The sequence below is a fragment of the Jilunia laotingensis genome (assembly GCF_014385165.1).
Taxonomy (GTDB): domain Bacteria; phylum Bacteroidota; class Bacteroidia; order Bacteroidales; family Bacteroidaceae; genus Bacteroides; species Bacteroides laotingensis.
This window is the reverse complement of sequence record NZ_JACRTF010000001.1, coordinates 1,326,444-1,384,114: the sequence shown is the minus strand read 5'-3', so window position 1 is coordinate 1,384,114 and position 57,671 is coordinate 1,326,444. Positions and strand designations below refer to the sequence as shown.

Annotated in this window: 41 protein-coding genes and 2 pseudogenes (1 of these 43 only partly in view); 19 read left to right on the top strand and 24 right to left on the bottom strand. The window is 42.1% G+C overall.

Translation table 11 applies throughout. The annotated features are described in order from the left end of the window. Nucleotides 1-214 precede the first annotated feature (214 nt). The gene (locus tag H8744_RS05365) at nt 215-2,218 is read right to left on the bottom strand and encodes an ATP-binding protein (RefSeq protein ID WP_262433853.1); all 2,004 of its coding nucleotides are present in this window, start codon (nt 2,216-2,218) and stop codon (nt 215-217) included. 45 nt (nt 2,219-2,263) lie between these two features. Continuing rightward, the gene (gene polA, locus H8744_RS05360; protein WP_262433852.1) at nt 2,264-5,083 is read right to left on the bottom strand and encodes a DNA polymerase I; all 2,820 of its coding nucleotides are present in this window, start codon (nt 5,081-5,083) and stop codon (nt 2,264-2,266) included. A 97-nt stretch (nt 5,084-5,180) separates the two neighbouring features. On the opposite strand from polA, the gene H8744_RS05355 reads away from it, so the two are divergent. Then, nucleotides 5,181-6,155 (top strand): polyprenyl synthetase family protein, encoded by a 975-nt coding sequence (locus H8744_RS05355; protein WP_262433851.1) that lies wholly within the window; start codon nt 5,181-5,183, stop codon nt 6,153-6,155. A 232-nt stretch (nt 6,156-6,387) separates the two neighbouring features. Beyond that, nucleotides 6,388-7,741: pseudogene (locus H8744_RS05350) on the top strand (transposase). A gap of 77 nt (nt 7,742-7,818) precedes the next feature. Here the strand turns inward: H8744_RS05350 and H8744_RS05345 are convergent. The 8 genes from H8744_RS05345 to H8744_RS05310 all read right to left on the bottom strand — a co-directional run bounded on the left by H8744_RS05345 (nt 7,819) and on the right by H8744_RS05310 (nt 17,748). Then, nucleotides 7,819-8,529, bottom strand: a complete 711-nt coding sequence (locus H8744_RS05345; RefSeq protein ID WP_262433850.1) for a DUF1266 domain-containing protein — start codon at nt 8,527-8,529, stop codon at nt 7,819-7,821. 768 nt (nt 8,530-9,297) lie between these two features. After that, complete coding sequence (gene deoC / locus H8744_RS05340) at nt 9,298-10,200, bottom strand: deoxyribose-phosphate aldolase (RefSeq protein WP_262433849.1); 903 nt, start codon at nt 10,198-10,200, stop codon at nt 9,298-9,300. Further along, nucleotides 10,187-10,525, bottom strand: coding sequence for a nucleotide pyrophosphohydrolase (locus H8744_RS05335; RefSeq protein ID WP_262433848.1), 339 nt, complete (start codon nt 10,523-10,525; stop codon nt 10,187-10,189). Before H8744_RS05335 ends, deoC begins: the two co-directional genes overlap by 14 nt. After that, nucleotides 10,525-10,977: a D-aminoacyl-tRNA deacylase gene (dtd, locus tag H8744_RS05330; protein ID WP_262433847.1), complete on the bottom strand. Its 453-nt coding sequence runs from the start codon at nt 10,975-10,977 to the stop codon at nt 10,525-10,527. Before dtd ends, H8744_RS05335 begins: the two co-directional genes overlap by 1 nt. Nucleotides 10,978-11,145: 168 nt before the next feature. Beyond that, a complete protein-coding gene (uvrC, locus tag H8744_RS05325; protein WP_262433846.1) occupies nt 11,146-12,966 on the bottom strand; it encodes an excinuclease ABC subunit UvrC in 1,821 nt (606 codons plus the stop codon). A gap of 253 nt (nt 12,967-13,219) precedes the next feature. After that, nucleotides 13,220-13,750: an adenine phosphoribosyltransferase gene (locus tag H8744_RS05320; protein WP_305067341.1), complete on the bottom strand. Its 531-nt coding sequence runs from the start codon at nt 13,748-13,750 to the stop codon at nt 13,220-13,222. Nucleotides 13,751-13,800: 50 nt separating this feature from the next. Beyond that, entirely contained in the window at nt 13,801-15,675 is a 1,875-nt protein-coding gene (mnmG, locus tag H8744_RS05315) for a tRNA uridine-5-carboxymethylaminomethyl(34) synthesis enzyme MnmG (RefSeq protein WP_262433844.1), read from the bottom strand. 60 nt (nt 15,676-15,735) lie between these two features. Then, complete coding sequence (locus H8744_RS05310) at nt 15,736-17,748, bottom strand: kojibiose hydrolase (RefSeq protein ID WP_262433843.1); 2,013 nt, start codon at nt 17,746-17,748, stop codon at nt 15,736-15,738. Nucleotides 17,749-17,855: 107 nt separating this feature from the next. Between H8744_RS05310 and H8744_RS05305 the strand changes: the two genes are divergently transcribed. Then, complete coding sequence (locus H8744_RS05305) at nt 17,856-18,782, top strand: outer membrane beta-barrel protein (protein ID WP_262433842.1); 927 nt, start codon at nt 17,856-17,858, stop codon at nt 18,780-18,782. Between the two features lie 261 nt (nt 18,783-19,043). Here H8744_RS05305 and ybeY read toward each other — a convergent pair whose 3' ends face one another. Genes ybeY through H8744_RS05290 form a run of 3 tightly spaced genes read right to left on the bottom strand, consistent with a single transcriptional unit; the run spans nt 19,044 to nt 21,727 of the window. Further along, the gene (gene ybeY / locus H8744_RS05300; protein WP_262433841.1) at nt 19,044-19,460 is read right to left on the bottom strand and encodes an rRNA maturation RNase YbeY; all 417 of its coding nucleotides are present in this window, start codon (nt 19,458-19,460) and stop codon (nt 19,044-19,046) included. 14 nt (nt 19,461-19,474) lie between these two features. Further along, complete coding sequence (locus tag H8744_RS05295) at nt 19,475-20,707, bottom strand: nucleoside recognition domain-containing protein (protein WP_262433840.1); 1,233 nt, start codon at nt 20,705-20,707, stop codon at nt 19,475-19,477. Nucleotides 20,708-20,722: 15 nt separating this feature from the next. After that, nucleotides 20,723-21,727 carry a M20/M25/M40 family metallo-hydrolase gene (locus H8744_RS05290; protein WP_262433839.1) on the bottom strand — a complete coding sequence of 335 codons (1,005 nt, stop codon included), beginning with the start codon at nt 21,725-21,727 and terminating at the stop codon, nt 20,723-20,725. Nucleotides 21,728-21,859: 132 nt separating this feature from the next. Here H8744_RS05290 and H8744_RS05285 point away from each other — a divergent pair, with 132 nt between their 5' ends. The 11 genes and pseudogenes from H8744_RS05285 (at nt 21,860) to H8744_RS05235 (ending at nt 35,434) form a co-directional block, all read left to right on the top strand. Then, complete coding sequence (locus tag H8744_RS05285; protein WP_262433838.1) at nt 21,860-22,564, top strand: DNA alkylation repair protein; 705 nt, start codon at nt 21,860-21,862, stop codon at nt 22,562-22,564. Between the two features lie 88 nt (nt 22,565-22,652). Then, a pseudogene (locus tag H8744_RS05280) lies at nt 22,653-23,336 on the top strand (PD-(D/E)XK nuclease domain-containing protein); the annotation flags it as partial. Nucleotides 23,337-24,338: 1,002 nt separating this feature from the next. After that, the gene (locus H8744_RS05275) at nt 24,339-26,174 is read left to right on the top strand and encodes an Ig-like domain-containing protein (protein ID WP_262433836.1); all 1,836 of its coding nucleotides are present in this window, start codon (nt 24,339-24,341) and stop codon (nt 26,172-26,174) included. A gap of 15 nt (nt 26,175-26,189) precedes the next feature. Then, complete coding sequence (locus tag H8744_RS19135) at nt 26,190-26,753, top strand: hypothetical protein (RefSeq protein WP_500793321.1); 564 nt, start codon at nt 26,190-26,192, stop codon at nt 26,751-26,753. A 7-nt stretch (nt 26,754-26,760) separates the two neighbouring features. Beyond that, nucleotides 26,761-27,939 (top strand): radical SAM peptide maturase, CXXX-repeat target family, encoded by a 1,179-nt coding sequence (locus H8744_RS05265; RefSeq protein ID WP_262433834.1) that lies wholly within the window; start codon nt 26,761-26,763, stop codon nt 27,937-27,939. A 33-nt stretch (nt 27,940-27,972) separates the two neighbouring features. Beyond that, complete coding sequence (locus H8744_RS05260; protein ID WP_262433833.1) at nt 27,973-28,917, top strand: CXXX repeat peptide maturase; 945 nt, start codon at nt 27,973-27,975, stop codon at nt 28,915-28,917. Nucleotides 28,918-28,938: 21 nt separating this feature from the next. Further along, nucleotides 28,939-29,211, top strand: coding sequence for a CXXX repeat peptide modification system protein (locus H8744_RS05255; RefSeq protein WP_262433832.1), 273 nt, complete (start codon nt 28,939-28,941; stop codon nt 29,209-29,211). Nucleotides 29,212-29,385: 174 nt separating this feature from the next. Further along, complete coding sequence (ruvB, locus tag H8744_RS05250; protein ID WP_262433831.1) at nt 29,386-30,420, top strand: Holliday junction branch migration DNA helicase RuvB; 1,035 nt, start codon at nt 29,386-29,388, stop codon at nt 30,418-30,420. Nucleotides 30,421-30,468: 48 nt separating this feature from the next. Further along, nucleotides 30,469-31,914 carry a lipopolysaccharide biosynthesis protein gene (locus tag H8744_RS05245; protein ID WP_262433830.1) on the top strand — a complete coding sequence of 482 codons (1,446 nt, stop codon included), beginning with the start codon at nt 30,469-30,471 and terminating at the stop codon, nt 31,912-31,914. 2 nt (nt 31,915-31,916) lie between these two features. Further along, on the top strand, nt 31,917-33,272 hold the full coding sequence (locus tag H8744_RS05240; protein ID WP_262433829.1) for a TIGR00341 family protein: 1,356 nt from the start codon (nt 31,917-31,919) through the stop codon (nt 33,270-33,272). A 29-nt stretch (nt 33,273-33,301) separates the two neighbouring features. Next, nucleotides 33,302-35,434 (top strand): S46 family peptidase, encoded by a 2,133-nt coding sequence (locus H8744_RS05235; protein ID WP_262433828.1) that lies wholly within the window; start codon nt 33,302-33,304, stop codon nt 35,432-35,434. 13 nt (nt 35,435-35,447) lie between these two features. Here H8744_RS05235 and H8744_RS05230 read toward each other — a convergent pair whose 3' ends face one another. The 6 genes from H8744_RS05230 to H8744_RS05205 form a co-directional block, all read right to left on the bottom strand. Further along, nucleotides 35,448-36,311, bottom strand: a complete 864-nt coding sequence (locus tag H8744_RS05230; RefSeq protein ID WP_262433827.1) for a DMT family transporter — start codon at nt 36,309-36,311, stop codon at nt 35,448-35,450. A gap of 244 nt (nt 36,312-36,555) precedes the next feature. Further along, nucleotides 36,556-38,454 carry a DEAD/DEAH box helicase gene (locus H8744_RS05225; RefSeq protein WP_262433826.1) on the bottom strand — a complete coding sequence of 633 codons (1,899 nt, stop codon included), beginning with the start codon at nt 38,452-38,454 and terminating at the stop codon, nt 36,556-36,558. Nucleotides 38,455-38,710: 256 nt separating this feature from the next. Further along, the gene (locus tag H8744_RS05220; protein WP_262433825.1) at nt 38,711-39,766 is read right to left on the bottom strand and encodes a tyrosine-protein phosphatase; all 1,056 of its coding nucleotides are present in this window, start codon (nt 39,764-39,766) and stop codon (nt 38,711-38,713) included. Between the two features lie 244 nt (nt 39,767-40,010). Then, the gene (locus H8744_RS05215; protein WP_262433824.1) at nt 40,011-40,937 is read right to left on the bottom strand and encodes a carbohydrate kinase family protein; all 927 of its coding nucleotides are present in this window, start codon (nt 40,935-40,937) and stop codon (nt 40,011-40,013) included. Then, nucleotides 40,925-41,530 carry an SIS domain-containing protein gene (locus tag H8744_RS05210; protein ID WP_262433823.1) on the bottom strand — a complete coding sequence of 202 codons (606 nt, stop codon included), beginning with the start codon at nt 41,528-41,530 and terminating at the stop codon, nt 40,925-40,927. Before H8744_RS05210 ends, H8744_RS05215 begins: the two co-directional genes overlap by 13 nt. Further along, complete coding sequence (locus H8744_RS05205) at nt 41,527-42,063, bottom strand: LOG family protein (RefSeq protein WP_262433822.1); 537 nt, start codon at nt 42,061-42,063, stop codon at nt 41,527-41,529. Before H8744_RS05205 ends, H8744_RS05210 begins: the two co-directional genes overlap by 4 nt. Nucleotides 42,064-42,164: 101 nt before the next feature. Between H8744_RS05205 and H8744_RS05200 the strand changes: the two genes are divergently transcribed. From H8744_RS05200 to H8744_RS05180, 5 genes are all read left to right on the top strand, one after another. Then, the gene (locus H8744_RS05200; protein WP_262433821.1) at nt 42,165-43,400 is read left to right on the top strand and encodes a M16 family metallopeptidase; all 1,236 of its coding nucleotides are present in this window, start codon (nt 42,165-42,167) and stop codon (nt 43,398-43,400) included. A gap of 734 nt (nt 43,401-44,134) precedes the next feature. Further along, the gene (locus tag H8744_RS05195; RefSeq protein WP_262433820.1) at nt 44,135-45,769 is read left to right on the top strand and encodes an alpha-galactosidase D; all 1,635 of its coding nucleotides are present in this window, start codon (nt 44,135-44,137) and stop codon (nt 45,767-45,769) included. Nucleotides 45,770-46,646: 877 nt separating this feature from the next. Next, nucleotides 46,647-47,486: a hypothetical protein gene (locus H8744_RS05190; RefSeq protein ID WP_262433819.1), complete on the top strand. Its 840-nt coding sequence runs from the start codon at nt 46,647-46,649 to the stop codon at nt 47,484-47,486. Nucleotides 47,487-47,542: 56 nt separating this feature from the next. Then, the gene (locus tag H8744_RS05185; protein ID WP_262433818.1) at nt 47,543-49,075 is read left to right on the top strand and encodes a WG repeat-containing protein; all 1,533 of its coding nucleotides are present in this window, start codon (nt 47,543-47,545) and stop codon (nt 49,073-49,075) included. Nucleotides 49,076-49,088: 13 nt separating this feature from the next. Continuing rightward, entirely contained in the window at nt 49,089-50,243 is a 1,155-nt protein-coding gene (locus H8744_RS05180) for a tetratricopeptide repeat protein (protein WP_262433817.1), read from the top strand. Between the two features lie 118 nt (nt 50,244-50,361). Here the strand turns inward: H8744_RS05180 and H8744_RS05175 are convergent, their stop codons facing one another. The 5 genes from H8744_RS05175 to susR form a co-directional block, all read right to left on the bottom strand. Continuing rightward, nucleotides 50,362-51,648, bottom strand: a complete 1,287-nt coding sequence (locus H8744_RS05175) for a histidine-type phosphatase (protein ID WP_262433816.1) — start codon at nt 51,646-51,648, stop codon at nt 50,362-50,364. Nucleotides 51,649-51,760: 112 nt separating this feature from the next. Further along, nucleotides 51,761-53,455, bottom strand: a complete 1,695-nt coding sequence (locus H8744_RS05170) for a RagB/SusD family nutrient uptake outer membrane protein (protein ID WP_262433815.1) — start codon at nt 53,453-53,455, stop codon at nt 51,761-51,763. A gap of 28 nt (nt 53,456-53,483) precedes the next feature. Beyond that, nucleotides 53,484-56,444 carry a SusC/RagA family TonB-linked outer membrane protein gene (locus H8744_RS05165; protein ID WP_262433814.1) on the bottom strand — a complete coding sequence of 987 codons (2,961 nt, stop codon included), beginning with the start codon at nt 56,442-56,444 and terminating at the stop codon, nt 53,484-53,486. Nucleotides 56,445-56,758: 314 nt separating this feature from the next. Further along, entirely contained in the window at nt 56,759-57,268 is a 510-nt protein-coding gene (locus tag H8744_RS05160; RefSeq protein ID WP_262433813.1) for a hypothetical protein, read from the bottom strand. 129 nt (nt 57,269-57,397) lie between these two features. Further along, on the bottom strand, nt 57,398-57,671 hold the 3' end of the coding sequence (gene susR / locus H8744_RS05155) for a SusR family glycan utilization regulator (RefSeq protein ID WP_262433812.1). 1,361 nt of this gene lie beyond the right edge of the window; 274 of the gene's 1,635 nt are visible here — the last part of the coding sequence; the start codon falls outside the window, past its right edge; it ends in the stop codon at nt 57,398-57,400.

Genomic DNA, 57,671 nt, shown 5'->3' with positions numbered 1-57,671 from the left:
AAAATAATAAAAGTCTAGTCGGAATGTTCTGATGTAGTACGAAAAGATTAGAAGCCTTGGTTTATTTCATTTGCAAAGGTAAGGGAATGGATAGAAACGGTATTTTTACGACTAAATGACTGGTTTATGTTTTTTCTCCTTTCGTTTTGTTCCACGTGACACAGATACTATCTATAGGTTAGAAAATAACTATATATAAATATAGCGGATAATTTCAATCTACAGGTAGTATGATTACGATGGAAGTCCCTTTTGTATATGCCGGATCAATTGAAATTTCTCCTGATAAACGTTTAATAATGAGCTGACAGAGATAGAGGCCAAGTCCGTTGCCTGGTTTATAGGTGTCAAGCTTAGTAAACCGTTCGAATACTTCATCCCTTTTTTCTGGTGGGATACCACATCCGGTATCAGTAACTCTTATTTGTAATTTGCTTTGATCTTTATTGATACAAGCATGCAGAGTGATCTCGCCTGACTCGGTAAATTTATTGGAATTATTCAGTAAATGTTCTAAGACAAGCGCTAAATATTGTCTATTACAGGATATGATAATATCTTCTTCCGGCATATCGAGACGGGTAGTAATTTCCGGTTTGATATATTCGATAAGACGCCCCATCTCCTGATGGCAGATTGCTTTGATGTCCGTAGGTTCACACGGCAACTTTTCAACGGATACATTTAGATTGGACACTTCGAGCATGCTGTTTATCAGTGTCGTTAATTGTCGGGTGTTCTTTTGTATCTCTTCTGGGAAAGATTTACGCAATTCTTCATCAATGCTTTTGTCGAATATTAGATCGGAGAATCCTACGATGGAGTTCAGAGGAGTACGTATTTCATGGCAAATGGAGTTTACAAAAGCGGTTTTCATGTTTTCACTCTCTTCGGCTTTATTTTTCAGAATACGGAAAGTTGCCTTCATTACCCGTTCTTTCTTTAGGCTTTTATACAGGTAGATGGAGATAACAATACTAATGAAAAGGAGGATGGACAGATAAATTAATAGGGATCTTTTATTTTTAAGTTCCAATTGGGACTTTTCGTAGTTAAGTTTGTCTACACCATATTCTACTTGAAGGCGGCTGAGTTGTTCCCTGGATTTCTGTGTGTTAATGGAGTCATTCAGGCTATAAGCTTTCTGAAGAGCCATAAATGCTTTTTTGTAATCACCCATGACAGAATAGATTTGCAAATTGATATTGTAGAGGCTGGGTATATTATCCGGTGCGATTGTTGTTGCATATTTTATCAGGCTGTCATTCGCTTCGAGGGCTTTGGAACAATCGTTACACTGGAGATAGTAATTGTTTAATGCCAAAAAACAATTGTATTTGTCAAAAGCGTTATTCGATCCTTCGCTGAGGGAAATGATTTTTTGGAGGTATATAGGAACCTTTTCGGGATTGATTCCCCTCATGTTAGAGAGTATTGAAGTATAGCATTGAATATAAAAAGTATTGATATTATAAATAGGACGTTTTTTCTTTATCAGATTGTAGTAAGTGTTATACAATTCAATATTCTTTTCATTGAGTACAACAGATTTTTCTAATTTTCCTAATCTGGATAATACGCTGCTTAGTAATCCTGTCACAAGTCTTTTGATATGGTGACCTTCCTTATCGGGAAGAGATTCGGTTAATTTGGCTGCAGTTTTCAGATAAGGAAGCGCTTCTTTATTCCTGTCCAGTGACACTAATGCGCTTGAGATGGAATATGTGTTTTCTATTTCCGAATAAATATCCAGTTGTGTGTTTTTCCGGGATGAGTGTTTTTTAAGTTCATTATTGAATGCTTCGACATTGTCTCCTTGAGATATTCTGTAACCGAACTGGCGCATGTGTAAATAAGTAAGCCAGATTTTGGTATCGGTATCAGGATTCATCTTTTCGATCTGTCCTATATAATAAGATGCTGAGTCTGTCAAGTTGGCTTTAAGGGAAGCTGAAGCCAGTTCTCCCAATGCCTCGAGTAGATGCTTTTTGTTGGAACTTTTTTCAGCTTCTTTATACATCAGTTTAAGATAAGTTCTTTCTTGGGGAGTTTCAAAACTTATATCGGCTATATTGCGGTAAATATCATACCTCTCCTCTGCTTCCTTTTGATTCGGAAGCAGATGGAGCAGACTATCTATAGTGATATCTGTATTGCTGCCTGATGCAGCAAATAGGTTTATAAAACAATACAAGATTACAAGGATTGTTTGGCGCATATCCGATGTGTTTGATTGGCGTACAAATATATAGCTTTTTTATCATTAATGTGCTTCCAACCAATTTTTTCCCCATCCGCAGTCGGCTTTTAAGGGGACATGCATCCGGTAGGCATTTTCCATTTCTTCTATGACAATTTGTTCTACATACTCTTTTTCTGCTATGGGGACACTGAAATTCAATTCATCGTGTACTTGAAGTATCATCTTTGCCTTGAGTCCTTCCTTTTTGAAGCGTTCGTAGATGTGCGCCATAGCTACCTTAATAATATCAGCGGCACTCCCTTGGATCGGGGCGTTGATGGCATTTCGCTCGGCATACCCTCTTACTACGGCATTACGTGAATTGATGTCGGGCAAGAAGCGTTTCCGGTGGAATATGGTTTCGACATAGCCTTTTTCACGGGCTACTTTGATACTTTTATCCATGTAGGCTTTTACTTGCGGATAAGTCTCGAAGTAGCCGTCGATAAGCTCTTTCGCTTCTTTCCGGTCAACATTCATACGTTCGGCGAGCCCGAAGACTGAAATACCGTAAATAATCCCGAAATTGGCTGTCTTGGCTTTGCGGCGCATGTCGGAGTTTACATCTTTCAATTCGGACTTGTATACTTTTGCAGCTGTTGAGGCATGGATGTCATGTCCGCTAAGGAAGGCATCGATCATATTCTTATCTTCACTTAAATGTGCCATGATGCGTAATTCGATTTGCGAATAATCGGCGGAGAAAAAAAGACAACCTTCATCCGGTATGAATGCTTTGCGGATCTCTTTCCCGTTTTCGTCCCGGATAGGGATGTTTTGCAGGTTGGGATTGCTGGAACTCAATCGTCCGGTAGCGGTGACTGTTTGGTTGAATGATGTATGGACACGGCCTGTGCGGGGATTGATGAGCTGAGGCAGCGCATCGATGTAAGTGCCCAAAAGTTTCTTAAGCCCACGATGCTCAAGAATCTTTTCAACAACCGGATGCTTGTGACGGAGGCTTTCCAGTACTTCTTCGGAAGTGACATATTGCCCGGTCTTTGTCTTTTTGGCTTTTTCTATGATTTTCAGTTTATCGAATAGTACTTCGCCAACTTGTTTGGGTGAAGCGATATTAAACTCTTCTCCTGCCAGTTGGTAAATCTCCTTTTCAATGTTTTCCATTTGGGTGGTGAAATGGGCGGACGATTGTTTCAAGGCTTCCGTGTCTAAAAGTACACCATTGCTTTCGATGTTTACCAATACGGGGACGAGAGGCATTTCGATCTCATAGAACAATTTTTCCGCATCGTTCTTCTTGAGCTCTTTTTCCAGTACTTTTTTCAGTTTTAATGTAATGTCGGCATCTTCACATGCATAGCGGTAAACTTCTTTCGGATCGAGGTCACGCATGTTCTTCTGATTTTTTCCTTTGGGGCCAATGAGTGCTTCGATGGGAATGGTTTGATAGTGCAAGTAGATTTCTGCGAGGTAATCCATCCCGTGTCTGAGTTCCGGTTGGAGAACATAGTGTGCTACCATTGTATCGAAAAGAGGACCTTTTACCTCCACATCGTAATTATGGAGGACGATCATATCGTATTTGATATTCTGCCCGATCTTCATTGATTTTTTATTTTCAAATACCGGGCGGAACTGATTCACTATTTTTAACGCTTCTTCTCTGTCAGCGGGTACAGGTACATAATATCCTTGGTTTTCGGCAAAACTGAAACTCATTCCGACAAGTTCGGCTTCCATTGGTTCGGTTCCTGTGGTTTCTGTATCTAGCGCGAAACTTTCCGTTGTAAGTAACTTTTGAATAATTTCGTACCTTTTTTCTTCTGTATCAATAAGTTGGTAATCGCAACCGAGCGTTTCTAATGTCTCTAAATTCGTTTTTTTCTCTTCGCTCGTCCCTGCGGGTGCAAATTCTGCAAACAAATCGCCTTGAATGGGCATTTGAGAAACCGGATTTTCTTGGGCGAATAGCGGGCCGGCAGGAGAGGGGACGGGTTGACTCTCTTTTTTGAATATACGTTCCGTTAACGTGCGGAACTCTAATTCTTCGAAAATAGACCGGAGTGTGTTTTCTTCCGGTTGTTCGCGAACCAGTGCATCCATATTGAGTTCGATAGGAACGTCCGTTTTTATCGTGGCAAGGAATTTGGAGAAAATGATCATATCGCGGTTTGCCTCTACTTTTGTTTTCAACGCGCCTTTCAGCTGGTCGGTATGTTCAAGAAGGTTTTCAATACTTCCGAATTCGGCAATCAGTTTTTGGGCAGTTTTTTCTCCTACACCGGGGCAACCGGGGATGTTATCGGATGAATCACCCATCAATCCCAGCATGTCTATTACCTGGGCGGGGGATTGAATATCGAATTTGGCTTTGACCTGATCCACCCCCATGACTTCAAATTCTTTGTCGCCATATTTGGGGCGATACATGAAAACATGGTCTGTCACCAATTGACCGTAATCTTTGTCGGGTGTCATCATATAGGTGGTTATCCCCTGTTCACCGGCTTTGGTAGCCAATGTGCCGATCACATCGTCTGCCTCATATCCCGCAACTTCAAGGATGGGGATGCGGTAAGCACGGATGATGTCTTTTATGATAGGTACGGACAAACGAATAGCCTCTGGAGTTTCTTCGCGCTGGGCTTTATATTGTTCATAAGCTTCGTGACGGAAGGTGGGACCTGGTGGATCGAATGCTACTCCAATATGGGTCGGGTTTTCTTTTTTGAGTACATCTTCAAGAGTATTTACAAAGCCCAGTATGGCGGATGTATTGAATCCTTTCGAGTTAATACGGGGATTTTTGATGAAGGCATAGTATGCCCGGTATATGAGTGCGTAGGCATCTAAGAAGAAAAGTTTATTACTTTGGTCCATAATTACGATCTATTTATCTATTTTTTCATGGTAAAAGTACAAAAAAATACGGTATTAACCGTTTTATTATTACTTTTGTACGCAAATAGTGTTTCGTATGGATAGTTCGTCTCTCATAAAATCCCCTATATCTGCGGAACTGGAAGATTTCAAAAGTTTGTTTGATAGTTCTCTGTCCAGTTCGAATCTTTTGCTTAATAATGTGATTGCTCATATTCGGCAAAAGAACGGGAAGATGATGCGTCCTATTCTTGTGCTATTGGTTTCCCGTCTCTTTGGTGCTATCCAACCGGCAACTCTCCATGCGGCTGTTTCTTTAGAATTGCTTCATACTGCCAGTTTGGTACACGATGACGTAGTGGATGAGAGTACCGAACGCCGCGGTCAGCTTTCGGTCAATGCTATATTTAATAATAAGGTAGCAGTACTGGTAGGAGATTTTTTGCTGGCAACCAGCCTTGTACACGCAGGGAAGACAATGAACCATGCAATTATCGAAGTAATATCCTGTTTAGGTCAGGATTTGGCGGATGGAGAAATATTGCAACTTTCTAATGTGAGCAATCCCGAATATTCAGAAGCTATCTACTTCGATGTGATCCGTAAAAAGACTGCTGCTCTTTTTGCGGCTTGTACGAAGGCTGCTGCGCTATCTGTCGGTGCGGATAAAAATGAAATCGGAACAGCCTGTTTGTTAGGTGAATACATTGGTATGTGTTTTCAAATAAAAGATGATATTTTCGATTATTTCGATAGTAAAGTGATAGGTAAGCCTACTGGCAACGATATGCTAGAGGGTAAATTGACATTGCCTGCCTTATATGCACTAAATTCTACGAACGATGAGTGGGCAAAAAGCATAGCGGTAAGAGTGAAAGAGGGAACGGCCTCTCCTGATGAAATCGCTGGATTAATCGATTTTTCGAAGAAAAACGGTGGTATTGAATACGCAGAAAAGGTCATAAGGCAATATCAGGAGAAAGCGGTTGAGCTACTACGAACATTACCATATTCTAATGTAATTTCTGCTCTTGAGAGCTATATCAACTATGTCGTGGTTAGAGACAAATAGTCCTGTTTCCATGGGCTGCTTTCATCTTTTATAGCTATCAGTAAACATTCAATAACTTTATCTGTCTCTGCTGTTTCTTTACATTTCATAGGGATATTCAGTAAATCCTATAAAATTAGCCAACTAATTCATACTAAAAGTATTGCGAATTAGTTGGCTTTTTTGTATCTTTAGGTATTCCCCCTAAAATACGGTTTGCCGGCCAAAACGGGGGAAATATCCACACTAAGATATGGCGAAGATACAAAATATTTCAGAAATTCACCCTACTTTAGGGTTTCCAGAATTCGATATTCTGGAAAAATATCGTAAGAGTTTTCATGCGAGTGAACTTGGCAGTCTTCATTCCGTGTTTCCGTTCGAGAGTATAGCCAAAGAGACAGGCCTTTCACAATCCCGCTTGGGTCGCAGGAACAGTTTCAGTCCTTCCGCGAAGATAGCCCTTATGGTACTGAAGGCTTATACCGGATTCTCTGACAGGCTGCTGGTAGAACATCTTAACGGAAACATACATTATCAGCTGTTTTGCGGTATCATGATAGACCCGTCCTGCCCTATAACCAACTACAAGATAATCAGCGCTATCCGTAATGAGGTTGCATCCCGTCTTGACATCGACTCCCTTCAGAAGATTCTTGCCTCACACTGGAAGCCTTATCTTGAGAACCTTCACGTGTGTATGGCCGATGCCACATGCTATGAAAGTCATATGCGTTTCCCTACGGACATGAAGCTCCTTTGGGAAAGCATGGCTCTACCGGCATGTCTGCATGCATTGTGGGAAACTCGGCATAAGGCGTCCCCGTAACAAATACACAGATGTTGCAGCATCCTATCTGTCCTATTGTAAGAAAAGAAAGAGGAAGGCTTCGAGGACAAGAATGCTGAAGCGTCGCATGATCAGACTCCTGGAAAAACTCATCATGCAACGGGATGACATTCACAGAGAACACGGCTCTTTACTCAAATATACACAGGATTATCAGAAACGGCTTTCCATAATCAGCAAGGTCCTTGTACAGGAAAAGGAACTCTTTGAAGGCAGGAAGGTCAGTGACCGTATTGTCAGTATTGACCGTCATTACGTACACCCTATCGTAAGAGGTAAGGAAGTAAAATCTGTCGAGTTCGGTGCAAAGGTTAATAACATACAGATAGATGGAATCTCATTCATCGAGCACGTCTCTTTCAAGGCATTCAATGAGGGTATACGTCTGAAGGATTGTATCCATATGCATCAGAAACTGATGAATGTGAGGGTCAGATGTGTGGCCGCAGATTCCATATACGCCAATAATGCCAACAGGAAGTTCTGTACAAAATATGGGATATCAACCTCCTTTGTACGCAAGGGAAGAGCTGCAAAGGACGAGGCGGTGAGGAAGGTTCTCAGGAGTGAACTCTCGAGGGAAAGAGCCACCAGGCTTGAAGGCAGTTTCGGTACGCAAAAACAGCATTATTCGCTATCGAAAATCAAAGCACGGAACAGGAAAACAGAAATCCTGTGGATTTTCTTTGGGATACATACGGCAAACGCAATATTGATGATTGATAAAATCAAAAACGGACAGAAGAAAGCTGCATAGCATAAGTATAAAGAATCTGTTAGAAGAAGTCTCAGGCTTCTTCCGGAACATCATGCCCAAAAGGAGAAGATTTTAGGTCAGAGAGAAAAAATAGATAATAAAAATGGCATATGAGATGATATTAGTAAGTCATCTTCATATGCCATATTACTTTTAAAGACATTTACTGAATGTCCCTTCATAGCTTGGCCTATCAGATATCCTTTTCCTATCTCTTCCCAATTCCGGTAGTTTGTTCGGCATTGTTCTCCGGCAAACTTAATATGTTCCCATGCTGTGCTTTCATTGATATACCCTGCTTCGAATGCAATGCGTGTTAGATTGATGAGTTCGCCCATATCCCATGAAAGAATACCTCTTATTAAGTCGTTTTCATTGATGGAAACGATGTTTTTGTCATGTACATAATCTAGAAACTTACGTATATTATGTGCCCGGTTTACGAATAACTCTATTCCGAAAAAACGTTCACGCAATATCTTTTCTATTTCTTTTTTATCGTTTGAAGAGAGTAGGTAGGGTAGAAGAATGGAATAGGCCGTACGTTCTCCTTCTGTTTGAAGGAATTTTAGTGTCTCGGTAATGGTAGATTCCTGTTTGGGTTTAGTTACCCCTATAAGTATTTCATGAAGAGTGTCTTTATTGATGCCAGTACTGAGACTGTTGACAAAGAATCCCTTCCTCATTCCCGCTATAAGTCCGATAAATAAATCTTGTTTCTTAGATTTTGGAAGGTTGCAGTCTTCTAGGTTGCCATTGAATCTTAACGAAATGTTTTGTTGCTCCATACTCTTGTTTTTAAATTTTGTGTAACCGAAAAGCGTGAGAACTGTTGCTCTGTATCTTTCCTGGGGCTTCGGCAAGCCGTTATGATGATACAAGCAACAGTCTCACGCTCCATTCGATATATAACAAGAGTATATACGTGAAGGTGCGTGAGACCCGTTTGCCTATTACCTTTCATAACACGAATTTTGCCGAATTCCAGGAAAAAGATAATAAATGAAACGTTCTCTAATACAATGTATTAGCTCTCTCTCTTTGAGCTAATATTTTTGCAAAGATAATAAAAATGAGTTTTGCAGAGTAAGGAAGTTTAGTTTTTCTTAATTTTTGCTACAAAAATGGCGATTTCTGTTGATGAAATTATTTCTTAGCTGCTAATAATAAGTTGATTCTGTAACGGGTATTGCATTTCTTTATCTGGTTGAGAGATTGTTCTTTAGTTCTAACGAATTATACTATGTTTTTGCGGGAAATTAGTGGATAAGTTGGTTTCTCTTTAATTCATTTGATACTACTGGATACCTCTTCTTTTGGCTTAGTTGTACAAGAAAGGATTTTGTTCTAATGGGTTGGCACAAGAATACCTGTAGAATGTCACGCTTTTGCCAACGAATTGACAAGAGCGTGACAACGAATCGACACTAACTCGGTAATTTGGTTATGCTGAGCTGAACCCAAATTACTAAAGGGAAAAGTGGTATTTCCGAGTTTACTTCCTGCTTAATTTAGAAGAGAAGGTGACGGATTTTCCATTTAATAGAATCATTATTTTAGAAGAATTTGATTTCTTCTCCTCTGATTTCAGAAAGTAGTAAATTGGCTAATCTGCTGGTTCCCAATCGGAATAATTTATTGTTTAGCCATTCCTCTCCCAAAAGTTCTTTTACGATAGTATAGTATACAAGTGCATCATGAACGGTGTTGATACCACCAGCGGGCTTAAAACCGATTTTATTACCGGTTTTCTCATGATACTCTTTAATGGCTTCGCACATCACATAAGCAGCTTCTGGTGTTGCAGCAGGTTGTATTTTCCCGGTTGAGGTCTTGATGAAATCTGCGCCTGCATACATAGATAGGATAGAGGCCTTTTTGATGTTAGAGGCTGTTTTCAAAGCCCCTGTTTCAAGGATCACTTTCATATGGCATTCCTTACAAGTATCTTTCAGTTCTTGGATTTCGTCACACATCGTTTCATAGTCTCCGCTCAGGAATTTTCCAACAGAAATTACAATGTCTATTTCATTTGCGCCTTCCATTAATGCCATAGCCGTTTCTGCTATTTTTACTTCTATGAATGTTTGGGAAGAAGGAAATCCGGCTGAAACACAGGCGATATTGATTCCGTCCACATCAAGTGTGTTTTTGACTACTTCAGCAAAATTCGGGTAAACGCAAATAGCTGCTACATTCTTTAGGTCGGGGAATTCATCATCGAATTGGTTTACTTTCTCCGTAAACTTCATCACGCTTTCATCGCTGTCCGTACAGTTTAGAGTAGTAAGATCTATGCAGTTGAACAGAAATTTCTTTACTTCTTCCGTATTGTTTTCTGCTACTTTTTCTTCGATGATTTTATCTACTTTAGCTTGTATCTCGGCATCGTTCAGATTCGTGTTGTACTTAGCCAATGTGGCGTCATACTTGTTCAGATGGCTGTCATTCTGTTCCATTATCACTCAATTTGGGATTATTTATATGTCTTTGATTATCTCTTTTAGTCTTTTTCTCAAGGTTACGGACGAATGCCTCCGTTAGGTTTACTCCGGTTTGGTTAGCAAGGCAGAGCAGTACCCAAAGTACATCTGCCATTTCATCATCCAAGTTGTCTTTCTCGCCTTTTTTGAAAGATTGATCACCATATTTACGGGCCATTACGCGAGCTAGTTCACCTACTTCTTCGGTAAGAACTGCCATATTGGTGAGTTCGCTGAAATAGCGTACTCCATACTGTTTTATCCACAGGTCAACCTGCTTTTGGGCTTCTTCAAATGTCATTATTCTTTGTTTTTAGTATCTATGCATATAGTGACCGGACCATCGTTTAATAACTCCACTTTCATGTCGGCTCCGAATTCGCCTGTTCCAATTTCTTTTCCTAGTGAAGAACTCAATTTCCGGCAGAATTGTTCGTAGAGTGGGATGGAAATTTCGGGTTTGGCAGCTTTGATGTAAGAGGGACGATTCCCTTTTTTAGTCGATGCATGTAGCGTAAATTGACTGATAACTAGAATGTCTCCGTTAACATCAAGAATAGATTTATTCATCACTCCGTTTTCGTCATCGAAGATACGTAAATTGACTATTTTTTTGCATAGCCATTCAATGTCTTCTGATTCGTCGGTATCCTCTATGCCTATCAAAATCAGCATCCCTGGACCGATCGAAGATTTACAATTACCATTAATACAGACAGATGCATGACTGACTCGTTGTATTACTACTCTCATTTATTCTCTTCTTTACTAATGAATTAATTTTTTAGTTTAACGATTGATTGGGTAAATCATTCATTCAACTACTGCTTCTTTTAGAAAGGCAAATTTACGAAATTCGTTACAGAGTATGCTCTGCTTTGCAGAGTTTTCTGCGAAATCTTATGCTTTATTTACATGTATCTATTTCAATGCGTCTTTTATGAGCTTTCCTTTAGCTTCACCGGCAATGGCGCTTATTTCTTCCAAAGATGCTTCTTTGATCCGTTTTACACTTTTGAACTCTTTTAATAAAGCCGTTTTGGTCTTTTCTCCAATACCTTTTATCGTGTCAAGTGCAGACGTTATCTGCCGTTTACTGCGTTTGTCACGGTGGAATGTAATAGCAAACCGGTGGACTTCATTTTGTATCTGCTCTAATAACTTAAATAGGGGGCTATGTTGTTTTAGCCCGATGGTTTGGGGAGGGAAACCGAATAGTAATTCTGAAGTCCGATGCTTTCGGTCTTTGGCAAGACCAGCGATGGGGATATCCAGTTGAAGCTCTTCCATGACCTGGCGAACCACTTCCATTTGTCCTTTCCCTCCGTCGGTGATGATGAGGTCGGGTAGGGCAGTCTCTTCTTCTATGGCACGTTGGTAACGCCTTCTAACCACCTCTTTCATAGATGCATAATCATCCGGTCCTTCTACGGTTTTAATATTATATTTCCGGTAATCTTGCTTTGATGGCTTCGCTTTTTTGAAAACAACGCATGCTGCTACTGCATCAGAACCTTGAATGTTGGAATTGTCGAAGCACTCTATTTGCATCGGTAATTTGTCCAAATGTAGTTCTTGCTGGATTTCTTTCATTAGTCGCATGCTCCTTTGCTCGGGATTAAGCTTCTCTGCTTGTTTCAGCCGGTCGGCTTTGTATTGTTTTACATTAAGCATGGATAGTTCGAGTAGTTTCTTCTTATCTCCCCGTTGGGGAACGGTGAATACGACGTTATTTAATTCCATGTCGAGTTCAAACGGGATGATTATCTCACGTGAGAGACTTTTATATCGTTCTCTCATCTCGATGATGCCCAGTGTGAGTAGTTCTTCTTTGCTCTCATTCAGTTTCTTTTTGTATTCGAAAGTGAATGCTTGATTGATAGCCCCGTTAGTAATATGCAAATAATTGATAAATGCAGAGTTATTGTCGTCTTCTTCAATGGAAAAGACGTCGATATTATGTAGTACGGCACTGACCACTTCCGATTTGGAGCGGTAGTTTTCGATTAATATATATTTTTCTTTAACTTTCTGAGCTTCCTCAAATTTCATTTCAGCTGAAAGGTCTTGCATCTTCTGAAGTAACATTCGGCTTATTTCTTGGGTGTTCCCTTTTAAAATTTCCTTGATTTCATCAATGTTTTTAAGGTATTCTTCTTGAGATTGGAGGCCGATACATGGTCCAGCGCACTTCTTTATGTGATATTCAAGGCAAACATTGAATTTTCCTGCGCGTATGTTTTCGGGTGATAAATTTAAGTTGCAAGTGCGCAGCGGATAAAGATGTTTAATCAAGTCCAATACTCCATTCATAGAGGGGATATGGCTATAAGGACCGAAATAGGATGATCCGTTTCGGATGATTTTCCTAGTTTTGAATACTCTTGGGAAATATTCGTTTTGCACGCAAATAGAAGGATATGTTTTGTCGTCTTTAAGCAATACGTTGTAGCGTGGCTTATATTTCTTTATTAGGTTGTTTTCCAATAGTAGAGCGTCTTCTTCCGTATTGACCACGATATAGCGTATGTCGGCTATCTTGCTGACAAGCACCCTTGTCTTTCCCGGCTCATGCTCTTTGCTAAAATAGGAGTAGACCCTTCTTTTTAGGTTTTTGGCTTTTCCCACATATATGATTGTTCCTTCAGCATTCAAGTATTGATAAATGCCTGGTCTTTCCGGAAGGTTCGAAACGATTCCTTTTAAATATTCATTGGTATTTAATTCCTGATTTGTTTCCATCTATTAAAGGGTATGATGCGATTTGAACATATATTGTTTCGTAATGTTTGAATATTTGAAGCTGTTATGATAAAACGCGAATTCCACAGGTTACACAGCTCTTTTATCAATTTGTGTAGTTTGCGGATTCGCGTTTTGTGTCTGTCTTTTGTCTTTTTCAATGAAAGGCTTTATTCCTCTTTCAATTAAATTCTTTAAATGTTGATTCAGCGAAAACGATGTGGATGTCTTTGTCCCTGTCTGTGGGAGAATTTTAGAGTGACAAAACAGATTCTACTTCTACGTCATTTCCAAATACAGACCTTCCATTTAATTCTTTTAGTTCAATGATGAAGTTTACATATACCTTCTTTGGCCTTAATTTTTTCACAAGCTTGCATGCTGCTTCCATTGTTCCACCTGTAGCCAATAAGTCATCATGAAGTAAAATAATGTCGTTTTCATCGATAGCATCTTTATGGATTTGTACAGTGTCTTTTCCATATTCTTTGTCATAACTTTCTTCGATGGTTTCTGCTGGTAACTTTCCTGGCTTGCGAATGGGTACGAAACCTGCGTTTAGCCTTGTTGCGAGAATCGGTCCCATTATGAAACCCCTAGACTCAATACCTACTACTTTTGTAATACCTTTGTCTTTGTACATCTCATACATCGTATCCGATAATTCTTGCAACCTTTCAGCGTCCTTGAATAAGGTTGTTACATCGTAAAAGAGGATTCCGGGTATCGGGAAATCAGCTATTTCCCGAATGCTTTTAATAAGTGCTTCTTTGCTCATAATCATGGATTTATTTTATTTCCTTAAATGTTTTGTTTCACGTGAAACGCATTCTGTTATCTTCCCGAAAGTACTAATAATACATTTATGTCGCTGGGGGATACTCCTGGGATTCGACTCGCTTGTGCAATGGTTTCCGGATCAATCTTAACTAATTTCTGACGTGCTTCGGTAGAGAGGGATTGAATTGAATTATAATCAAATCTTCCTTTTATCTTTATGCCTTCTAAGCGAGCTAATTTGTCGGCTATGATTCTTTCACGGCCAATATAACCTTCATATTTGATTAAAATCTCTGCAGCTTCTATAACTTCTTCTTTTCTTTCAATTATTTCATCGAGTATACGTTTGAAAGCTGGAACATGTTCGGCTATATTCTCTATTGTTATTTGTGGCCGATTTATTAATTCTATTAACTTGCATCCTTGTCGAAGAGGGGTGGTGCCTAATTTTTCAAGAGAATCATTAATAAGAGACGCTTTTATCGAATAACTTTGTGCAAAAGAAATAATCCTTTCCACTGCTTCCCGCTTTCTTTTTAGAAGTTCGTATCGATCCTCTTTTACTAAACCTAGTCTCCATGCTTTTTCTGTGAGTCGCATATCTGCATCATCCATACGAAGCAAAATGCGATACTCGGCACGGGATGTAAACATTCGATAAGGTTCATCCACGCCTTTAGTTACAAGATCATCGATTAATACGCCAATATAGGCTTCATCACGGGAAAGAGTAAAAGGGGTTCCACCATGACAATTGATATGTGCGTTAATTCCGGCAATTATTCCTTGCCCTCCGGCTTCTTCATATCCGGTTGTTCCGTTTACCTGTCCGGCAAAAAATAAGTTCTTGATAATCTTCGATTCCAACGTATGTTTTAATTGAGTAGGATCGAAGTAATCATATTCTATGGCATATCCCGGTCGATAAATCACAAGATCTTTGAAAGCGGGTATCTTCTTTAATGCCTCTATTTGGGTACTCATTGGGAGTGAAGAAGAAAAACCATTCAAATATAATTCTTGTGTCGTTTCTCCTTCCGGTTCGAGGAATAACTGGTGCTGTTCCTTGTCAGGGAAAGTTACGATTTTGGTTTCTATACTTGGACAATAACGTGGACCTATACTTTGAATCTGCCCGTTGAAAAGGGGAGATTCTGAAAGTCCTTCACGCAGTATGCGGTGTGCTTCGGGATTCGTATAACACGTCCAACATTGCAGTTGCTTCAGATGACGTACTTGAGTGTCCATGAAAGAAAACTTATGGAAGTCTGTCTCTCCGTCTTGAGTATCCATTAATTCATAATGAACACTGCGTCCATCTATACGAACCGGAGTGCCTGTTTTCATACGTCCATACTCAATGCCATGCCTTGCTATGGATTCAGTCAATTGGTAGGATGCAGGTTCTGCCATGCGCCCTCCGGGCAACATGCTTTTACCAATATGCATCAAGCCATTAAGGAATGTACCAGCTGTAAGTACGATGCATTTAGCATGAAAGGTTACATCCCAGATAGTCTTTAATCCTATTATTTCACCGTTTTCAACGAGTAGCTCTTTTACGGTATCTTGCCAGATATGAAGATTGGGTGTATTTTCCAATACTTCTCGCCATGCCCAGATAAATTTATTACGGTCACACTGTGCACGTGGACTCCACATTGCTGGCCCTTTAGAACGGTTTAATATGCGGAACTGGATGGCAGTCTTGTCCGTAATCAATCCCATCTGTCCTCCTAAAGCATCAATCTCGCGTACAATCTGTCCTTTGGCAATACCTCCAACTGCCGGATTACAGCTCATCTGCCCGATTTTATTCATGTCCATTGTAATGAGACAAGTTTTGGAACCCAGATTAGCTGCCGCTGCCGCTGCTTCACAGCCTGCATGTCCGGCACCAATTACTATAACATCATACTTAAAGTCCATTCTTTCAATAGTTATGTTTCGAACGATGCAAAGTTACGAAAAAGGAAAACTACGGAAAGATTATTTTTGTTCTTTTATGAATGTTCTCCTGTCGGGGCCTACGCCTTTTATGATCAGCTTCTTCCAGTGAGGCGGCAACACGGATGGTAATTGGATGATTCCTTTGTCGGTAATTTGAATCCCCCCGAAGCCGTTGATTACGGCTTGTAACAGTCCTCCGGCTCCTGTCGCAAAGTAGGGGTTCTGGCTGGTTGCTGTTTCTGCAATTACTCCGAAAGGAGGACGTTGGTTAGGCTGAAAACTTTTTTTGTACATTTCATAGGCTTTTTCAGCTTCACCTAAACGAGCGTATTGCACGCAGAAAACAGAATAGGACATGGCTGGTCCGTTTTCGGGATCTATTTTGTCTGCATAGTAAGCCAGGTCTTTTCTTAAGGTGGTTGGATCGGATATTATCCCCAGTGGATACCCAAGTAGGTTGGCATCGGCTTGTTTGATCATTATTCCCTGATAGTCTTTATGCTCTCGTGTAGTACCATCATCGAAAGAGTGAATTCTCAAACTCTTGTAAACTTCCGACCATGCTCTGGGGGCTTTCTCTCCACAGATTGCCGCAGCTTTTGTCGCATCTTGAAGTGCCCGGATTGCAGAACCGTTGGTAAAGGCATTATCAGTTACTCCGTCTGCATATTCGTTGGCTCCTACCACATTACAGATGGAATAAGTACCATCTTCGTTCTTTTCTGCACGGCTAACCCAAAAATCAGCAGCTTCTTTCATAAGTGGGTATCCTTTTTCGATGAGCCATTTTTTGTCTTTAGTGATAGAATAATATGCCCAGCATGCTATGGCAACATCTGCTGTGATATGGTGTTCGAATGGTCCGGTCAATGCCCAGGAAGGGGTTGCTTCATTTCCTGAATCATCCGACTCCCAAGGAAACATGGCACCTTTATAGCCATGGATATAAGCTTTCTTGCGGGCTGCATCGAGTCGGTCGGTACGGTAATTGATCATGGATTCGGCTATTTCGCCATTGAGTAAAAGCATGGGTGGAAACATCCAGATTTCGGTATCCCAGAAGATGTGTCCATTGTACCCTTGCGCTGATAAACCCATTGGCGAAATGCTAAGCCTGCTTCCTGCCCGGCAAAAAGAATAGAGATTGTATAAAGCGAAACGTACATCCCTTTGAGCTTCTTTATCACCTTCTATGACGATGTCTCCTTCCCACAGTTCATTCCATAGGCAGCGGTGCGAAGATATCAGTCTCTGCGTTCCTTCATGCTTGGCATAAACGACCTGACGCTCTGATTCACCATAAGGGTCGGAAAAGTCTCGTGTTGAACAGATGACTGCAACCAAAGCAAAAGTTGCTGTTTCTCCTTTTTTTAATTGTTTCTCAACATACATGTTGTTATCCTTCTTGTTGGCCTGTATCGTATAGGTACTGTCCGGACATAGGAAAGATGAGGAAGCTGAAACATGCTGCGCTCCTTGTGCAGAGGGGGCGCTTGTCTGGAAAACAAGTTGCCTGCTGGTTCCATCTTGCATGGTTTTGAACACAGAGGTTGGCTTTCCATACTCATCAGGTACTTCCATTGTCTGAATTACTTTTAAACTTAAATTATCCAAAGCTTTCACGTTTACCCGGATTAACCCTGCGTAAGGCATATTTCGCAAAGCGCAAATACTATAACTGATTTCTGCTTTATTCAGCCCTGTGAACGAAGTATTATGTGTTGCTTCTTTCATATCGACCACTTGTTTCCAATCTTTGATATTGTCTTTGGTGATTTGTTCACCATCAAGTTCCAGAGTTAGGAGAAACGGATTAATGCCTCTTAAGACACGGCTTATTCCTCTGGGGCCATCGCTGTCGAATACATGGTTAAGAATGATATGACGAATCGAAAAAGGTTCTGACCAGGGAAGAATACCGATTCCACCGTTAGCTACCGGTGTCCCAACGTAGTTGGTAGTGTTATTTGCCTCTATTTTCCAATCATTGTTTTGTGCTGTTGACGTGAAAACAGATAAAATAAAAAAGCTGATAAAAAGATATTTCTTCATATGCGTTATTTGAGAGGTTATGGACTATGGTTGCAAATCTACGATATTTTTTGTTATATGTGACTTTTCCGTATCTTTGCAATAATTAAACCTGTCATTTTTAATATATGAAAAATATTCATCTATTCTCTGGTGTAGTAATAATGCTACTATTCGTTTCATGTTCACCCAAAGTAGTCACTGCTCTTGCTAAGACTTATCCCGAAGTTGTGTTACCTGATTCTGTCATTGTAATAGAAATGGGAGAAACTGTTCCTAATTCAGCCGAGGCAATTGGGCGAGTATCTGTAGTGGATAGAGGTTTTTCTACCCAATGCAAATATGACCAGGTTGTGTATTTGGCAAAGGAGGCTACCGGAAAAGCGGGAGGTAATGGACTTGTTATTACCAATCATATGGAACCTTCTTTTTGGGGGAGTTCCTGCCATCAGATATCTGGTTTGATGTTGCATCTTAGTAATCTGGAGGTTGATACTTTAAAAGCTAATCCCGTGCAAGACTTTCTCACGGTAACTAATGAAGAACGTCGTCAACGGATGGCACCCGCCAATACGTTTGAGATGAGTGTTGGTTACGGATGGATAACGAGCAGGCTTTATGATTATTCCGGTAATAGTTTGGGCCATAAAGGAGGAGTCGAATGGCGATTAGGTTACGAGCATGTTTGGAAGTCCGGTTTAGGAGTTGGATTCCAATATTCAGGCTATAGGGCTGCTTTTGACGAAGGAAATATGGTACTTTCTTATTTGGCTCCCGAATTGGTTGGTCGTACTAAATTGAATAAATGGATATTGAAATATGGAGTAGGTTTCGGACTTTTGCTTTATCATGAACCGAGTAATGATATGACTGGTTTCGGGGGGCATCTTACTATTGGCGTTGAATATATGCTTTCAAAAAACATAGGTCTTGGGGCAACTACAAGTTATGTCTCAGGCAGTCTTCCCAATGAAGATGACATGAATCTGAAAGAAAATGAAAGAAGCGGGATCAACCGTTTTAATTTATTAGGCGGCTTGCGCTTTTATTTTTGATTAGTACCTGGTTCTTTGTTTTGGAGAATGGTAACAATCGGTGGGGGAAATGAAAGCGATATATAGTTTTCTGAGGGAAGTGTGTTCGTGTGTACTACTTTACTCTCTCTTTATCAAGAAATCGCTTAAGGGGTGATTGATAATATATTCCTTAAGCGTTTTCCTTTTCAAAAAAGATGGCAGTGATACTAAAATAGTCAGATGAATAATAAACCTCAGTTCTCTGGCTTACAATTTGCTTATTTTTTATCAATGCAAAGTTTATTTCCTCATCTCCAAAGCCTTGTTTTCCGCTTCTTCCATGATCTCCCTCTCACCCGGTCCTTTGTCATTGATGCCGCAAAGATGGAGGATGCCGTGAATAATGACGCGGTGTAGCTCCGTATTGTAATCTGCTTCAAACTGTTCGGCATTCGTTTTCACTGTATCCAGACTAATGAAAAGGTCGCCAGCAAGACGGTTGCCTTCGCAGTAATCGAAGGTAATGATATCCGTATAGTAATCATGTTGCAGATATTGACGATTTACTTCCAGTATTTTTTCATCCGAACAGAAAATATAGGCGATTTCACCGATTCTCTTGCCATAAGCGGCAGCTACGGATTTGATCCATTCAGTCGTTTCACGCTTTTTGATATCAGGCATTTTTACGCCTTCGGTTTGGTAAGTTACAGCCATAATTGGAGTATGTTTTAAAAGAAAAATAAATAACTAATGAATATTGCAGCGATAATACCGGAAAAGTCGGCTATCAGTCCACAAGTGACGGCATTCCGGGTTTTGGTGATTCCTACACTGCCGAAATAGACCGCCAGAATATAAAATGTAGTGTCCGAAGCACCGCGTACTACACAACTGACACGGGAAACGAATGAATCGGGACCGAATTCTTTCATCGTGTCGATCATCAATCCGTTGGCCGCACTGCCGCTGAGCGATTTCATCAACCCTGTGGGCAACGCACCGACAAAACTGGTGTCGAGTCCGCAAAACCCCACTACATACCCGATGCCATCCACAAGGATGTCCATTGCACCCGAAGTCCGGAATACGGCAATGCCGACCAGAAAGGCTACCAGGTAGGGAATAATCCTTACCGCTGTGGAGAATCCTTCTTTAGCACCCTCTACGAAGGAATCATACACGTTTATCTTCTTTCGTATGCCCGTCAGGATGAAAAGGACGATGACACCGAACAGGATTATATTGGCTATCAAGGTGGAATAAGTGCCCATCTCTTCTCGAGAAAGACGGGTGAAAAGATAGATCAAGCCACCGAAGAATAAACTCAGGAATCCCATGAGTATCAATATTGGTTTGTTAATCAGGTTGATACGTTGGGAGATGCTGACAGTAATTACCCCTACGAGCGTAGAGATGAATGTGCTGAGTAGAATCGGGATAAAAATATCCGTAGGTTGTGCAGCTCCCAATTGGGCGCGGTAAACCATGATGGAAATGGGAATCAATATCAGTCCGGATGTATTGATAACCAGAAACATAATCATGGGATTGCTGGCAGTATCTTTTTTCGGATTCAGCTCTTGTAGCTCTTTCATAGCTTTCAATCCCATCGGAGTAGCAGCGTTGTCGAGTCCCAGCATGTTGGCGGACATGTTCATAAAGATAGATCCCATCACGGGATGTCCCTTCGGAATATCGGGAAACAAACGGCAGAAGACCGGACTCAGCCAGCGTGCCAATGCATTGATAAGTCCGCTGTTTTCCCCGATTTTCATGACACCGAGCCAGAGCGAGAGTACTCCCGTCAGTCCGAGCGAAACTTCAAAAGCTGTTTTCGAGGAAACAAAGGTCGAATTTATGATCTCAGTGAATATCTCAGTGTTCCCCGTGAAAATAAGTTTTCCCAAGGCTACGATGAAAGCAATGATAAAGAAAGCTATCCAGATGTAATTCAGAACCATGTTTGCTTGGTCGTTTTAGTAGTCAGTTTCATTTGCCAGATTCCAGGCATTGAGGAAAGCGGCTTTGGTGATGTATGTCAGTTTCTCGAAGTTTAATTTATCGGCATGGTCGGAAGGTTGATGGTAATCCGGATGCCCATCTGTGTGATACCAGATGATAGGTACTTCAAAACGGGCAAAAGAAGCATTGTCACTTCCTCCGACAGGTTTGTCCCAACTCCGGTAATCCGGTTGAAGACGGAAACCGTATTGGCGGATATCTTCTTTCAGCCATTCCCCGAAAACAGGATGGGACGCTGTATAGAAATACACCACATGTTCCGGACGGGCGTTATCCGTATTACGACCGATCATGTCGAAATTCAGATAGCCTTTAATCCGCTCGATGGAAGGAAAAGTCTGTGTGAAGTACTTGGAACCGAGCAGACCTATTTCTTCTCCGTCCCAAAAAGCGAAGATCACCGTGCGCAACGGCTGTTTTCCTGTTTCCATACATGCCTTAGCTATCTGTAGAACGGCAGACACACCGGAAGCATTGTCATCAGCACCGTTGTAAATCTGATCATTCACCAATGCAGGATCAGTTCCCAGATGATCGAAATGCGCACCGACAACGACAAATTCATTCTGCCGTTTGCCGGGGACGACTCCGAGTACGTTTGCCATGGACAAACACCGATGAGTCCCTTTTTTGATAGTGACGATAGAATCGGGATCGACCTCCCAGCGTCCTTTTTGTTGGCGTTCTTTGCGATAGCCTTCGAAAGGCTGATAATAGCCGAGGGAATCCAACGGAGCTATTCCGATCTCCTTCAACCGTGAAACGATGTAGCGCGCAGCCAGGCGCGAACCATGCTGACCGGCTTCGCGACCTTCCAATTCATCATCGGCAAGAAAACCGACAATCGCTTCCGCTGAGTGTTGTGTGATACTTTTTAACCCTTTCTCCCGCGGAGATTGGGCATGGATGGAGAGGACAATGAGCAGAAACCAGAAAGCTCCTAAAAATCTTTTATGCATAGTCGACGGCATTTATTATTGGACACTGAATGCAAAAATAGTTATAACTTTCCATATGCGGGTCTTTTTTTTGTTTATTTTTGAACCCGGTTGAATCCACTACGGATCACGCAGATAAAAGATTATGATCAAATGAAAACGAAGACAAAAGAGATTCAGAAAGAGTTGGAAGCCTATGTTGATCCGGTGAAAAGGGACTTTTTGCCTTATTTCTTTAAGACGGGAAAGGGACAATATGGTGAGGGTGATAAGTTTCTCGGTGTGGTAGTGCCCAATACCCGCCAAGTGGCTAAGCGGCATAAAGAGGAACCGTTCGAGGTAATGGCTGACTTATTGCAGAGCGAGTGGCACGAATGTCGTTTATGTGCGTTGCTGATGTTGGTGGAACGTTATAAGAAGTCCGATGAAACGGGGAGAAAAGCAATCTACGACTTCTATCTTACACAGACCTGCCGGGTTAATAATTGGGATTTGGTAGACCTTTCCGCTCCTTACATTGTCGGGGAATACCTGAAAGATAAATCCCGTGAAGATTTATATCGTTTGGCAGATAGCTCCTTGCTTTGGGATCAGCGTATAGCCGTTGTCGCTACCATTACATTGATCAGAAACAACGATTTCATCGACACTCTCCGTCTCTCAGAGAAGTTGTTACTGCATGAACATGATCTGATGCGGAAAGCGGTCGGCTGGATGCTTCGTGAAATGGGAAAGCGGGATAAAGATTTGTTGTTACAATTTCTGGATCAATATAGTAAGAAAATGCCTCGAACCATGTTGCGTTATTCCATCGAGAAATTGACGGAAGAAGAGAGGAAGTATTATATGCAACGATGAATAATGATGAATAATGGGGGCGTTATCGGATTTTAGCATACTTTGGTATGAAGTTCTTCTGAAGAAGACTATCTTTGTCTAATGTAACTGGTTTGAGACGGGTACGCCTACTTATTTAGTGAAATTGCTCAAGAAGCATCATTATGATTTGGAACGTATGGCACACGAGGAAACAAGTGCCGATGTACTCAATAGCATTGACGCTTCATCTACCGACCCTATTCCCGTCATCTACCAGAGCGGTTATCTTACTATCAAGGATTATGATCCAGAATTCGGTATTTACCGTCTGGGATTTCCTAATCGTGAAGTGGAAGAGAGGTTCATTCGCTTTTTGCTTCACTATTATACCCATTACAGTGCGGTGCAATCTCCGTTTGAGATAAAGAAATTTGTACAGGAAGTAGACAATGGTGATTATGATGCATTCTTTCGTCGCCTGCAGAGTTTCTTTGCAGATACCCCCTATGAATTAGCTCATGATTTGGAACTACATTATCAGAATGTACTTTTTATCGTTTTCAAACTGGTAGGTTTCTACGTAAAAGCGGAATACCATACCAGTGAGGGGCGCGTTGACCTTGTTCTGCAAACGGATAAATTTATTTATGTAATGGAGTTTAAATTGAATGGCACAGCGGAGGAAGCATTGCAACAGATTAATGAGAAGCACTACGCTTTGCCTTTTGCATCCGATCCCCGTAAGCTTTTCAAGATTGGGGTAAACTTTAGTAAGAAAACACGGAATATTGAAAAATGGATTGTGGAATGATTGTTCACTTTTCAATATATTCCTTATCAGATTGTTTCTTTTTCCCATGTTCTTGTGACAAGCATATCTTTTTGAGACGAAAAAATAGGAAGCCATAGATGGAAGATCGGCATTTTTATTCCGTTTTTTTGCTATATGTGTTGAGAATGTAGCATGTTCGGTTTCTTGGATAGCTATACCCAACACGTCAGGTAGGGATACTTGATATGTGGAATAGCTATGCCCAACGTGTAAAGTAGCAATGTCCATCACGTTGGGTAGCAATACCCATCAGCTCCGATATCCGCATTCATCATGTAAAATACCTCTTTTTGCTTTCTAATTCCAATAAAAGAGAGAAATAGGCTCTATTATTATTTTTTAGAACTGTAAAGATTCCTGTATCCGGCTGTATCATTGGAAAATATGAAAATTCGTTTCGTTTTTTCGCTTTCACTTGTATGTAGGGCGGAAAAAACGGAACCATGAGTGGGTAGGAAATACAAAGTGACAAAAAGTAATTGAAATCACAACGTTTTTTTGTTGGAAGAATACTATGTTTTGTTTTCACTTTTATTGTATAGTTATCGTTATTGTTGCATGTCCCAATTAATACATAGAATAAATAAGCATTGATTTTTCACAAAACATTTGCTTTTCTTGTTAAAAGTACTTTCCTTTGTGAGGAATCTCAGCTAGCCAGTGGGTTAGGGGAGGTTCTTATGAATAATTGAGAAAAGGCGTTTACCAAACGTTATCTTCTGAACTCAAATCTCGCAAATTTGAAATCTACAAGGAGATACGGCAACGGGGAGCGTCCACATTAGGTGCATATTCAAACATTGCGTTTGGCGTGGTGTTCTGTATATTTCATCTTGGCGTGGGCTAGCTGCGTTGCTTATCCTTGTAGATGGGCGATGCGAGAGCCTGAGTTCGGGATAAGCGAAAGTACAGACTTCCCATGCCTTTTTTTATTTATTGCTGAATCAGGGGAAAGTCTATAGGCATTAACCTATGTTATTTATGCTTAGTAATAAGAAGTTTAGTAGTAGGTCAATGTGTGTTCTTGCAGAAACAGTTTTGTTGTTGGCATTGCTTTTAGCATCGGGCTGTAGTAAAAGTGACGACAAAGAGGTGGAGTCCCCTGATATTGCATTGAACAAAAATGAATTAGTACTGGAAAAAGGAAAGACTGAACGATTGATTGCTTCCTTTACTCCAGGGGATGCATCTGACAAAGGACATACTTGGAGTTCGAGCGTACCCGGTGTTGCGACAGTCGATGAGACGGGAATGGTAACTGCTGTGGAACTTGGTGAGGCTGTTATTACCACAACTTCACTTGTTGGGAAAAAAACTGCCACATGTAAGGTTACGGTAGTAGATAAAGTGGTCAATGTGACAGGAGTATCTATTAATCCTATAGATACCACTATGGTAGTAGGAGATGATGTGACACTTGAGGCGACTGTAATTCCTGATAATGCAACCAATAAAGCTGTAGCTTGGAGTTCCGAAGATAATAGCATAGCAACAGTAGATCGCGATGGTAAAGTGACTGCCGTGGCAGAAGGGAAGGTTGCTATTAAAGCGACCACAAATAATGGAAGTAAAACGGCATCCTGCCAAATTACAGTTTTAAATAAAGGAGTAATAATATCTGCTCCCGAAGTTTCGGCCGTTACTTCAATATCGGCCCTAGTAACAGGGACGGCAAAGGCATTCGGGGTTAAGATCAGTGAGGTTGGTATCTGTTATTCTACAACCCCATCACCGACAATTAATGATAAAAAAGTTTCTTTATCCGGTGAGAGCCTCTCTTATACATTGACTAAATTAGAAGCGAATACTACTTATTATGTTCGTATTTACGCAATTACAGACGGCTCTGCCAAATATGGAGATCAGGCAATGTTTGCCACGAAAACGACAGTTGATATATCTATCCCCCAGATAACTTCTGTTTCTACATCCACGGCCTATATCCAAGGAACCATAACGACTTATGGTTTACAAACGGAGGAAATCGGCATTTGCTATTCAATTTCACCAATGCCAACAATTGCCGATACGAAAGTGATACTTTCGAACAACAATATTGCGTATACATTGAATGATTTGCAGCCGGAAACCACTTACTATGTTCGCATATTTGCCAAACTGAATGGGGATTATTATTATGGAGAAACAGGTGAATTTACTACAACAGGTATTATTAAAACACATTTCGAGGCTACTGATATATATGAGGACAAAATCATACTAATATCTGCCGCCCCAAGTGGAATAACTACTATTAATGTCTGTTACGGAACATCTCCAAATCCTAAGATTACGGATAATACAACGACTGCCAGCCTTGAAAGCGATGGTAAATTACATTTGGAATTGACTGCTTTAAAGCCTGGAACAACTTATTATATAAGGCCATATAATCGTATAGAGTCAAAGGTTGAGTATTTTGATGATGAGGTATTCATTCAAACCATTGGCGGTGATTTTTCTATTGACTTAAAAATCAATGGTTGTGAAAAAGATATGTCCGAAATGTATACTACGCGATATAAACTTTATCTTGAAATCGTATATGATATAAAAATTACCGGTACATATCTTGTTGAGGCAGTTGGAGATAATAGCTATTTGAAGAAAAATACCGACTACTCAAAATCAATATATTTGGAAAATGGAAGAGGTAGCTTTTATTTTCGGAAAGATGGTGGTTGGAAGGAATTTAACGGAATCGGTGCATATTATCTTGTTTTTCCATATGAGACGGATCTTAAATTTACAAATATAGATGATGATATACGTTATCACTATATCTTGAAAGAAAAAGGGTTGTACTATTTTGATTAAATTATAAATAGATATATGGGAATAACACGTCGGGAATTCATTAAAGAAGCCATAAAGCAGACTATCCCATTTTTGGGGATAATAGTATTGGCACCAAGTTTATTAAGTGCTTGCAGCAAAGATGACGAGCCGCTTGGTTGTAAAAACAGTTGTACTGGGACTGCCCAAGCGGGATGTGGTACGAGCTGTAGCAGTAGTTGTGTTGGGACTGCCCAAAATGGTTGCGGAAGCGGATGTAGTAATACTTGCAAAGAAGGTTGTAATGAAGAATGTAACAATACTGCCAAGTCTTCTTCATGCTCCGATTGTAGTGTCAGCTGTACGAATGGTTGTAAGGATAATTGTGGTAATAATTGCAAAGATTCTGCCACTTCATCTTCTTGTTCCGGTTGCGGTAATAGTTGTAATCAGGGATGTGCGCAGAATTGTGACACGACTTGTAGAACGGGATGTAATATCTCATGTTTGAATACTTGTGATAAATCTTGTCAAGGGAATTGCAACGTATCTTGCTTAGGAGGGTGTGATAGGTATTGTTTACACTCATGTACCCATGTCTGTATGCAAATGAACTACTAGAATCAATATGAATCAAGTTAAAATTAACGATAACTGGAAAGGCGGTATAGCAAAATCTATTACCTTCATCGTTACCAAAGACTGCCAGCTTGCTTGCAAATATTGCTATCTCGTAGGGAAAAACACAAAAGAACGAATGCCTTGGGAGATAGCTAAACAAGCGATTGATTATATTTTCGATAATGAACGGGAATTCCCTGAGGAATCAGTAGTTTGGGATTTTATTGGAGGTGAACCGTTTCTGGAAATAGGTTTAATAGATCGGATTTGTGATTATATTAAGATTGAAATGTTTAGGAGGAATCATCATTGGTTTAATTCCTACCGTTTTAGTTTTTCTACCAATGGCATCAACTATAGCGAAGAGAAAGTACAGCAGTTTGTTAAGAAGAATCTCGGCCATCTGAGCATTGGAATTACGATTGATGGAACAGAAATGAAGCATGATCTGAACCGGATATATAAAATTACCGGGCGAGGATCATACCATGATGTAGTTCGCAATATTCCCCTTTGGCTGGAGCAATTTCCCAATGCTGCTACAAAAGTAACGATCAGTAGTGCCGATATCCCTTATATCAAAGATAGCGTACTCCATCTTTATGGTTTAGGCATTCATGAGGTTAATATAAATTGCGTGTTTGAGGATGTTTGGCTACCGGGTGATGATATTTTGTTTGAAGAACAGCTACTGCTATTAGCAGATGAGATTATCGATAAAGAGTACTATCACGATTATGCTTGCTCTTTTTTTAGCGAACATTTGGGCAAACCGATGGATTGTGTTCATCAGAATCAGAATTGGTGCGGAGCAGGAAGAATGTTATCTGTGGATGCTGCGGGAAATTTTTATCCTTGTACTCGCTTTGCCCAATATTCATTGCGAAATAAGAAAGCTTGGATTATTGGAAATGTTTGGGACGGCATCGATAAGAATAAACTCCGTCCGTTTCTTACCTTAGACCGTTGTACGCAAAGTTCACAAGAATGTATAACCTGTGAAGTCGCTGAAGGATGTGCATGGTGTCAAGGAGAGAATTACGATGCAGCGGAAACTGCTACCATTTATCAGCGTTCTACCGCTATTTGTAAAATGCATAAAGCTCGTGTACATGCAAATAATTATTATTGGAATAAACTCTTTCCCAGATTGGAAAGGGAGAGAATGAATGAAAATCAAAGGTAAAATAAAACATTTATAATATAATCAACGAGTGTAATGCTTCAATATTTGATTATCGTATTAGATGACACTAGTATATCATACTGTCATTACAGTAATAAAGGGTTAGAAAATAGATTAATTGGATTGGAAGATCTCAAAGCAGGAGTAATGTTTGCGATGAAAGAGGATTTAACGGTTCAGTTTGTTTATCCGAGTTATGATTTGCCACAAGAATATAAAAATATTATAGATACGGTGAGGCACAGTAAAATAGTTCCGGCAGTCCATAAGGAGCATGCAGATGTAGTTGTGTTAGATGGCTGGATACAATTACGGACTTATTCGTATGAATTGAATGTTGCTTATGTGCTTCGTACTGTAAAAAAAGATTTCTTCAGATATTATACCGTTATTGGAGAAGTAATTTCCAAAATTTCTCGATTGAATGTAATTATAACCGATATAGAGACTTTTACAGAGAAAGATTTTGAAGCCTACCAATGCGTATTAAGTCGGATATCTTTTCAATTAGAGGATTTGCATAAACAAGGGAAAACTCCACAACTGAATTTATTGACTGATCGGCTGATGTTAAGTCGGATGAATAACTGTAATTCTGGTTGGGAGAGTGTAACGTTGGCTCCTAATGGTAATTTTTATGTTTGCCCGGCTTTTTATTATGAAACAGAAAACGATTCCATTGGGGATTTAAAATCAGGGCTGGATATTAAGAATTCCCAGCTTTATCGGTTAGATCATGCTCCTTTGTGCCGTAATTGTGATGCTTATCAATGCAGGCGATGTATATATTTGAATCGTAAGATGACTAATGAAGTTAATACTCCTTCGCATGAGCAATGTGTCGTTGCGCATTTGGAACGCAATGCTTCGCGCCTTTTACTGTCTGCTCTCAGACGGCAAATCAGGGAGTTTTTGCCTGGGCAGGATATAAAGGAACTAGTTTATCTCGATCCGTTAGATATAAGAAAAGAATTTTAAACTAATAATAATTGGTATGTTATGAAAAAGTTAATTGGAACTGTTTCTGAAGAGGAGAAGAATGAAATTCAGGCTTTGCATGAACGTCGTAATGGACTAAAAGAATTATCAAAAATAATAACTGTTGCTGATGAGGCTTTATATGAGAAACTGGTTAAGGATTTGGGTAATACAGGTCTGAAGTTTCAAAACTGGTGGGATCGTATGGCAGAAGAATATCATTGGGAAAGCATAGAAGGGGGAAATTGGGAGATAAATTTTATGACTAATGAGATTTATTTGGTGTACGAATAATAATATGCGATAGTTTTATAAATGGCATAAATAGACCGCACTATTTTGCCTTGTTTTTATCAATAGACTGATTCCGAAGTTTCCAAGAAAAACAAATAGTGTCAACTATTAGTAGAGTATTTTTGATTTATGCTATCTTTGTCGTCTATATCAGAAATATGTGTACGAGATTTTATGGAAGAAGACTTTAATATACGGGATCATCAACTAACGAGCCGCGAACGGGATTTTGAGAATGCACTTCGTCCACTTAGCTTTGAAGACTTTAGCGGGCAGGATAAAGTGGTGGATAATCTCCGCATCTTTGTAAAAGCCGCTCGTCTTCGTGGGGAAGCTCTTGACCATGTTCTTTTGCATGGACCTCCCGGACTGGGAAAAACAACGCTATCTAATATCATCGCTAACGAACTTGGGGTAGGATTTAAAATTACTTCAGGGCCGGTGCTTGATAAACCGGGTGATCTGGCCGGTGTACTTACCAGTCTCGAGCCGAACGATGTGTTGTTTATCGACGAAATCCATCGTTTGTCTCCGGTTGTGGAGGAGTATTTGTACTCTGCTATGGAAGATTACCGCATCGACATAATGATTGACAAAGGTCCTTCTGCAAGGAGCATTCAGATTGATCTGAGTCCTTTTACACTTGTTGGCGCAACTACCCGTAGTGGCCTGTTAACCGCTCCTTTGCGGGCACGGTTCGGCATCAACCTGCATCTGGAATACTATGATGATGATGTATTGAGCAATATCATCCGTCGTTCTGCTTCTATCTTGAATGTGCCGTGTTCGGTTCCCGCTGCCGGTGAAATAGCTTCCCGCAGCCGTGGTACGCCTCGTATTGCTAATGCACTGCTCCGCCGTGTACGCGATTTTGCACAAGTGAAGGGTTCTGGTTCCATCGATACGGAGATAGCTAACTTTTCGCTGGAAGCTTTGAACATCGACAAGTATGGGCTGGACGAAATAGATAATAAGATACTTTGTACGATTATCGATAAGTTCAAAGGCGGTCCCGTTGGACTTACCACCATTGCTACGGCTTTAGGAGAAGATGCCGGAACCATCGAAGAAGTTTATGAGCCTTTCCTGATCAAAGAAGGTTTCCTGAAACGAACGCCTCGCGGGCGCGAAGTAACGGAACTGGCCTATAAACATTTGGGGCGTAGCATTTACAATAGTAACCAAGGAAGCTTGTTTGGTAGTGATTAGTGGACTTATACTAATCATTTATCACTAAACAGTTAATCACTAACCTACATGAGTGGATTAAAATCATTAGCAAAAGATACTGCCATTTATGGTATCAGCAGTATTGTCGGACGTTTTCTGAACTATCTGCTGGTACCTATATATACCATATCACTGCCTGCCTCTACAGGTGGCTATGGAATCATTACGAATATGTACGCCATTACGGCACTTCTGTTAGTGTTGCTGACGTGCGGGATGGAAACTGGTTTTTTCCGCTTTGCCAATAAGGGAGAAGATGATCCGGTACGAGTTTATTCCACCACTTTGATGACGGTAGGTGGAATCTCACTCTCTTTTCTTTTTATTTGTCTGGTGTTTTTGAAGCCGATCGCTGGGCTGATGGGGTATGAAGATCATCCCTGGTATCTCGGCATGATGCTGATCGTAATTGCGATGGATGCCATTCAGAGCATACCGTTTGCTTATCTGCGTTATAAAAAACGTCCTATCAAGTTTGCAGCATTGAAACTGCTTTTTATCTTTGCCAGCATTGCGCTGAACATCTTTTATTTTGTAGGATTGAAAGGTACGAACGTGGGCGTTGCCTTCCTTATCAACCTCATCTGTACTTCCATCGTGATGGTTTGCTTGATTTCCGAACTTCGAGGCTTCCGCTATACGCTTGACCGGGAACTAATGAAGCGGATGTTCCGTTATTCTTTCCCTATCCTGATATTGGGAATTGCAGGTATATTGAACCAGGTTGCCGATAAAATCATCTTTCCGTTCGTTTATCCCGATAAAGCCACTGCCGATGTGCAACTGGGTATCTATGGAGCTACCAGTAAGATCGCCATGATCATGGCGATGTTTACACAGGCTTTCCGTTTTGCCTACGAGCCTTTTGTCTTTGGCAAAAGCAAGGAGAAAGACAACCGGAAGATGTATGCACAGGCCATGAAGTTCTTCATCATCTTTACCCTGCTGGCATTCCTTGCTGTAATGTTCTATCTGGACATACTGCGCTATGTCATCGGGCGCGGTTATTGGGAAGGGTTGAGGGTTGTTCCCATCGTGATGGCGGCTGAAATGTTCATGGGCATCTATTTCAATCTTTCGTTCTGGTACAAGCTGACCGATGAAACCCGGTGGGGAGCCTATTTCTCTCTCACCGCTTGTACGATCGTGATCTTGATGAACATATTCCTTATTCCCATTTATGGGTATATGGCTTGTGCATGGGCAGGATTCACGGGATATGCCGTTGCCATGCTGCTATCTTATTTTGTGGGACAGAAGAAATACCCCATCGACTATGACTTGAAAAGCATTGGGGCTTACGTCCTTCTGGCACTCGTGATATACGGCATAGGGGAGTGGCTGCCTTTGGAGAATATGATCCTCCGCATGCTGGTTCGTACACTTTTGCTTTTTGTATTTATAGGATATATTGTCAAACACGACTTACCGTTAAGGCAAATACCGATTATTAACCGTTTTGTGAAGAAATAATTATGAAAACAGACAACCGTAACATTTTTGCAGTCAAAAGCTTTCTGCGTGAATATCTCGACCTGAGAAAAGATAAAGACAATGAGCTTGAAACCGTAGATTCCATCCGTAAGGGAGTTGAATTCAAAGGAGCTAACCTCTGGATTCTGATTTTCGCCATTTTTATGGCTTCCCTGGGATTGAATGTCAACTCAACTGCTGTGATTATCGGTGCGATGTTGATCTCTCCGCTGATGGGACCTATCATGGGAGTAGGTCTTTCTGTGGGGCTGAACGATTTTGAACTGATGAAACGCTCCTTGAAGAGTTTCCTTATCACGACAGCGTTCAGTGTTACTACGGCAACCATTTTCTTTCTTTTTACCCCCATTGCTGAGGCGCAATCTGAGTTGTTGGCACGTACTTCGCCTACAATTTATGACGTATTCATCGCTCTCTTCGGTGGATTGGCAGGTGTGGTTGCGCTCTCCACGAAAGAGAAAGGAAATGTGATTCCGGGCGTAGCCATCGCGACAGCGTTGATGCCTCCGTTGTGTACGGCTGGATATGGATTGGCATCCGGTAACTTAATTTATTTCCTGGGTGCTTTTTACCTGTATTTTATAAACTCCGTATTCATCAGCCTTGCTACTTATATCGGTGTCCGGGTGATGCACTTCCAGCGAAAAGAGTTTGTCGATAAGAACCGTGAGAAGAAAGTGCGGAAATACATTATCCTGATTGTCGTTCTGACCATGTGTCCGGCTGTTTATCTGACTTTTGGCATTATAAAGAGTACGTTCTACGATACTGCTGCCAACCGTTTCATTAATGAGGAGCTGAACTTTGAGAATACGCAGGTTCTTGATAAAAAGATCAGTTACGAGAAGAAGGAAATCCGTGTCGTCCTGATCGGCCCGGAAGTTCCGGATGCTTCTATCGAACTGGCGCGTAACAAGATGAAACAGTATCAACTGGAGAACTCCAAACTGATTGTTTTGCAGGGGATGAATAATGATGCGATGGACATATCCTCTATCCGTGCCATGGTGATGGAAGATTTCTATAAAAACAGCGAACAGCGGTTACAGGAACAGCAAGTGAAGATTTCCTCTTTGGAGACAACTTTGAAGAAGTATAAGACTTATGACGCGATGAGCCGTACCATTATACCGGAATTGAAGGTATTGTATCCTTCGGTGAAGTCCGTTTCCATCTCTCATTCTTTGGAAACTTCGGTGGATTCGTTGAAAACCGATACGGTAGCACTGGCTGTATTGAAGTTTGAAAGGCATCCGAGTGAAAATGAAAAGAAGAAAATCACCGAATGGTTGCAGGCTCGTGTGGGGGCAAAGAAGATTAAACTGATTGTGGAATGAGAGGAATCTCATCAACTTACTAAAATGATATGAGACTGAAGCAAATTATTTTACTTGTGTTTGTTGTATGCAGTATGGGGGTACATGCCGATGAAGGCATGTGGCTCTTGGGCAATTTGAACAAACAGACCAGGCAGGCTATGAAAGAGTTGGGATTGCAGATGCCTGCCGATAAAATTTACAGTCCGAGGAAAGCTTCGTTAAAAGATGCGGTTGTCAGCTTTGGAGGGTTTTGTTCCGGTGTAGTGGTTTCGGAAGACGGGCTGGTCTTTACCAATCATCATTGTGGTTTCAGTAGCATACAGCAGCACTCCACCGTGGAGCATGATTATCTGAAAGATGGATTTGTTGCTCACAACCGGTCGGAAGAACTGCCCAATCCGGAACTGTATGTCCGCTTCCTGCTTCGCACGGAAGACGTGACAAAGCGTGTTTTGAAGGCAACCGATGATTCGATGAATGAAGCGCAGCGTACAATGGCCATCGATTCCATTGCCCGTCTCATATCGGACGAAGTTAGCCGGAAGGACTCTACACTAGTGGGAGTGGTAGATGCTTATTATGGCGGGAATGAATTCTGGCTTTCCGTTTATCGCGATTTCAACGATGTCAGGCTTGTGTTTGCGCCTCCTTCTTCTATCGGGAAGTTCGGATGGGATACGGACAACTGGATGTGGCCCCGTCATACAGGTGATTTTAGCGTCTTCCGTATCTATTCCGATAAGAACAACCGTCCGGCTGATTATTCCCCGGAAAATGTGCCTTACCATCCCCCCTATGTCGCTCCGGTGTCTCTGGATGGCTATAAAGAGGGGTCTTTCTGTATGACATTGGGTTATCCGGGTAGTACGGAACGTTTTCTTTCTTCTTTCGGCATAGAGGAGATGATGAACGGTATGAACCAGGCGATGATCGATGTGCGTGGGGTAAAACAGGCGATCTGGAAACGTGAAATGGATCGTAGGGATGATATTCGCATCAAATATGCCTCCAAATATGATGAAAGTTCCAATTACTGGAAAAATAGCATCGGAACTAATAAAGCTATCCGTAAACTGAAAGTCTTGGAGAAAAAGCGTGAGATGGAAGCTACCCTCCGCCAATGGATTCAGAATACGCCTGGGGAACGGGAAGAACTGATGCATTTACTATCCTCTTTGGAGTTGAATTATAAAAGCCGCCGGGAAGCAAACCGTGCGTTGGCGTATTTCGGTGAGTCATTTGTCAACGGCCCGGAACTGATTCAACTGGCATTGGAGATACTCAACTTCGATTTTGAAGGCGAAGAGAAGCAAGTGATTGCCCACCTGAAAAAGATTATTGAGAAATATGAGGATTTGGATCTTTCCATCGACAAAGAGGTCTTCACTGCTTTATTGAAAGAATACCGCGAGAAAGTACCGGCTCGTTATTTGCCACCGATGTACCAAACGATTGATACACTCTATAATGGTGACGACAAGGCTTATGTCGATACGTTGTATGCCCGTTCGGAGATAACCACGCTGCGTGGCTTAAAACGTTTCTTCGAGAAGGATACCACCTTTAATATCATTGAAGATCCTGCCATATCTTTAGGCATAGATATGCTTGCTTCCTATTATGATATGAATTTTGAAATGCGGGAGGCTTCGGAGAAGATTGAACGTGACGAGCGTTTGTTCAATGCTGCCGTACGTCGTATGTATGCCGATCGTAATTTCTATCCGGATGCCAATTCTACCATGCGTCTCAGTTTTGGTACGGTTTGCAGTTATTCCCCTTTTGATGGGGCTTTTTATAACTATTACACGACCCCGATGGGCATTTTTGAGAAGATGCGCGATCATCAGGGAGATCCTGATTTTGAAGTAAGCCCACGCTTGCTGGAGCTATTCTGTGCAGGAGATTTTGGGCGTTATGCCGATGAAAAGGGCGAAATGAAGGTCTGCTTTATCTCTAATAATGATATAACCGGTGGTAACTCAGGGAGTGCCATGTTCAATTCCAAAGGAGAACTTCTTGGTCTTGCTTTCGATGGGAATTGGGAGGCCATGAGTAGCGACATCGTTTTCGAACCTGAATTGCAGCGTTGTATCGGAGTGGATGTACGCTACATGCTTTTTGTAATTGAGAAGTATGGTGAGGCAGCCAATCTGGTCAAGGAATTAAAGATCAAGTGACCGCTTCTTCTTATCAACGCTTTAGGATGATTACCGTTACAGCCGTGATTATAAGTGCTATACCTGTGCCTATATTGCTCGTAAACGGTTCTCCGAACATAAAGATACCTACACTAACCGCTGTTACAGGTTCCATCGCTCCTAATACGGAGGTCAGTGTAGAGCCGATGCTCTTCACTGCTCGGACTAGGGCAAGATTGGATATGACTGTGGGTATAATGGCTAACATTATCAGATTCCCTCCTGTACGTAAATCAGGGATCATTTGAAGGGTTCCTGAAACGTTTATTCCTATAAACAGAAGCAGTGAACCGAAGAGAAATACGTAAAAAGTCAGTAGCAACCCTTTCATTTGCCCTACTTTCAGTTGGCTGACCGTTACCAGATAAAGCGCATACCCCAAGGCTGAGAGCAACACAATGATAATGCCGATTAATGTAATGCTTCCCGAATCATCTCCCCGTGATAGGAAAAAGACCCCTGTTATGGCAAGTGCGATAGCCAGAAATCTCCATATGGACTTTCTTTCATGAAAAAAGATCATCATGATCAATGTAGTCATTACCGGATACATAAAGTGTAACGTAGTAGCTACCCCGCTTGCCATAAATTTATATCCCCAAAAGAGGAAAACAGCCGACATAAGGTATAGTAATGCTAATAATATGAGTGATGGAATTGCAGACCGGTTGATCCGGAAAGATTCACCGTTGAGCAACAAGATGCCCCCTAATGCCAGTGTGGCAAACAAAAAACGGTAGAGTAATATGGAGTCGAACTGCATCCCTTGCATCATGGCAGGTATCGTGAACATCGGGATGAGTCCGAAAGATGCCGATGATAGAAGCCCGTATAAGAAACCGTTAAACTTGTTCATGTCAAGGAGTAGGATTAATCGTTAAATTCGGTGCAAAGGTAATATTTTTCCTGATTTTGTTAATCCATCTTCTATAAAAACAGAATTGCCTGGTAATGGGAGGGTATCCAACCCCTCATAAATAACAATCACCCACGCTACAAAATTGATATAGCGTGGGTGATTATCTTGAAGAAGGGGGAGCTATTACACATCCCCTTGTTTCTTTGGTGGAATAATATTCTAATATAATTAGTGCTAGAATTTATTTCTTCTTCGGCTTTCTTTTCGCCCAGCCTTCTTCACTAAAGTCCGGTGCATCTCCTTTGAAGAATTGTTTCCAGTCATCTTGCTTTCCACGCGCACTTGAGTATCCGCGTTCTTCCCTGCTAGACTTTTGTTTCTTGCTGTCAGCCTGTTTGGTTGATTTTCCGGCTTTATCTTTCCGGGAGCTAGAAGATGCTGAAGATGACTCTTTGCCGCCTTCTTTGCGCTTATAACCGCCTTTTTTCTCAGAAGAACTTTCTTCTCCTGCTACTTCGACCGAAACTCTGCGACCGTTCCAGTTTGCGCGGCTCAATGCTTTAATGACATTTTTGGCTTCCTTTTCTTCTACTTCAAAGAAAGAAAAGTTCTTCATAAGGTCAATGCGTCCCAATTCGATGCGTCCGCGGGTATTGCTGTTTAACAGACCAATCAGTTCGTTCGGGAAGAAGTTGTCCATCTTTCCGAGATTGATGAATAAGCGGGTGAATCCGGGAGCTGCTTTTCGGCTGCCACCTTCACGATTTCCACGTCCTTCACCGCGACTGCCGCGTTCTCCGCGACTTTCCGTTGTAGGTTGTTGTATGTCCTCACGGTTATGATAGTATTCGGAGAACCGATTAAATTCATGCGATACCATCCGCTTGATCAGGTCTTCCTTGCTTAACCATTCCAACTTACGATATATTTCCGGCATGAAATTGGCGATCTCTTCTTCGTTTACTTCCACTTTTTCCAGATCATCGATCACTTTGATGAGCTGCTTTTCGCAGATCTGTTGACCGGTAGGTATTTCTCCCGGAAGAAATTTCTTGCCGATGATACGTTCTATTGCACGCATCTTTCCTTTTTCGCGCAAGTTGATAATGGCAATGGAAGTACCTGTCTTTCCGGCACGTCCCGTACGTCCGCTACGGTGTGTGTAGCTTTCCGTATCATCGGGCAAACCGTAGTTGATAACATGCGTCAGGTCATCAACGTCCAATCCACGTGCAGCCACGTCCGTAGCTACCAGAAGTTGCAGGTTGCGGATACGGAACTTCTGCATGACAGCATCCCGTTGAGCTTGTGACAATTCCCCATGCAGTGCATCGGCATTATAGCCTTCTTGCATCAATTTGTCAGCTATTTCCTGCGTCTCCTTACGGGTACGGCAGAAGATGATGCCATAAATCTGTGGGTAGAAATCTACGATTCGTTTCAACGCGGCATATTTATCTTTAGCATGTACGGTATAAACTACATGCTTGACATTGCTGGTTCCCTCATTTTTACGTCCGATAGTAATCTCTTTCGCATTATGGAGGTAGTTTTTGGAGATACGAGCTATCTCCGGGCTCATGGTAGCTGAGAATAACAGTGTGTTACGCTCTTGGGGCACATCGGCTAAAATAGCATTGATGCTGTCGGTGAATCCCATGTTCAGCATCTCGTCTGCTTCATCCATCACTACGTTGCGGATGGTGGAAAGAGAGACGGTTTTGCGTTCCATCAGGTCTAACAAGCGTCCGGGTGTAGCTACAATGATGTGTACTCCCCGTTTCAGGCTTTTTATCTGACTGTCTATAGACGATCCGCCATATACCGGCAGCACTTTCAGGCCGTCCACATATTTGGAGTAATCGTTCAGATCGCCTGCTATTTGCAGGCAAAGCTCCCTTGTGGGGCATAAAATCAGTGATTGGGGAACCCGGTTCTTCACGTCGATCTGTTGTATCAGCGGCAGACCAAATGCGGCTGTCTTTCCTGTTCCGGTTTGGGCAAGAGCTACAACATCATTATTTTCTCCTAAAAGGTACGGGATTACTTCCTCTTGTACCGGCATGGGAGTCTCGTATCCCATTTCTTCGACTGCTTTGCGTATCTCGGGAGATAGGCCCAGCTCTTCAAATGTCTTCATTAAATCTCTGTATATCTTTATATTCGGGTACAAAGATAGATAAAATTCATATAAATTGACTTCTTTGTATCCTTATTTGTTTGTTTTGTGCCAATTCATTGATGATTTGCACAAAAAACTAAAGGATGAAAGGTTTGATTCTTTTGAATCTTTGGAGCCTTTTATCTTATAAGTTTGCTACAATAACGTAAAGGTGCAAAATTTGTTCGTGATAGTTATCGGCTATTTGTTTTATAAATGGGTAAATGAAGCTTGTTTATTCCAACAAGATCTTTCGTAGCTTTCTGATATCCTCCGTATTTAGATTGAGGCCTTTGGAGAGATACGTCGGTACATCGCCATACGTCTGTTCAATCTCTTCTCTGGCTGCATTGAGGAAATCTTCTTTAGCGGTATAAACCGCAGTAATGGCTTCTTGCGAATTCACCGGGAGTTTATAAGCATATTTTGAGGCTTTGGGAATGTTAAAGTAATCGTTGCTCAAACGGTAATCTTGCATGATGACCTCTTCATTTACACCCAAAGCGGACAGTACGAGGGCGGATGCCACTCCTGTGCGTCCTTTGCCCGAGGAACAGTGGATGATGGCGGGATAGTTATCCGGTACAAGCAATATCTCGAAAAGCTTTTTGAATTCTTCGCGGTAGTTCATTACAAGTTCGCGATTCATCCGTTCAACAATGCGGTTGATGGTGTCTCCCTTTATTCTTCCTTCTTGAATGCCTTGAAGAATATATTCCATATTCCCTGTTTGAATGGGAATATGCACCATGTTAAATCCTTCCTGTAGTTGTGCATAGTTGGCTCGTTCTTCAGGTGAACGAAGGTCGATGATTGTTTTGATTCCTATGTTTCTCAATTCTCTTTGGGCGGAACAATCCAAACTGTCTATTTGTGCAGAACGGTATAACATGCCCCAACGGACATTCTTGCCCGCTTCCGATTTATATCCGCCTAAATCCCGGAAGTTTTGTATGCCGCGTATATTTACATTCCGGGTCGCTATTTTCACTCGGTATTTGTTGTTGAATACCATCAGGTAATAGTATCGTTGAGAAGGGTCGTCGGTGATGATAGTCATTTTTCCGTCCGAGATATCGGCAGCGGCAACCGGCATGGTTTCCGGAATAATTCTGGGGTTCGTAGACGCAAAGACTGTTACCTGCCCTTTGATGAAAGGAGCAGTTTCCCACTTTATAATGCAGTTTCCTACATTATTTTCCTCGCAAACCACCGATATGGTAGGAGGGGTTTTGGAGCAAGAAGGGAACAAAAGAAGTACTGCAAGCCAGTTTAACAGGTTCTTATACATAGTATAATTGTCTAAAACTCTTATTGCAAAGATATGAATTACTGGCAGACTTTGTAGCTACTTTGCGATAATTAGTCAAACTATAGAGTTTTTAATAATAATCGGGAAAGCATCAAGATGTTTTGTGTCGGAAACGTTAATAAAAAAGATGATTTATGTTAGGAACCAATCTCAATTCTCCTCTTGGTTTTCTAATTCCCCTTCTTCCGAAAGCTTCTTTTTTGAGTCCGTTCTCCCCTTTTCTCTACTTCTCAGTCAACTTTTCTGCGAAATCTTTTGAAACCGAATTGCTGAAGCTTTTGCATACTTCTGCTGCAAATGCTTTTCCATATCCGATAATTTTGTCCCAAGTACTTTCATCGATCTTTCCCAGGTCGCGATGACGGACATCGTATTTCAGCATCCCATAGATCAGCCCTGCATTGAAATTGTCACCTGCACCGATGGTGCTTACCGCCTTCAACGGTTCGATCGGATATTCCTTTTTGCAATTGGCGGTTCTTAATGATATGTTGTCCGCACCTGCCGTGCATATGAAGTTGGGACAGTAGAATGCGATCTTGTCCTTGTAGATTTTATCCGCATCGTTTAGGCCGTACATGTAGTAAAAGTCTTCTGCTGACCCCCGTACGATATCGGCGTATTCAAGGTTTTCGATGATCGTAGGTGCCAGTTTCATAGCCTCGTTCTTATGCGAACTGCGGAAATTGGGGTCGTAATATATGATCGCTTTCTTTTCGCGGGCTGTATCCAATAACTCCAGGATTTTTTCCCTGAGTACAGGATTCAAAGCGTAATAAGAGCCGATGACAACAATGTCATCTTCTTCTATTTTGGGATATAGCACGTCCAATCTTTGGCGGGGATAGTCCTTATAAAAGATATATTCGGCATCGTTCCGTTCGTTAAGAAAAGCAAGGGATACTGGTGATTTCCCGTCGGGGAAAACATTGACATGTTCTGTCGGTATCCCGTTGTCGCGCATGAATTGGAGGATGATATTGCCTACGCGGTCGTTACCCGTCTCGCTGATGAAGCAGACCCGGACGCCTGCCCGTCCCAGTGACACAATGCCGTTGAATACTGAGCCTCCGGGCACGGCTGCCGAAGGCTGGTTCCCTTCGAAGATGATATCGAGGATGGTTTCACCGATGCCGATTACTTTACGCATAACTCTCTTGATTTTTCTCCCAGATAACCACCGTGATGGCGTTTGGAGTATTCCTCAATCGTGAATCCGGTCTTTTTCATGGTCTGTACAACCAGTATGTCTCCTATTACGGTCATTGCGGTAGTCGATGTGGTTGGGGTCATTCCCAATACACAAACTTCTGCCGGTTTGCCGGTGCTGAGACAGACATCCGACTCGTTGGCGAGGGGGCTGTCCGGATTTCCGGTGATGACGATAAACTTCAATCCGGGGTTCAGATTGTGGGCTAGTCGAGTCAATTCTACGATTTCGCGTGTCTTTCCCGAATTGGAGATGAGTAATAGCAGGTCGTTTTCCTGAAGGATGCCCAAATCACCGTGCTGCGCTTCACTGGGATGTAAAAAGACGGAAGGAATTCCGGTAGAGCAGAATGTCGTGGCAATGTTCATTGCAATCTGACCAGCCTTGCCCATGCCGCTGGTCACCAATTTGCCTTTCTTGGTATGAATTTGCTCCACAATAAGATTTACGGCCTTCTCGTAAGCGTCTGTTACGGGAATATTCATTACGGCTTTTGCTTCCTTCTCTAAAAGGTCTTTGATCGATTCTATCATATCGTTAGTATTTCTTTTAATTCTACCAGCGTGTTGGTCACTTCGTAATAATCGGAAAAGGGTTGCCGGCCAAATCCCTTATTCTCTATCTCCCTGAGTGCCGCCAGCAATGTGTCGTAAAATCCGTCTTCATTATAGAATATCACCTTTTTATGATGATAACCGATGGATGCAGCGGCCATGACGTGGAATATTTCGTCCAATGTACCGACTCCTCCCGGAAGTGCTAACAGGATGTCTGATTCTTCGACAATGCGGTCTTTCCGGTCGCTGAGGTTCCGGGTATGGATAATACGGTCAGGCAAAGAACTCACTTTCCCGTTTTCCTCGAGCTTTGCAGGTACCACACCGATGACGTGGCCTCCGTTCGCTTTTACAGCTTTTGCGATGCACTCCATCAGCCCGAGGTTCGCACCGCCGTATACAAGAGTTTTGCCTGTTGTTCCCATCCATTTACCGATTTGACCGGCAGCATCGAAATACATTTTGTCAATGTTATCGGATGCAGAACAGAAAATTCCTATCTTATTCATACACATTGTCGCTGTTATAGTCTACAAATATCTGCAATTTTCTATAAACGACAATAAGTTTTATTGTATTTTTGCAGCGACTATAAAACTTAGTGCTGATAATGAATATTTTAAAAATAGAGGAAACCTGTCTGACGCTCTCCAACGGCTTACGTGTTGTTTACCGCCCTGTCTTATCTGATGTTGCATATTGTGGCTTTGCCGTGGATGCCGGAACTCGCGATGAGTCCGAAAAGGAGCAGGGGATGGCGCATTTCGTCGAGCATCTCATCTTCAAGGGGACAAAGAAGCGCAAGGCATGGCATATATTGAACCGCATGGAAGCGGTGGGAGGCGATTTGAACGCTTATACCAATAAGGAGGAGATGGTCGTCTATACCTCTTTCCTGAATGAAGACTTGCCGCGGGCTGTCGAGTTATTGGTGGATATTGTTTTTCATTCTACTTTCCCGCAACGTGAGATAGAGAAGGAAACGGAAGTGATTATTGATGAAATCCAGTCATATGAGGACAGTCCTTCCGAATTGATCTTTGATGACTTTGAAGATATGATATTTCGTGGCCATCCGTTAGGCCGCAATATTCTGGGAAAGCCCGAGATCTTGCGGCAATTCCGTACGGAAGACGCATTGGCATTTACACAGCGGTTATACCACCCCTCGAACATGGTGTTCTTTTTGCAGGGTTCTGCCGATTTCAAGAGATTGGTTAGGATGCTTGAAAAGCTTACATCGGACATACCGGCGGGAAGTGTCGAGAATCTCCGTACTCCGCCACCGCTTTATGTTCCCGAACGTCTGGTTGTGCCGAAAGACACCCATCAGGCTCATGTCATGCTGGGAAGTCGTGGATATGATGCGTACAATGACAAACGAACCGCCCTCTATTTGCTGAATAACATTTTGGGAGGCCCGGGGATGAACAGCCGGTTGAATGTTGCCATGCGCGAACGACGCGGACTGGTCTATAATGTGGAATCCAACCTAACGTCCTATACCGATACAGGTGCCTTCTGCATTTACTTCGGTACGGATCCCGAAGATGTGGACACATGTTTAAACTTGACTTATAAAGAACTGAAGTGTTTAAGAGATACCAAAATGAGCGACACTCAGCTTCATGCAGCGAAAAAGCAATTGACAGGACAGATTCGCGTAGCTTCCGATAATTATGAGAATAATGCTTTGGGCATGGCCAAGACTTTCCTGCATTATAATAAATTCGAGAATATGGATGAAGTCTGCAAACGGATCGAGGCATTGACCGCTACGGATCTGCTTGAAGTGGCCAATGAGATGTTTGCCGAGGATCATTTGTCTATGTTGATTTATCGCTGAACGAGGGATGATAGGCACCTTCGTTTCCCTGGCATTGGTTGCGCAAACTTGCGTTTCCCTGACAATATGTTCTTATTTCCCTTTTCTTGCTGACTCTCTTCCTTTGTGAAATAGCCGGAATAGCATCGCATAAAGGTGCATTCAAGGTTTGAAAATGGCTTTTATCATCCGAGATAGCCTTTATGAGCGGATGAAATAGCCATTATCATCGGGTGGGATAGCCGTTATCATCAGATCAGATTGCCGTTATCATTAGATCAAGTAGCCGTTACCATCAGATCAGGTAGCTATTCCCATCAGATGGACTAGCTATTTCCGTCAAATTAAGGCTCAATTTGTCTGGAAAGCCCTTGCTCTTTTCCTTCGTTTCTCTATTTCTCCTCTTTCGGTGAAACTTTCGATTATGACGAATCGAGATGAAATCTCTATAATCTCTAGCTATTAGGAAAGAATAGGCACCTGATTCCTTTCCCGTGTTATCCTTTTCCTCATTTCGGGAGCAAAATGAAAAATGCTAATCGCCCTACGTTCCGTTTTTATTGACCACCCTTCCCATTGGCCGGGAATATTGCATTATAGGACATGTAGGAAATACAAACTGACAAATAGGCAAACTGTCTCAAAAGGAATCGACAGATAATTTTAACTACCGATTCGCATTATTTGCAAATAAATGAAATCCTCCCTACCTTTGAAACCAATTTATTTATCAAATACCTTTTTACATTTATACAATGAAAAATAAACTTTACGTTTTGGCAGCTACTGCTGTTTCCTTGTTATGCACCGGTTGTGCGGAAACTCAAATCGATCAATCAGACGATGACAAAGCAATTGCTACTCCACTTATGGGATGGAGTTCATGGAATGCTTTCCGGGTGGACATCAGTGAAGATATTATCAAGAACCAGGCCGACTTGATGGTACGAACGGGTTTGAAAGATGCCGGATATACCAATGTCAATATCGACGACGGCTTTTTCGATGAACGGGACAGCACCGGAATTATGAAAGCCAATGCCAAGCGTTTTCCTAACGGGATGAAGCCGGTCGTAGACCATATACACGGTTTGGGATTAAAAGCCGGCATCTATACCGATGCAGGGAATAATACGTGCGGTTCCATGTCCGATAAAGACCGTGCAGGGGTAGGGGCAGGTATTTACGGTCATGAACTGCAAGATGCCCAGCTCTATTTTGGTGACTGGGGATTCGACTTCATCAAGATCGATTATTGTGGCGGAAGCCATTTGGGACTGGATGAAAAAGAGCGGTACACCTCTATCCGTGAAAGCATCGATCAAGTAAACAAGGATGTTTCCGTCAATATTTGCCGGTGGGCATTCCCCGGGACATGGGCGGAGGGTGTAGCGTCCTCATGGCGTATCAGTGGAGATATCAACGCCCATTGGAACTCTTTGAAGTATGTGGTTGGTAAAAACCTTTACCTCTCTGCCTATGCCCGGAACGGACATTACAACGATATGGATATGATGGTCATCGGATTCCGCAACAACAGTAGAGTGGGAGGTGAGGGACTCACTCCGACCGAAGAGGAAGCCCACTTCGGCCTATGGTGTATCATGAGTTCTCCGTTATTAATCGGGTGCGACCTCTCCAGCCTGCCGGAGTCTTCCCTTCAGTTATTGACCAACAAGGAGCTGATCGCGTTGAATCAAGACCCGTTGGGACTACAAGCATACGTGGTGCAGCATGAGAATGAAGGGTACGTGCTGGTGAAAGATATTGAGCAAAAGCGTGGCAATGTGCGTGCAGTAGCTCTTTATAACCCGTCGGATACGGCTTGTACGTTCTCCGTTCCCTTCTCTGTATTGGAGTTCGATGGCAACGTGAAAGTGCGCGATTTGGTGAAACATGCGGACCTTGGAAGTTTTGCAGGGAACTTTGAGCAAACTCTACCTCCACATAGCGGCATGTTCCTCCGTATGGAAGGGGATACACGTCTTGAGCCGACTGTTTACGAAGCGGAATGGGCTTATCTGCCCCTTTATAATGATTTAGGCAAAAACTCGAAAGGCATCTCCTATGCTTATGACGGTGAGGCTTCCGGAAAAATGAAAGTGGGATTCATCGGTGGACAACCCGAAAACTATGCTGAATGGGCAGAAGTATACAGTGACAAGGGTGGACGTTATCATATGACCATTAACTATTCATACGGAAAAGACCGTGAATTGGAACTGACCGTTAATGATTCCACTATCAAGATTCATTCATTGGCGGACGATGATGACCACCATCAACTGACAGTGCCTGTAGACTTGAAACCGGGGTATAATCTCGTAAGGATGGGGAACAGTTATAACTGGGCACCGGACATCGATAATTTCGTATTGGCTAAAGAGTGATGCGATAATAATCTCCTGTTTTAACTCCTTTCTTTAGCCATTTGCGAATCTGCCGGAATGTATGCGGTGATAGAATAGAATGATAATATTTTACATCATCCTGTATCCGAAGGTGTCCGCATCTCCCGTCTACGGGGTACACCTTGGAGGTCACCGATGAAGGGGTTGTTCCTCACCGATGAAGGAGGTCTTCCTCACCGAGGAACAACCCCTTCATCGGTGAGGAAGAAACTCCATTGATGATCTTTGACTATCAGTGGTTTACATTTTTGCTCTTTCGGTATTGCTGTGCAAGAAGCAGCGATAACTATCATCTGTGCTTTGGTCAAAAAAAAGGACATGCAATTTATCCGTTGTGTGTATGCTATGTATAAAATAGATTTTAGGCTATGGATCGAATGCTAATCGCATGCTTTTAGCTTTTTCTCTGTTGGATTGAGTAAATGCCATTCGAATTGGATTGTCTTGAAAAACACACGAATCTTTTGGTGTTCATATTTTTATTTGTAGCTTTGTAACGTTTCCCACGCCGATGCCCTGAATAAAGGGAGAGGATGGTGGGGAATACATATATTTTAGAAAAGACGTTTACTAAACGTTTTGCTTTCTACGTTCCAAACTTCGCAACTTTGAAACCAAGTAGGATGGCAAGGCAACAGTAGATGTCTGCGGGGTATGTCTATACCGCCTGTGTACCTTAGAACGAGGGTGCATAAGGTCGATGTACATATCGGCGTGGGCTTCTGCGTTGCTTATCCTTACTTGGTGGGCAATGCGAAGGCCTGGAACGTGGGGTAAGTGATGGTACAGACTCCCACGTCTTTTTTTGTATAGTGCTGAATCAGGGGAGACTATAGGTACGCAAAAGTTCTCTACTATGATGAAACATTTTTTCTTTTCTCTATTTAAGATCATTACAGCTTGTTGGCTACTGATAATGCTTGGCAACTGTTCTTCTAAAAAACAAGGCGATTCTGTCGCAACATCCGACAGTATCCCAATCATTGAATCTGAAAAGCCTGCACTTATTAAAGGACGATGGGAAATGCCGCTCAGGAATGATCCGAGTCTTCGGGGGCAGATGGAAGATGTCAAGAATATTACTTATAGTATGGAACTGGATTTTTCCGGTCGTACGTTCCTCCCTGAACTCACCTTGCCGAGCGGACAAAACAGCTATGGTTGGATGGATTTCTCCAATGTCTCTCGTATCTATCATTATGACATCGATTCTGTGGCATATCTTGGGCATAATGCTTATAGAGTAGTGTCGATGGACAGTTGGGAGCAACTCAACATCGATACGCTCATCTACAATCCCGAAATGAAAACCATTTATATCAAGAACCAGGATTCCACATTTCAGTATATACCGGATGACAAACCTTTTAATGGAAAGTGGCAATCGCACTTTGAAGAAGAGCCGGGCATTAGTAGGACATATACCGTCATCCTGAGTCTCTATAAGCAGATTACATGCAACGAATCTTTTATGGAAGGAGTGAATTGCTATGGATATAGTTTGTATGACGATGAAGGTAGCGGAAGCTGTGACGTGATAGATTCCATAATTTCTATTCACCATGATTATGCCGAAGTACAATTCCAGTCAGGAGCTTGTCCGAACTGCCCTCCGGTAAAATGCAACATCGTTTTCAACAGGGATGATGGTTCTATTACTATCAATGACAATGGAAGAATTCCACGTAAAGAATAGGATAAATGTCGATATACGGCTGGAATGATAGTGTACAACAATAAAAAAACAATATTATGAAACAGTTATTTGGTATTTTACTGGGAGGTCTTATCGCACTGTTATTGTGCGCCTCCTGTTCATCGGACGGAAGAGCAAATGTTGACGACTCTCTGTTACCCATAAAACAAGGTGATAAGTGGGGTTATATCAATAAGAAAGGGGAGTATGTCATAAACCCACAGTTTGATATGGCAAATGCTTTTTCTGATGGACTAGCTAAAGTTTGTATCAATGAAAAGTACGGATTCATTGACAAAGATGGAAAGTTTGTGATAAACCCTACATATAGTAGTGCTACGGACTTTTTTGAAGGGAAAGCTTGGTGTGTAGCTCCTAAAGGGGCTCCCGTATTGTTAAATACGGGTGGAGAGGTGATTTCAGAGATAAAAGCAGCAAGGAGTGTATCCAATTATTCAGACGGGCTGGCAATAGCCGTCAATGATAATGGCAAATATTGGGCAATTGACGGAAATGGTAACACCGCGTTTGAACTACCGATAGAATACGCTTTTGCATCTAACTTTGTAGATGGATTGGCCGCTGTACAAAGCCTGAACCGAACTTTTGGATATGTAGATAAGAAAGGTAATGTAGTGATAGACTGCCAGTTCAATTCGGCAGAACACTTTATGAACGGGAGGGCGGTTGTCATGTCCGGAGATAAGTATGGCGTGATTAACAAGAAGGGAGAATTTGTCATCAATCCGCAGTTTGATAGAATGGATTGGGACGATGGACGATACATTATACGAATAGGTGACGTATATGGATGGTGCAATGAAAAGGGCAAGATTATCATCAATCCGCAGTTTGAGGAAGCTATTCCTTTTCTGGGAGGTAAACTGGCACCTGTTGTGATGGGCAAACAGTGTGGCTATATAGATAAATCGGGGAAAATAGAAATCAATCCACAGTTCCAGTTTGCCACACCCTTCCTTGGTGATGTTGCTTGGGCTTATTTGGGAAGTAAATGGGGACTCATTAATAAAGATGGGAAATACGTAGTGAATCCTCAGTTTGATGGAGCCAATTTATCAGATATATTCTTTTTGCCTGTCAGAGAGTCGGTAGAGTCTGAATATTTTAATAAGGACGACATTGTATCTTGGGTTCTTTTCATGCTCAATGACAATAAAGTGGATGGAATAAAAGTAACTGCAACAAGCATCTCTGATTTCAGAAAGAAATACCACTTAGGAGAAAACGCAATAAGTGTAGAGAGAAAGTATTCGCCTGATTTGGATTATGGTATCTATGCAGAAGGTACTTTTGTGGAAAGAGTGTCCGATGGCTGGTGGGGAACTACCGTACATGACTTGCCGAACGCTCGTCTGGATTACATAACCTTGCATCTTATATTGTCCGATCGCAGTAACGCCAGACTACTGTATGATGCACTTATCGAAAAGTTCGGTGGGTACAACGGAAAGCGCGGTTCCGGACAATATATAAAGATGAAAGGTTCACCCGGATATATAACTATTTATGTAAGTGACAAGGCTATCGCAGGGATAGCAAATGATGACCTAGGATGGAGTAATAACTAATAATTTTAATGGAATGAAGAGATTATATTTAATCAGTATATTGATGCTATGTGCAGTGATGGCATTTGCACAGAATGATTTTGATACGGAAACAGGTATCCGTTATTTTATGAATGAGAATTATCAATCGGCAGTACCCTACTTTCAGCGGGCAGCAAAGAATGGCAGTTTAGCCGCATTGGACTATTTGGGATATATGTATGAGTTTGGAAAAGGGGTTGAGAAAAACTACACCGTAGCTATGAATCTCTATAAAAAAGGAGAAGCTCGTAATTATCCTCCGTGCTTGAGAAGTATAGGACGGCTTTACAAAGAGGGGCATGGTGTGGCAAAGAACTTGGAAACAGCATACAGCTACTTTTTGAAAGCGGCAGAGCAAGGAGAAAGCGAGGGCGAATTATATGTTTATCAGGCTAAACTATGCGGTGAAGGAACAGAAAAGGATTTATCCGGAGCATTGATGTATGCAGAACGAGCTGCCAATCATGGACAGACATGGCTATATACTACTATTGGAGACATGTATTATGATGGGATAGGAACAGAAGTGGATTGGCAGAATGCACTGAAATGGTATGCTAAGAAGGATGGAGATTACAATAATTTTACAAAGTTGCGTGTTGCCGAAATGCTTTATAAGGGTATGGGAACAACGGATAATCCGCATTTTAGTATTTCTGATGCCCAATATGCAACTAATTTCTATGGTGACGGTATAAATGGAAGAAGTTGTATAACACAATCTCTCATTCTCTTGGAGCGGCTTTTGTCTGCCGGATATGAAGATGCCCGTCCGCTTTATAATACCGTAAAAGCTAAATATGAGGAGCGAGTGAAGGCTGATAATAAAATTGTTGCACCCAAAATGACAGAGTCGGTAAGAAATTATCTTAATAATTACCGTAGGCCGGGAGCCCCTGCAATAAAGAGTGCCGGATATGGTGAAATACAAATAACGTTTAAAGTTACATCGAATGGCAGTATCTCAAATCCGACTTATAAAAAACGGGTACTGGTGTCGATGGATGAGGCTGCCATGCGTATGATTAGCGGTATGCCTTCATGGATACCCGGAACAAAGGGAGGATTCGATATTGACATGAAGGTTACTATGGGAATCTCTTGGTATCCGTCAAAGAAAATAAGAACAATAGCTTACTCTTATTAAAAGAAATGAGTGGAAGTATGGAAGTAAGATAGTATGCTTTTCCCTACATCGGTAGGGGGCGGCTTCAGACAGGTTATATCTAACGGTTCATTTTTCAATGAACCGTTAGATAATGAAGTTATTTATTCTTATGCAATTCCTCGATTTTATTCCTGTAGAACTTTTCTACGTCTTTCCAATGATAGTAGGGCTTCACATCGCTTTCCAGGGGAATGCTTACTTCTTTTTCATTCAGCATGAACTTCACAAGGATATCGTCACTTTTATCTTTCCGGAAGAAAATCATCTGCACGTTTGCCGCCATAGGAACAATTTTGAAATCACTCCATACTTTGTAGAAATCAGCGGAATTGTTCTCCTCGTTGTAGCAATTTTCCAATTGCAGTAGTCCGGTCAAGGGCATGACATTTCCATCGTGGCCGAAACGTAAAGTTGCTGCCACGGAAGTGTTATTGATGGCTTCATCGGCTGAATTGAGAATATTCTCTAAAAGAGGGATAAATGTGCGTTGTACGATCTCTTTACCCCACGGACAGGTCCCGTTGCACACGTAATGCCCGTAGTTGATCACCTGCCAGATGTTGAATAACTCCTCTTTTTCGAATAGGTCATAGAAAGAAAGGTCGAGTTCCGTGTTTTGCATGTCCGAAGCTACCCAGTAGAGTCCCATCATCAGGTCTTCCGCATTGATATGCTGTTTTACGTAGTTCTGGTTGGTGAAGAGCAGTTTCATCAGCCTTTCCGGGCGGATGTGTTCTTTACGGAACTGCCTGTAGTCTGCGCGCCATGCCGATTGGTCGGAGGTGAATTCACGGGCTTCCTTGTTCCAATGATTGAGATACCTCATATATCTTTCTCCCGAGCCATAAGTAAATTCCAGCTTCGGATTTAGCCCTTTCAACGTTTCGCAAAAGGCGGTCATGCTCAGTACGCAGCGTACCACAACGGTGGAACGTGCGCTGATTTGCCGTTGTCCTTTGAAAACTTCCGGGAAGTTGTGGTACATCCGGTCTGCAATGCCTCGGTGTTGCCGGTAGCCCATCGGAGTAAGCTCTCCTCCTTGTCCTTCTGCATCTTTCCAAACAATGTCCAGACGTTTGCGGACATCCTTGCCGGTTTCGGTCAGAAAACCTACCGAATCGGCTTTGGCCAGTGTCTCCATGATGGTCAGATAATCATTGTCACCGATCAGATAACGTGATCCGTGACGGCCGTAATGAGAGATGTAAAAAGGTTTGTATCCTTTGGGAGCCGGTGTGTAAGACTCGTTGATGTCCGGGTAGGCATAGTATACGCTTCCGCTTTTTTCGATATTCGAATATATTTCTTCCTGTGTGGTCTGAGCATAGCCGAAAAGGGTGAACAGCGAGAACAGGAAGCCGAAAGAGATGGTAATAAGTTTCATAATTCAAACAGAGTTTTTTAGGGTAATAGCTCCCGAAAGGCGAGTGTCATCACGACACAGCCTTCCGGGCCACTATTGAAATCATATTAATATATATTGTTAACTGATACAGTTAATTGTATCCTTTGTTTTGAACCAGCTTCGGATTGTTTGTCATTTCACTGTCGGGGATGGGGAAGAGTTGGTAGAAATCGTCCACATCTTTGCCAAGACGTTCTACTCCTTTCCAGTCCCAGTTTTTGCCTTTGGTGAATTTTCCGAAACGGATAAGGTCGGTACGGCGTGTGAGTTCCGAAGCCAGCTCTCTTTGGCGTTCGTCCAGAATGAAGTCCAGTGTCAGTTGGTTTTCACCGATCTTTCCGGAAATTTCGGAACTGATACCTGCCTGTGCGTACTCGTCACTCATGTAAGCTCTGGCACGGATTTCGTTCACATATCCCAGGGCCTCTGACTTCTGTGCGTTTGCACCTCTCAGGATAGCTTCGGCAGCGGTCAGGTAAGCTTCTCCGGTACGGAACAACGGGAAGTCGATGGAAGTATATGTATCACCAGAAGCGCATATCTTGTCGTCTTTAGTCACGTTTCTCCATTTGATGTATCCATAACCGCAGGTGAATGTGCTGGTCATCTGGTCGTTCTCATCCCAAGTTTCCTTCTTCTGATTTTCAAGGGCAGTCATGAATTGGGCGCGTTTATCGTGTTTTTTATTCCCCCAAGTATCTGTCTTGTCAAACAGGACATCATTCGCGTCGAATGCATCTACCAAAGTGGTTTTGGAGCGAACGTTACCCCAGCCTTTGGAACCTACACCTGTGTTGTAGAGTCCGTCCATCGGGCCATTGACGAATGCCTTTACATAGAAGTTGGTTCCTGCCGAACTTTGCGCTCTTTCTCCGTCCTGAACCAACGGCCAGATAATCTCTTTGCAAGTGTTGTTGTCTGCCAGGAAGATGTGGCGGTAATCGCTTGCCAACGGATAAGCGTTACTGTCAATTACCTTCTTTGCATATTTATATGCATCGTCATATTTGTTTTCTCCTACCCATGTCTGTGCGTTCAGATACATTCTGGAAAGAAGGAACCAAGCTGCCACACGGTCTACACGGCCATATTCGTTTGTTCCCGGCTCTTTCAGTTCGTTTTGAAGATCGAGGAGCGTATTTACCGTGAAATCGAAGATCTGTTTACGGCTCCACTGTTCGGGGATATCTTTTATTTTCGTATCTTCGTCGATATACGGAACAGATCCGTACAGGTCGCATAACATGGCATAACAATAAGCGCGGATGAACGAAGCCTCTGCACGGTAGTACTGGTATTCGTCTTTCATTTCATTGAGCAGTCCGCGGTCGTTCAGCTTTGATTCGGTACATTCTCTGAGAAACTCGTTACAGTAGGCAATGGACATGTACAGACGTTGGTAAGTCCATTTGATCACTCCTGCGTTGGATTCCGTCCAGGTCATGTTCAGGCAGTGGCGCAGACCGTTGGATTGGGACGGCATGATGAAATTGTCCGTGGCTAATTCCTGCAAATAGAACAGGCAACGTACATAGCCGGAATAACCTTCGTTGGCTCCTTCAAGGTCACCGTTACCGCCGTCTCCACCTTGCTGTCCGGTTTGGATAAGGGAGGCATAGCATTTGGCGAGTACACCGACATAACCTTCTTTCGTCTTATATACTTGTTCACCGACTAATTGATTATCGTCCAGTGGCATCGTGTCGAGATCGCCAAAACATGAACTCATTATGAACAGGCTGCTTAATAGAGCCACGCTTATAAATATATGTTTTATACTTTTCATTGTTTTTCGTTATTATGGTTGATGTTGGTTAGAAAGTAAGGTTCAGACCTACCGTGTAAGTTCTCGGACGCGGATAGATCTCTTTGTCTATTCCGTTGTATATTTCCGGGTCAAGTCCGCTGTAACCGGTCAGGGTAGCTACATTCTGCACGCTGAATGTTGCGCGCAAAGTGCTGTTGTTATCCCACAAGCGTTTGAAGGTATATCCCAACGTGATGTTATCGATTCTGAAGAACGAACCTTTTTCGAGGAAATAATCCGTATAAAGGCGTTGCTGGTTGAAACCTGAATCGCGTGTTTTACGAAGGATATTGGAGTAAGAACCTTGGTCGCTATATACTTGTTCTTTATACTGGTCGGCAGCTACATAGTTGTAGATATAGTTTCCGAAAGAACCGTGTCCGCTGATGGCAAGATCCCAATTCTTATAACTCAGTCTGGTATTTAAGCCGAGGATAGAAGTTGGAAGTGCGCTTTTTCCTGTTGCATAGCGGGTTTCAGTTTCCGATATGGAACCGTCCGGCTGTATGTATTTGCCTTCGATTGGCTTGCCGCTTTCGTCATAAGCCTGTTTTGCCAGATAGAATGTATACGGAGTTTCATCCACCATGAATACTTGTACGAACTTACCCGTTCCGGAGATGGCTCCTGTTTCCACATAAGTAGAGTTAGAATCAACCACGTTCAATTTCGTGATTTTGGAATGGGTATTGGTGTAGTTCATGCCGATTGTCCATTCCCAGTCCTTCGTGTGTACCGGGATGGCATTTATTGAGAACTCGAAACCTTGGTTCTCCATTTTACCGATGTTGGTGAAGAGAACCGGTGCATAGTTGACTCCGGCAATCACGTTGATCTTGTTCAGCAAGTCCTTGGTATAGCGTTTATAGTAATCCATAGAACCATAGATGCGGTTGTTCAGGAAGCCGAAATCGAGACCGACGTTGTAAGTCGTCGTTGTTTCCCATTTGATATCGCTGTCGAAACCATCCGGACGGTAAGTGTGATACCATTTGTCACCGAACTGATAGCAAGATTCAGGATAAGAAACGGTAAATGTACTCATGTAAGGATAGTCATTGATGATGTCTTGCTGTCCGGTCACACCGTAGCTCAAACGTAGTTTCAGGTCGGAGATGATATCCGAATCACGCAGGAAGTCTTCCTGGTTGATACGCCATCCCAAGGCTACTGAGGGGAATATGCCCCAACGGTTGTCTTTGTTGAAGCGTGATGATGCATCCGAACGTAAAGTGGCGGTGATCATGTAGCGGTCATTATAAGAGTAGTTGGCACGACCGTAGAATGACAACAGGTAATATTCCGATTCATTATGCTTTGGAGAAGCCAGTTCGTTGCCTGCCGGATCATTGGTAGTCGAGTCATACCGTTTCCAGAAATGTTGCCAGCCGTAACCTCCCATTACACTCAGTGCATGTTTCTCTGCAAATGTGTGGGTATAGTTGCCATAGAAGTCCAACAGATAGTTACGTTTTTGTTGCTTGCCGTACTGAGCCAGTCCGGTACCGTCTTTTTGGTTCTGTGTGTACATCATTCCTGCCTTTTCGGGAACATCTTTATGGTATTTGCTGGTCAGTCCGTCATAACCTAAGTTCAGGTTGAAACGAAGATCTTCCAGTCCGTGAACTTTATAATCGATGGTAGCATTACCCATGAAGCGTGTCAAGTTGTTTTTCATGTTCTGCAATTCGATTTGGGCTACGGGATTGTCAGTCTGGATAGCCATAGGAGAATTGCCGTTCATCCAAATGAAATAACCCAGTCCCGGATCTTCCGAAGCAGTTGCGCTTCCTGTCATTACAGGGCGTGTCGGGTCATAGCTGACAGCATTGCCAACAACACTGTTATCCACTTTGTGATTATTCTCTTTGGAGAATTTTCCGTTCACATCGATGCTCAAGTGCTTATCGAAGAACTTGCTTCCGAAGCCGACACTTGCAGTCAGACGTTCGTATTTGTTGGTACGGATGATACCGTCCTGATTGGTGTAACCGATAGAAGCACGGTAAGGAGTCTCTGGGTTGACGCTTCCTGCTACAGATACGTTATGTTCCTGTCCGAAAGCCGTGCGGTAGATCTCGTCCTGCCAGTCGGTGGAAGTATTGCCAAACTGGGGTTGTGCAGGCACGCCTGTCACGGTCGGTACGAAAGCTTTGAACTCTTCTGCAGTCAGTACATCCATCTTGTCCGTTTTGGAACTTACGGAGAAGTTGCCCGTATAATTTACTCTGACTCCATTGTTAGAACCTTTTTTGGTCGTAATGATGATAACACCATTAGAAGCACGTGAACCGTAGATAGCTGTGGCCGAAGCATCTTTCAACACTGTGAAGGTTTCGATGTCGCTTGGGTTGATAGAACCGATAAGGTTGCTTGACCCTTCGATGGTAGAGTTGTCCACCGGAATACCGTCGATAACGATCAACGGGTCGTTGGAAGCAGAAAGTGAGGCACCGCTTCGAATACGGATTGTGGCTCCTTCACCCGGGGCACCGCTGCCCGGTACGACATTCACACCGGCTACCTTGCCGACCAATGCATCTTGTGCAGTAGTCTGGTTGCCGATCTTTTCCTGCTTGATGGCAATCACCGATCCGGTGGCATCCGATTTCTTCACCGAACCGTAACCGATAACTACTACATCATCCAGCACTTGTGTGTCTTCTTTTAAAGTGATTACTAGTTGTTTGTCTGCTTTTACTTCCTGCGGTGTATAGCCGATGTAGGTGATAGCAAGGGTGGCATCCGGGCTTACCATCAACCGGAAGTTACCATCGAAGTCCGTGATGGTACCGTTTGTCGTATTTTTCTCGATAACGTTTGCCCCGATAATGGGTTCTCCATTAGAATCTTTAATATGTCCTTGCACCGTCATCTGTTGTGCAAACACATTTGCTGAGAGTAACATGCCCATCAGCATGCATAGCAAGGAGCGGATATTGCCCCATCGTGATTGATTTTGAATCATAATAAATTAGAGTTTAAAGAACAATAAATTTTTAGGTTCGATATGCAGATTGCATATATTGTTGAGGCAAAAGTATGGATAAGAATAATCAAAGAAAAAGGCCAAGCCTGAAATAGTAGTAGATAGATTAATTAATTATTTGATAATTAAAGGTTTTAGGTTTTACTTATTTGATATTTTAGTAGTGGGAAGTAGTATGGTAAGACGTTCTTTTTGTGTTGAAAAGGGGGCTGGTTAGTAGGAAAAAGGTCCTTTTTTAGAAAATATCTGTATGAATGATAAGCTTATCTTCCATACAGATATATATGTTGTTTTTACCATGTGACAGTTACTTCGTCTGAGTTTTCAAGATCAATCGTGAAAATCCTAGGCATGGAGGAGAATGTTTCAGAAGTAGAATTATCAATCTCACTCGGACATAATTTCACAAAGTATTTCTTCTTTTGGATATCACTTACCTTGAATGATACATTTCTGGAACAAATACAATCGGCAGAAGCGACGATATACACGTCTTCCTTGATAATAATAGTGTCACCTGATTGCTTAGCTCCTATCTGCATCCGTTCATATCCGCAATTGGTCTGTAGGTTTTTGTGTTCTGCTTTAAGAATGCCTTCTGCCTGCAACTTTACATAAAACGACTCTTGTTCCGTTTCGTCTGTCCGGGTACGGTTCAAGCAATCAGTTACGTTCAATTCGGTAACTGCCAAAGTTTTGTTTACCGGTGGTTCGATGGTGTCCGTCTTCTCATCATTACTATTGCATCCGATCATCAAGGCGGCAGCAAGCAAGAACATTGACGATAAAAATAGATTTTTCATGGTATTTCCTCCATTTTTTAGTTAATCCGACAAATATAACACTTTATGTTTTAAATGCTTGCAGTTGGTGCATGAATTTATGTCACAACATGGAATTTGATAAAAAGTATGTATCTTCCATACGTACTCCTATTGGCCTATATTCCTGACTTGATTGTCGAAATCATCCCGGTTATTGATTGCTGCGTTTCGGTATTTCACCCGGTAATTATAGATGGTGGAAGGTGAACGGCGTAGGAACTCTGCTATTTTGATGGAGTCACCAATGCCTAGACGGATCAGTGCGAAGATACGCAGCTCTGTATTCAGTAACTCATCTTGCTTGAGGTCTATCCGTTTGTCTTCTTGCAGGAGAGCATTGAACTGTTTCACGAAGTCCGGGAATATTTTTAGAAAAGCGGAG

Excerpts from the sequence above, each read along its gene's own strand:
- H8744_RS05365 (WP_262433853.1), bottom strand. The coding sequence starts at position 2,218 with ATGCGCCAAACAATCCTTGTAATCTTGTATTGTTTTATAAACCTATTT.
- polA (WP_262433852.1), bottom strand. The coding sequence starts at position 5,083 with ATGGACCAAAGTAATAAACTTTTCTTCTTAGATGCCTACGCACTCATA.
- H8744_RS05355 (WP_262433851.1), top strand. The coding sequence starts at position 5,181 with ATGGATAGTTCGTCTCTCATAAAATCCCCTATATCTGCGGAACTGGAA.
- H8744_RS05345 (WP_262433850.1), bottom strand. The coding sequence starts at position 8,529 with ATGGAGCAACAAAACATTTCGTTAAGATTCAATGGCAACCTAGAAGAC.
- deoC (WP_262433849.1), bottom strand. The coding sequence starts at position 10,200 with ATGGAACAGAATGACAGCCATCTGAACAAGTATGACGCCACATTGGCT.
- H8744_RS05335 (WP_262433848.1), bottom strand. The coding sequence starts at position 10,525 with ATGACATTTGAAGAAGCCCAAAAGCAGGTTGACCTGTGGATAAAACAG.
- dtd (WP_262433847.1), bottom strand. The coding sequence starts at position 10,977 with ATGAGAGTAGTAATACAACGAGTCAGTCATGCATCTGTCTGTATTAAT.
- uvrC (WP_262433846.1), bottom strand. The coding sequence starts at position 12,966 with ATGGAAACAAATCAGGAATTAAATACCAATGAATATTTAAAAGGAATC.
- H8744_RS05320 (WP_305067341.1), bottom strand. The coding sequence starts at position 13,750 with ATGATTATGAGCAAAGAAGCACTTATTAAAAGCATTCGGGAAATAGCT.
- mnmG (WP_262433844.1), bottom strand. The coding sequence starts at position 15,675 with ATGGACTTTAAGTATGATGTTATAGTAATTGGTGCCGGACATGCAGGC.
- H8744_RS05310 (WP_262433843.1), bottom strand. The coding sequence starts at position 17,748 with ATGAAGAAATATCTTTTTATCAGCTTTTTTATTTTATCTGTTTTCACG.
- H8744_RS05305 (WP_262433842.1), top strand. The coding sequence starts at position 17,856 with ATGAAAAATATTCATCTATTCTCTGGTGTAGTAATAATGCTACTATTC.
- ybeY (WP_262433841.1), bottom strand. The coding sequence starts at position 19,460 with ATGGCTGTAACTTACCAAACCGAAGGCGTAAAAATGCCTGATATCAAA.
- H8744_RS05295 (WP_262433840.1), bottom strand. The coding sequence starts at position 20,707 with ATGGTTCTGAATTACATCTGGATAGCTTTCTTTATCATTGCTTTCATC.
- H8744_RS05290 (WP_262433839.1), bottom strand. The coding sequence starts at position 21,727 with ATGCATAAAAGATTTTTAGGAGCTTTCTGGTTTCTGCTCATTGTCCTC.
- H8744_RS05285 (WP_262433838.1), top strand. The coding sequence starts at position 21,860 with ATGAAAACGAAGACAAAAGAGATTCAGAAAGAGTTGGAAGCCTATGTT.
- H8744_RS05275 (WP_262433836.1), top strand. The coding sequence starts at position 24,339 with ATGCTTAGTAATAAGAAGTTTAGTAGTAGGTCAATGTGTGTTCTTGCA.
- H8744_RS19135 (WP_500793321.1), top strand. The coding sequence starts at position 26,190 with ATGGGAATAACACGTCGGGAATTCATTAAAGAAGCCATAAAGCAGACT.
- H8744_RS05265 (WP_262433834.1), top strand. The coding sequence starts at position 26,761 with ATGAATCAAGTTAAAATTAACGATAACTGGAAAGGCGGTATAGCAAAA.
- H8744_RS05260 (WP_262433833.1), top strand. The coding sequence starts at position 27,973 with ATGCTTCAATATTTGATTATCGTATTAGATGACACTAGTATATCATAC.
- H8744_RS05255 (WP_262433832.1), top strand. The coding sequence starts at position 28,939 with ATGAAAAAGTTAATTGGAACTGTTTCTGAAGAGGAGAAGAATGAAATT.
- ruvB (WP_262433831.1), top strand. The coding sequence starts at position 29,386 with ATGGAAGAAGACTTTAATATACGGGATCATCAACTAACGAGCCGCGAA.
- H8744_RS05245 (WP_262433830.1), top strand. The coding sequence starts at position 30,469 with ATGAGTGGATTAAAATCATTAGCAAAAGATACTGCCATTTATGGTATC.
- H8744_RS05240 (WP_262433829.1), top strand. The coding sequence starts at position 31,917 with ATGAAAACAGACAACCGTAACATTTTTGCAGTCAAAAGCTTTCTGCGT.
- H8744_RS05235 (WP_262433828.1), top strand. The coding sequence starts at position 33,302 with ATGAGACTGAAGCAAATTATTTTACTTGTGTTTGTTGTATGCAGTATG.
- H8744_RS05230 (WP_262433827.1), bottom strand. The coding sequence starts at position 36,311 with ATGAACAAGTTTAACGGTTTCTTATACGGGCTTCTATCATCGGCATCT.
- H8744_RS05225 (WP_262433826.1), bottom strand. The coding sequence starts at position 38,454 with ATGAAGACATTTGAAGAGCTGGGCCTATCTCCCGAGATACGCAAAGCA.
- H8744_RS05220 (WP_262433825.1), bottom strand. The coding sequence starts at position 39,766 with ATGTATAAGAACCTGTTAAACTGGCTTGCAGTACTTCTTTTGTTCCCT.
- H8744_RS05215 (WP_262433824.1), bottom strand. The coding sequence starts at position 40,937 with ATGCGTAAAGTAATCGGCATCGGTGAAACCATCCTCGATATCATCTTC.
- H8744_RS05210 (WP_262433823.1), bottom strand. The coding sequence starts at position 41,530 with ATGATAGAATCGATCAAAGACCTTTTAGAGAAGGAAGCAAAAGCCGTA.
- H8744_RS05205 (WP_262433822.1), bottom strand. The coding sequence starts at position 42,063 with ATGAATAAGATAGGAATTTTCTGTTCTGCATCCGATAACATTGACAAA.
- H8744_RS05200 (WP_262433821.1), top strand. The coding sequence starts at position 42,165 with ATGAATATTTTAAAAATAGAGGAAACCTGTCTGACGCTCTCCAACGGC.
- H8744_RS05195 (WP_262433820.1), top strand. The coding sequence starts at position 44,135 with ATGAAAAATAAACTTTACGTTTTGGCAGCTACTGCTGTTTCCTTGTTA.
- H8744_RS05190 (WP_262433819.1), top strand. The coding sequence starts at position 46,647 with ATGATGAAACATTTTTTCTTTTCTCTATTTAAGATCATTACAGCTTGT.
- H8744_RS05185 (WP_262433818.1), top strand. The coding sequence starts at position 47,543 with ATGAAACAGTTATTTGGTATTTTACTGGGAGGTCTTATCGCACTGTTA.
- H8744_RS05180 (WP_262433817.1), top strand. The coding sequence starts at position 49,089 with ATGAAGAGATTATATTTAATCAGTATATTGATGCTATGTGCAGTGATG.
- H8744_RS05175 (WP_262433816.1), bottom strand. The coding sequence starts at position 51,648 with ATGAAACTTATTACCATCTCTTTCGGCTTCCTGTTCTCGCTGTTCACC.
- H8744_RS05170 (WP_262433815.1), bottom strand. The coding sequence starts at position 53,455 with ATGAAAAGTATAAAACATATATTTATAAGCGTGGCTCTATTAAGCAGC.
- H8744_RS05165 (WP_262433814.1), bottom strand. The coding sequence starts at position 56,444 with ATGATTCAAAATCAATCACGATGGGGCAATATCCGCTCCTTGCTATGC.
- H8744_RS05160 (WP_262433813.1), bottom strand. The coding sequence starts at position 57,268 with ATGAAAAATCTATTTTTATCGTCAATGTTCTTGCTTGCTGCCGCCTTG.